This window comes from Nostoc sp. 'Peltigera membranacea cyanobiont' 232 (genome assembly GCF_002245985.1).
GTDB lineage: Bacteria > Cyanobacteriota > Cyanobacteriia > Cyanobacteriales > Nostocaceae > Nostoc.
In genome coordinates, this window is sequence record NZ_NOLK01000052.1 from 1 (window position 1) to 52,220 (window position 52,220).

At 41.4% G+C, this 52,220-nt stretch carries 39 protein-coding genes and 1 pseudogene; 23 read left to right on the forward strand and 17 right to left on the reverse strand.

Annotated elements, in window-relative coordinates; all coding sequences use genetic code 11:
• The first annotated feature begins 185 nt into the window (after positions 1–185).
• From ccsB to CDG79_RS42460, 3 genes are all read left to right on the forward strand, one after another.
• On the forward strand, positions 186–1,247 hold the full coding sequence (gene ccsB, locus CDG79_RS18510) for a c-type cytochrome biogenesis protein CcsB (RefSeq protein ID WP_094343438.1): 1,062 nt from the start codon (positions 186–188) through the stop codon (positions 1,245–1,247).
• A gap of 136 nt (positions 1,248–1,383) precedes the next feature.
• Positions 1,384–1,692, forward strand: a complete 309-nt coding sequence (locus CDG79_RS18515) for a KGK domain-containing protein (RefSeq protein WP_094343439.1) — start codon at positions 1,384–1,386, stop codon at positions 1,690–1,692.
• A gap of 286 nt (positions 1,693–1,978) precedes the next feature.
• Complete coding sequence (locus CDG79_RS42460; RefSeq protein WP_189525041.1) at positions 1,979–2,326, forward strand: hypothetical protein; 348 nt, start codon at positions 1,979–1,981, stop codon at positions 2,324–2,326.
• Positions 2,327–2,397: 71 nt separating this feature from the next.
• Here CDG79_RS42460 and CDG79_RS18525 read toward each other — a convergent pair whose 3' ends face one another.
• Positions 2,398–6,228, reverse strand: a complete 3,831-nt coding sequence (locus CDG79_RS18525) for a tetratricopeptide repeat protein (protein WP_094343440.1) — start codon at positions 6,226–6,228, stop codon at positions 2,398–2,400.
• Positions 6,229–6,555, reverse strand: a complete 327-nt coding sequence (locus tag CDG79_RS18530) for a hypothetical protein (RefSeq protein WP_094343441.1) — start codon at positions 6,553–6,555, stop codon at positions 6,229–6,231.
• 425 nt (positions 6,556–6,980) lie between these two features.
• Between CDG79_RS18530 and CDG79_RS18535 the strand changes: the two genes are divergently transcribed.
• The 5 genes from CDG79_RS18535 (at position 6,981) to CDG79_RS18555 (ending at position 9,787) form a co-directional block, all read left to right on the forward strand.
• Positions 6,981–7,598 (forward strand): Uma2 family endonuclease, encoded by a 618-nt coding sequence (locus tag CDG79_RS18535; RefSeq protein WP_094343442.1) that lies wholly within the window; start codon positions 6,981–6,983, stop codon positions 7,596–7,598.
• A gap of 59 nt (positions 7,599–7,657) precedes the next feature.
• Positions 7,658–7,993 (forward strand): KGK domain-containing protein, encoded by a 336-nt coding sequence (locus tag CDG79_RS18540; RefSeq protein ID WP_094343443.1) that lies wholly within the window; start codon positions 7,658–7,660, stop codon positions 7,991–7,993.
• Between the two features lie 62 nt (positions 7,994–8,055).
• Positions 8,056–9,072, forward strand: a complete 1,017-nt coding sequence (gene tilS, locus CDG79_RS18545) for a tRNA lysidine(34) synthetase TilS (protein ID WP_094343444.1) — start codon at positions 8,056–8,058, stop codon at positions 9,070–9,072.
• 30 nt (positions 9,073–9,102) lie between these two features.
• The gene (locus CDG79_RS18550) at positions 9,103–9,402 is read left to right on the forward strand and encodes a type II toxin-antitoxin system HigB family toxin (RefSeq protein ID WP_094343445.1); all 300 of its coding nucleotides are present in this window, start codon (positions 9,103–9,105) and stop codon (positions 9,400–9,402) included.
• Positions 9,386–9,787 carry a helix-turn-helix domain-containing protein gene (locus CDG79_RS18555; protein ID WP_094343446.1) on the forward strand — a complete coding sequence of 134 codons (402 nt, stop codon included), beginning with the start codon at positions 9,386–9,388 and terminating at the stop codon, positions 9,785–9,787. Before CDG79_RS18550 ends, CDG79_RS18555 begins: the two co-directional genes overlap by 17 nt.
• A 172-nt stretch (positions 9,788–9,959) precedes the next feature.
• Here the strand turns inward: CDG79_RS18555 and hmpF are convergent, their stop codons facing one another.
• Positions 9,960–11,720: a pilus motility taxis protein HmpF gene (gene hmpF / locus CDG79_RS18560; RefSeq protein WP_094343447.1), complete on the reverse strand. Its 1,761-nt coding sequence runs from the start codon at positions 11,718–11,720 to the stop codon at positions 9,960–9,962.
• A gap of 467 nt (positions 11,721–12,187) precedes the next feature.
• Between hmpF and CDG79_RS18565 the strand changes: the two genes are divergently transcribed.
• The 5 genes from CDG79_RS18565 to CDG79_RS18585 all read left to right on the forward strand — a co-directional run bounded on the left by CDG79_RS18565 (position 12,188) and on the right by CDG79_RS18585 (position 23,106).
• Entirely contained in the window at positions 12,188–13,384 is a 1,197-nt protein-coding gene (locus tag CDG79_RS18565) for a response regulator (RefSeq protein WP_094343448.1), read from the forward strand.
• A 200-nt stretch (positions 13,385–13,584) separates the two neighbouring features.
• The gene (locus CDG79_RS18570; RefSeq protein ID WP_069073698.1) at positions 13,585–13,950 is read left to right on the forward strand and encodes a response regulator transcription factor; all 366 of its coding nucleotides are present in this window, start codon (positions 13,585–13,587) and stop codon (positions 13,948–13,950) included.
• A 13-nt stretch (positions 13,951–13,963) separates the two neighbouring features.
• The gene (locus tag CDG79_RS18575) at positions 13,964–14,494 is read left to right on the forward strand and encodes a chemotaxis protein CheW (protein ID WP_012412196.1); all 531 of its coding nucleotides are present in this window, start codon (positions 13,964–13,966) and stop codon (positions 14,492–14,494) included.
• Positions 14,495–14,508: 14 nt separating this feature from the next.
• Positions 14,509–17,442: a methyl-accepting chemotaxis protein gene (locus CDG79_RS18580; RefSeq protein WP_094343467.1), complete on the forward strand. Its 2,934-nt coding sequence runs from the start codon at positions 14,509–14,511 to the stop codon at positions 17,440–17,442.
• A 90-nt stretch (positions 17,443–17,532) separates the two neighbouring features.
• Positions 17,533–23,106, forward strand: a complete 5,574-nt coding sequence (locus tag CDG79_RS18585; protein WP_094343449.1) for a hybrid sensor histidine kinase/response regulator — start codon at positions 17,533–17,535, stop codon at positions 23,104–23,106.
• Positions 23,107–23,210: 104 nt separating this feature from the next.
• Here CDG79_RS18585 and CDG79_RS18590 read toward each other — a convergent pair whose 3' ends face one another.
• The gene (locus CDG79_RS18590; RefSeq protein WP_143855511.1) at positions 23,211–23,855 is read right to left on the reverse strand and encodes a LamG domain-containing protein; all 645 of its coding nucleotides are present in this window, start codon (positions 23,853–23,855) and stop codon (positions 23,211–23,213) included.
• Positions 23,856–24,567: 712 nt separating this feature from the next.
• Here CDG79_RS18590 and CDG79_RS18595 point away from each other — a divergent pair.
• The gene (locus CDG79_RS18595; protein WP_094330768.1) at positions 24,568–24,912 is read left to right on the forward strand and encodes a DUF1815 family protein; all 345 of its coding nucleotides are present in this window, start codon (positions 24,568–24,570) and stop codon (positions 24,910–24,912) included.
• 438 nt (positions 24,913–25,350) lie between these two features.
• Here CDG79_RS18595 and CDG79_RS18600 read toward each other — a convergent pair whose 3' ends face one another.
• A complete protein-coding gene (locus CDG79_RS18600; RefSeq protein ID WP_094343451.1) occupies positions 25,351–27,420 on the reverse strand; it encodes a CHAT domain-containing protein in 2,070 nt (689 codons plus the stop codon).
• A 116-nt stretch (positions 27,421–27,536) separates the two neighbouring features.
• On the opposite strand from CDG79_RS18600, the gene CDG79_RS18605 reads away from it, so the two are divergent.
• The gene (locus CDG79_RS18605) at positions 27,537–28,037 is read left to right on the forward strand and encodes an acyl-CoA thioesterase (RefSeq protein WP_094343452.1); all 501 of its coding nucleotides are present in this window, start codon (positions 27,537–27,539) and stop codon (positions 28,035–28,037) included.
• A gap of 328 nt (positions 28,038–28,365) precedes the next feature.
• Here CDG79_RS18605 and CDG79_RS18610 read toward each other — a convergent pair whose 3' ends face one another.
• A complete protein-coding gene (locus CDG79_RS18610) occupies positions 28,366–28,563 on the reverse strand; it encodes a hypothetical protein (RefSeq protein ID WP_094343453.1) in 198 nt (65 codons plus the stop codon).
• Between the two features lie 448 nt (positions 28,564–29,011).
• Entirely contained in the window at positions 29,012–30,208 is a 1,197-nt protein-coding gene (gene dxr, locus CDG79_RS18615; RefSeq protein WP_094343454.1) for a 1-deoxy-D-xylulose-5-phosphate reductoisomerase, read from the reverse strand.
• Between the two features lie 458 nt (positions 30,209–30,666).
• Between dxr and CDG79_RS18620 the strand changes: the two genes are divergently transcribed.
• From CDG79_RS18620 to CDG79_RS18640, 4 genes are all read left to right on the forward strand, one after another.
• Positions 30,667–31,974: a mannosyltransferase family protein gene (locus CDG79_RS18620; RefSeq protein ID WP_094343455.1), complete on the forward strand. Its 1,308-nt coding sequence runs from the start codon at positions 30,667–30,669 to the stop codon at positions 31,972–31,974.
• 44 nt (positions 31,975–32,018) lie between these two features.
• Positions 32,019–33,950, forward strand: coding sequence for a DMT family transporter (locus tag CDG79_RS43805; protein WP_223278197.1), 1,932 nt, complete (start codon positions 32,019–32,021; stop codon positions 33,948–33,950).
• Positions 33,951–34,267: 317 nt separating this feature from the next.
• A complete protein-coding gene (locus CDG79_RS18635) occupies positions 34,268–35,383 on the forward strand; it encodes a hypothetical protein (RefSeq protein WP_223278198.1) in 1,116 nt (371 codons plus the stop codon).
• A 41-nt stretch (positions 35,384–35,424) separates the two neighbouring features.
• The gene (locus CDG79_RS18640; protein ID WP_094343457.1) at positions 35,425–36,801 is read left to right on the forward strand and encodes a DUF2079 domain-containing protein; all 1,377 of its coding nucleotides are present in this window, start codon (positions 35,425–35,427) and stop codon (positions 36,799–36,801) included.
• A 64-nt stretch (positions 36,802–36,865) separates the two neighbouring features.
• Here the strand turns inward: CDG79_RS18640 and CDG79_RS18645 are convergent, their stop codons facing one another.
• Complete coding sequence (locus CDG79_RS18645; RefSeq protein WP_189525042.1) at positions 36,866–38,401, reverse strand: ArnT family glycosyltransferase; 1,536 nt, start codon at positions 38,399–38,401, stop codon at positions 36,866–36,868.
• Positions 38,402–38,585: 184 nt separating this feature from the next.
• Between CDG79_RS18645 and CDG79_RS18650 the strand changes: the two genes are divergently transcribed.
• Both CDG79_RS18650 and CDG79_RS18655 read left to right on the forward strand, forming a co-directional pair.
• Positions 38,586–39,827, forward strand: coding sequence for a DNA cytosine methyltransferase (locus tag CDG79_RS18650; protein ID WP_094343459.1), 1,242 nt, complete (start codon positions 38,586–38,588; stop codon positions 39,825–39,827).
• On the forward strand, positions 39,800–40,777 hold the full coding sequence (locus CDG79_RS18655) for a Bpu10I family restriction endonuclease (protein ID WP_094343460.1): 978 nt from the start codon (positions 39,800–39,802) through the stop codon (positions 40,775–40,777). The genes CDG79_RS18650 and CDG79_RS18655 overlap by 28 nt, the downstream gene beginning before the upstream one ends.
• Positions 40,778–40,893: 116 nt before the next feature.
• Here CDG79_RS18655 and CDG79_RS43810 read toward each other — a convergent pair.
• The 8 genes and pseudogenes from CDG79_RS43810 to CDG79_RS18695 form a co-directional block, all read right to left on the reverse strand.
• Positions 40,894–41,166 (reverse strand): annotated as a pseudogene (locus CDG79_RS43810) (hypothetical protein).
• 276 nt (positions 41,167–41,442) lie between these two features.
• Positions 41,443–44,388 carry a calcium-translocating P-type ATPase, PMCA-type gene (locus tag CDG79_RS18665; protein ID WP_094343461.1) on the reverse strand — a complete coding sequence of 982 codons (2,946 nt, stop codon included), beginning with the start codon at positions 44,386–44,388 and terminating at the stop codon, positions 41,443–41,445.
• Between the two features lie 145 nt (positions 44,389–44,533).
• Positions 44,534–45,229 carry a zinc ribbon domain-containing protein gene (locus tag CDG79_RS18670; protein ID WP_094343462.1) on the reverse strand — a complete coding sequence of 232 codons (696 nt, stop codon included), beginning with the start codon at positions 45,227–45,229 and terminating at the stop codon, positions 44,534–44,536.
• A gap of 1 nt (position 45,230) precedes the next feature.
• Positions 45,231–45,839: a tellurium resistance protein TerA gene (locus tag CDG79_RS18675; RefSeq protein WP_094343463.1), complete on the reverse strand. Its 609-nt coding sequence runs from the start codon at positions 45,837–45,839 to the stop codon at positions 45,231–45,233.
• A gap of 21 nt (positions 45,840–45,860) precedes the next feature.
• Positions 45,861–46,466, reverse strand: a complete 606-nt coding sequence (locus CDG79_RS18680) for a TerD family protein (protein WP_094343464.1) — start codon at positions 46,464–46,466, stop codon at positions 45,861–45,863.
• A 10-nt stretch (positions 46,467–46,476) separates the two neighbouring features.
• On the reverse strand, positions 46,477–47,052 hold the full coding sequence (locus CDG79_RS18685) for a TerD family protein (protein ID WP_094343465.1): 576 nt from the start codon (positions 47,050–47,052) through the stop codon (positions 46,477–46,479).
• A 521-nt stretch (positions 47,053–47,573) separates the two neighbouring features.
• Positions 47,574–47,846 (reverse strand): hypothetical protein, encoded by a 273-nt coding sequence (locus tag CDG79_RS18690; RefSeq protein WP_317616592.1) that lies wholly within the window; start codon positions 47,844–47,846, stop codon positions 47,574–47,576.
• Between the two features lie 84 nt (positions 47,847–47,930).
• Positions 47,931–50,399 carry an ATP-dependent Clp protease ATP-binding subunit gene (locus CDG79_RS18695; RefSeq protein ID WP_094343466.1) on the reverse strand — a complete coding sequence of 823 codons (2,469 nt, stop codon included), beginning with the start codon at positions 50,397–50,399 and terminating at the stop codon, positions 47,931–47,933.
• 487 nt (positions 50,400–50,886) lie between these two features.
• On the opposite strand from CDG79_RS18695, the gene CDG79_RS44875 reads away from it, so the two are divergent.
• On the forward strand, positions 50,887–51,018 hold the full coding sequence (locus CDG79_RS44875; protein WP_262985810.1) for a hypothetical protein: 132 nt from the start codon (positions 50,887–50,889) through the stop codon (positions 51,016–51,018).
• Between the two features lie 22 nt (positions 51,019–51,040).
• On the opposite strand, the gene rimI is transcribed toward CDG79_RS44875, so the two are convergent.
• Positions 51,041–51,592, reverse strand: a complete 552-nt coding sequence (gene rimI / locus CDG79_RS18700) for a ribosomal protein S18-alanine N-acetyltransferase (RefSeq protein ID WP_094327350.1) — start codon at positions 51,590–51,592, stop codon at positions 51,041–51,043.
• A gap of 92 nt (positions 51,593–51,684) precedes the next feature.
• On the opposite strand from rimI, the gene CDG79_RS18705 reads away from it, so the two are divergent.
• Positions 51,685–52,220: diaminopimelate decarboxylase family protein (locus tag CDG79_RS18705; protein ID WP_442946223.1), on the forward strand; the 536-nt coding region annotated here is incomplete at its 3' end.

A 52,220-nucleotide genomic window follows, 5' to 3' on the forward strand; every position in this document is an offset into this window, starting at 1 on the left:
GAGCAGAGGAGAAGTTACAGTAAGTCTTTCCCCAATTCCCAATTCCCAATTCCCAATTCCCAATTCCCAATTCCCAATTCTCAATTCCTAATTCCCAATTCCCAATTCCCAATTCCACCCTGTAAACATATAGGATCAGAATAGTCAGAATCCATATTTTAAATCATTCACGGAGAGAAGACTTTATGAACCTGGTTGTACTCCAGAATTGGCTGGACAATGCCTCCTTTGCCATATTATTCCTAACAATGCTGGTGTATTGGGGAGGAGCGGCTTTTCCGAATCTGCCTTATCTAGCCGCTTTGGGGACAGCTGGGATGGCGATCGCTAATTTGTGTATGGCGACTCTATTAGGGGCAAGATGGATAGAAGCTGGTTACTTTCCCCTAAGTAATCTTTATGAATCTCTATTTTTCTTAACTTGGGGAATTACCACCGTCCATCTAATTGCTGAAAGTAGTAGCCGTAGCCGCCTAGTAGGAGTTGTTACATCTCCGGTGGCAATGTTGATTGCTGCTTTTGCGACGATGACATTACCATCCCAGATGCAAGCGTCAGAACCCCTAGTACCTGCATTGAAGTCAAATTGGCTGATGATGCATGTCAGCGTCATGATGTTGAGTTATTCTGCTTTAATGGTGGGTGCGTTATTAGCGATCGCTTTTCTGATTGTCACTCGCGGTCAAAACATCCAACTACAAGGCAGTTCTGTCGGTACTGGTGGCTATCGCAGCAACGGCTACCGCTTGCACAAAGCATCTGAACTAATTTCTCAACCACCAGCCCCTTCTGCCGAAAATAACGGCTTTGCTCGTTTTGAAAGTAGTAGCAACGGTAATGGTAACGCCAACACTGCCGTTTTGAATTTAGTAACTACTTCTGAACCTCAAACGGTAGCATCTGCTGAACCCCTTTCACCTCAGCGCCTTAGCCTTGCCGAAACCCTCGACAATATCAGCTATCGCATCATCGGGCTTGGATTTCCCTTATTGACAATTGGCATTATTGCTGGTGGCGTTTGGGCTAACGAGGCTTGGGGTTCTTACTGGAGTTGGGATCCCAAAGAAACTTGGGCATTAATCACCTGGTTAGTATTCGCCGCCTATCTGCACGCCCGAATCACTCGCGGTTGGCAAGGGCTTCGTCCCGCAATTTTAGCTGCTACTGGCTTTGTTGTTGTTTGGGTTTGCTATCTCGGTGTGAATCTTTTAGGTAAAGGTTTGCATTCTTACGGCTGGTTCTTTTAATAACCTCACCCCTAACCCTCTCCGTTGCTGGAGAGGGAGAAAGCAGCAGATTTAAATTTACTATTATCTCTTGGGAATTATTTCGGATGAACTGTTATATCACTAGAAAATATAGATTTAGTGATAGGACATTTTTATGGAAGATGGATTTGAAAGACTTAATCACGATGAAGTTGTGTCTATAGAACCAGACACCTTTAATAAATTAAATATTGCTAAAACTTTTAAAGTCCGTGATTTGATTACCGCAATTAAGGAATATATTGGAGCGGAAGAAACAGACGAAGTAAATTTGTATACCCAAGGATTAAATTGTGAAGTTTTACAATTTAGTACTTTGGGATGGAAAAAAGGAAAAGTTAGACTTGCTTTAGAATTTTGTCCTGATGAATCTGAATCACCCCTTGATGAAATTTTTCAAAAACTCAAACAAGTGGAAAACTAATATTCAATGAGCAAAAGATCCCCGACTTATTAAATAAGTCGGGGATCTGGACACCGCGACAGATTGAGATTTGTTGTAGAGTCCAAACATTTAAATATTTTTATGGTTAGCGATCGCTCGGCATAGATCCTGATTCTCTCACCTGAATTGCGATCAAAATCTATTAATGAAATAAATCCCATAATCACGAAGACGCGATAAATCGCCGTCTCTACAAAGGAATTATTATTGTAGATACGGCGATTTATCGCGTCTTTTGCCTTAACCGAACAACATTGCGAGGTTCATGAATGAAGCTCCGGGGTTCATCAACGAAGCTCAAAGGTTCACGAACGAAGCTCTGAGGTTCATTAATGGAGTTCAAAAACTCATTCACGAGTATCAAAGACTCCTCCGCGAGTATCAAAGACTCATTCACGAGTATCAAAGACTCATTCACGAGTATCAAAGACTCCTCCGCGAGTATCAAAGACTCATTCACGAGTATCAAAGACTCATCCACGAGTATCAAAGACTCATTAGAGTACTCCAAGTAAAAAAATGCCCAGTTGTCATTGCGAGCGAAGCGAAGCAATCCCAACCCCTGCGATTGCTTCGCTTCGCTCGCAATGACGGCTTTTGGATCATTTACTAAACCACACTCTCGCGTTCTTCTTTGCGCCTCTGCGCCTCTGCGTGAGACAAAAATCTTTCAGTAATTACGAATTACGAATTACCCATTATCCTATCAAGACTTGCACTCACACTTTCAGCATCCGGTGACTTCAATCGCTGCAAAATCTCTAAAGCTGGTTGCAAATAGGATATCGCTTTAGTGTATTCACCCTGTTGTTCTGCCAAATCTCCTAACCACCACAGAGCCATTGCTTTGCCTTGAACATTACCAATGCGTTCAAATATTTCCAAAGACTGATTGTAGAGTGCGATCGCTTCATCCACATCCCCTTTTTTGGTGTAGATAATTCCCAGACAGTGCAAAGTCGCCGCTTTACGTTTGACATCTCCAATGCGTTCAGTTATTTCCAAAGAATGATTGTAGAGTGCGATCGCTTGCTCCACTTTCCCTTGGTTGGCGTAGATAATTCCCAATTGGTTCAATGTCGCCGCTTTCTCTCGGACATTACCAATGCGTTCAAATATTTCCAAAGACTCATTATAGAGTGCGATCGCTTCATCCACATCTCCTTTGTCGGCGTAGATGATTCCCAGACAGCTCAACGTCACCGCTTTACCTTGGACATCTCCAATGCGTTCTTTTATTTCCAAAGACTGATTGTAGTGTGCGATCGCTTGAGCCACTTCCCCTTTGTTGGCGTAGAGAATTCCCAGACAGTGCAACGTCGCCGCTTTGGTTTGGACATCTCCAATGCGTTCTGTTATTTCCAAAGACTGATTGTAGAGTGCGATCGCTTCATCCACTTCCCCTTTGTTCGCGTAGATACGTCCCAGTTTGTGCAACGTCGTCGCTTTGCCTTGCACATTACCAATGCGCTCATCAATTTCAAGGACTTGATTGAAAAGTGCGATCGCTTCATCCACTTCCCCTTTGTTGGCGTAGATACCTGCTAGATTGTTCAACGTCATTGCTTTGCCTTGGACATAACCAATGCGTTCTGTTATTTCCAAAGACTGATTGAAAAGTGCGATCGCTTCATCCACTTCCCCTTTGTTGGCGTAGAGATTTCCCAGAGAGTACAACGTCGCAGCTTTGCCTTGGACATTTCTAATGCGTTCTGTTATTTCCAAAGACTGATTGTAGAGTGCGATCGCTTCATCCACTTCCCCTTTGTCGGCGTAGATCATTCCCAGAGAGTGCAACGTCACCCCTTTGCTTTGGACATTACCAGTGCGTTCTGTTATTTCCAGAGACTGATTGTAGAGTGCGATCGCTTCATCCACTTCCCCTTTGTCGGCGTAGATATGTCCAAGTTGGTTCAACGTCTCCGCTTTGCTTTGGACATCTCCAATGCGTTCTTTTATTTCCAAAGACTGATTGTAGAGTGCGATCGCTTCATCTACATCCCCTTTGTGGTTTTTAAGCATACCTAAATGATGATAAATTGATGCTAATTCTCCTTCGTCTTCTGCGGGACAAAGATTCAAAGCTTGTTGGTAATAGTTTAATGCTTGATCAACCTCACCCATTTGGTGTTCAAAATAAGCCATTTCTTTGAGAACACTATGGTTTTTAGTAATTTCTAAAGTTGATTTGCACAGATGTCTTGCTTCCCGAAATCGACTTTGATTCTGCAAGTGGTTGGCCAATGAAGTAGCTATTTTCGCCGCAATTTCTCCATCCTTCCCCAACAAAGCCAAGCGATGAATTTCTAAACTTTGTGCTTCCGTAGGACTTTCCGCCTCTTCCCACCACAGACGATACAAAATTTGTGCAGCTTGTTTATACAACTCTTCACCCTTGGGGTTTTCTGGAAACTCTAGCAACGGTGACAAAATCCGGGGAACACGATACAACCTCTCTGTGTTGTTGGTGAGGGTAACTTCCAACAAACCCAAAATTTCAGCGCGTTGCTTATGACTTTCCCAACTTGAGATATCCTCACAAATCGGGGAAATCGCAGCTAGAGGAACAGGTAACTCATACACCAACAACTTCCCCAGCATTTGACGCAAAGCTGGAGTTTGCTGCTTCAGCAATACCTGTGCCAAAATATCCTCACGAAATTCCTTTTCCTTATCTGCCATCTTTTGCAGAATCATCTCAACTCCCCTCTCCGCTTCCGGCGACTTCGGGGAATTTTGCAAAATCTTATCTAACCATTCCAACAGCCGAGGATTTCCATCTGCTGCTTGTTTGGCACGTTCCGGCAAATCTGGCTGAAATTGCCAACTGCCATTAAACGAATCCAGACGATTATACTTTTTAATTAAATCTGCCCCACCCAAAGCCCCCAGAGGTTCGCGGTACAGACGATGATTCAGTTCCGACAATGTGAAATTGTAGCGACAGGTAATAATTACCTTGTGGGGAAGTTGGGAATTTTGCATCGCCTTCAGCAACGCCAGCAGTACATCCACAACTTGTGGTTGCAAGACATAAACCCCATTTCGTAATTCCAAATTAGCCTCAAAGTCATCCAGCACAAAGGCAAAGCGCTGTTCTTTGGTATTCAGTCCTTCAGTGAAAAACTTGGTGAGGCGCTGCATCAAGGGTAACTTGCCATTGAGAATATCATGCCCCCGTTCCGAGGTACATTGTTCAGCCAGAATTTTCAGCAGTTTATCCTCATCGAGTTGGCGAAAGTTCACCAGCCTGTGATAGCCAACCATCCTTTCCAGAAGTCGCGCCGTCACAGTACTCTTACCCACACCCCCCAGTCCGTAAATTAGTACCCCTAATGAAGTGCGAATAGCTTTGAGACAACGTTGCAAAGTCCGCCGTCTCCCAACAAACTCAGAGGGTTTCGCCACCCGCACCAGTTGGGTATCGGGATCTAAAAACTGTTGGTATGCAGGTTCCGGCGCAGAGGGTGGCAAATCTCCCCACACTTCCACCAACGCACCCGGACATTCTCCCTGGACATATAACCGCAACAAATGCCAGTCACGCACATTCTGTTTAAACAACTGCTGGTAAGTGCTAGCGAGTGCTTCAGCTAATTGATATCCCGCAGCCAATTTTCCGTAGAGGTGCGCGGCGGCGGCTGTAGCTGTCCGATCTTCCACAGGCCGCCCCCAACTTAAAACCGCCCTCGCCCCTTGGTCAATTAGTGCCTCAGCCATTGAAGGGACAGCGCCTTTATCTGGTGCTTGTCCAGTCCGACACCCAGATAAAAACACCAACTTGGGAAAGCGAAACCGGAAGACTTCGGCCAGTTCTGCGGCTGTGGTTTCGTAGCGTTCCCCAATTTCCGTCTCAGTGATAAAGTAAGGCGTGTAAGGTGCTTCATCTTTAATTGAGGCGTGTCCTGTGAGGTGAAACACATCAAAGTCATTAAAATAGCGACTCCACACCTTACCCAACTCGCTAACGCAACCGCTTTCTTCCACCCGCAAATCTAAATTAAAATCTCGCGTATCTGCCAGAATTTTCGCTTCTTCCTGTTCAAACTCTAACTTTGGTTGCACATCTTCCGGGTCGGTTGCCATAAACAATACTCGCAATTGTCGTGCTTCCACAGAAAACCCTGCCGTTTCTTTTTCAATCCAGCGCAGAGGTAACACCACTGGATTAACGCGCTTAAGCAAAAAATCCTTATTATCATGCAGCACTTCCCAAGGTAGATGTGCCAATTTTTTATCAGTATCAATGGCAATTACCAACAGATCATCGCCACAGTCAGCAATTCCCCGACTCAACCAGCGTCCATCCCCATCCAACCAAGAAAATAACTGCTTCCCGATTCCTGGTAAATTGGGCAGCAGTTTATAGTAATCTCGTTCACCTTGCTTAAGGAAATTAGCGATTTCTGCTAATTTCAGGCGACGTGATTCATAGTGCTTTTGTTGAGGTAGCCAATACCTGAGTTCAACTATTTCCTGCGTACTTTCCCGAAGTTGAATGCGGATAGTTTGCACTTATTTGCTGATAGATTTGAGGATTTCCGTGATTTCCTCTATGGTAGCTTCTTCAAGTAAAATCCTGTTTCCACTCACAGGGTCAAAAATTTCCACTTCAAATCGCTTCCCTGGATGGGATTTATGCCATTCTTGATACCATTTGCGAATTTGTTCAGCTAAAGCCGCAGCACCGCCGACAATGCCGACAATGGTAGCGATCGCTGCTAGAGTTGCCTCTTTTTGAGGTGGAACTTCGTAGCTTCCCGATATTCCAGGAATTTCTAGCAATGCTTCGGCTGCTGTTGGTGCGCCTTCACCTTCGATTCCGATTTGAATTTGTGCCATAAGGTTACTTGTGAAGTTATACAGTATTTTTATCTCACGCAGAGGCGCAGAGAAGAAAGGATTTTTAAATTATTTAGTTTGTGTTGTACGAATTGTCTAAAATAAGGCAACAGATACAAACCTGGAAACTCACTTCTTGTAAGTCCTGGCGATTAGAAATCGCGGCTATACAAACGAAGTCCACCTCCGTGGACTAAGAGAAAATCAAAGGTTTTTAACCCACGGAGGTGGGTTTTGTCTGTGTAGCCGCGACTTCTAGTCGCCAGGCACAAGATATAAGGAAACCCAGATTGAATCTGACTTTCAAAAATTACTTTAACAAAGTTTAGGGGTTTAATTACGAATTACGAATTACGAATTACGAATTACGAATTACGAATTACGAATTACGAATTATTTAAGTCCTTTTTTAGCAGGTGAACAATATGGTTCATACTCCAGTTAAAAAACTAACTTTTGAAGAGTTTCTAGAGCAATACCCTAATGCTGGCATTTACGAACTAGTCAATGGAGAGATTATACCAGTGGAGGTAACTAGAGCGCATAAGAATGTGGCAAGGTTTTTAATGCTTGCCTTCAATGATGAAATTAGACGCTTGGGACTTGAATATATTGCTGACAAAGATATCATCATCAAAACGTTTACTGATGCTGGGCAAGAACAAGGCAGAAATCCAGATGTAAGCGTAGTTAGTGCATCACAGTGGAACAGTAATGTTCTGGCTTATGGGGCGTTGATTGAGCCGATTCAACTTGCTGTAGAAGTTACCTCAACAAACTGGGATGATGATTATGTTGATAAGCTAGATGAGTATCAGCGACTTGGTATCATTGAATATTGGATTGTAGATTATCTAGCGATCGCTTCTCGTGCTTATCTCGGTAATCCCAAACTCCCCACGATTTTTGTTTACCAATTGGTTAATGGTCAATACCAAGTTCAAAAGTTCACGGGTAATGACCGCATTCTCTCTACTACCTTCCCGGAACTAGCGTTAACTGTTAAAGAAGTTGTTGCTGCAAGTCAAATCCAAAAACTATGAGAAGTTCTAATTAATTCCTATCTTTTGGGAACTATAAATTTAGTTACAGAAGATTGACTATGAACGAACAATGGGAGCCTCTAAATCCTGATGATGATGTTGTACATTTTCACCAAGAAGCATTTGAAAATTTACCCCGCACTCAAATAGTCTTTCAGTTATTAAAGGAAATCAAGAAAATTTGGGCAGAATACTGTACATCATCAGTATCAAGAGTATTTGGAGAAGGATTTGAATGTTGTGTTTTAATACCTGGTCAACAATGGCGAACAGGTAAAATTAGAGTGAGCCTAGAATTTTGCCCTGATGAAATCGAAGATCGTCGATTAGACATCAAACAGGAAAACTCTCCCCTTGACGATCTTCGGCAGCAACTAAAGGAAGGTAAAAACTAATACCAAAGTTTATCTACACAGATATAATAGAAAATTATCTTTGTCTGTGTGCACTGAAAAAAATGGTATGGACTCCCCTACACGCAAAAATACATCGCACCATCCGATCGCGCCACTTATTTGAGCGCAACCAGCGTCTATTAGTCGCTGTCTCCGGCGGACAAGATTCTTTGTGTTTAATAAAATTACTTTTAGATTTACAATCCAAATGGGGATGGGATTTAGGTATTGCTCACTGCGATCATCGCTGGCGTTCTGACTCCCAAGCTAATGCTCATCACGTCGAAAATTTAGCTAAAACTTGGGATATATCCTTTTATTTAGAAACAGCAAACGAACCGATAAATAGTGAAGCTGCTGCACGGGATTGGCGCTATCAAGCTTTAAGTGCGATCGCACAAGCAAACAATTATCAGTATATAGTTACAGGACACACCGCCAGCGATCGCGCCGAAACTCTCCTCTACAATTTAATTCGCGGGACTGGTGCTGATGGTTTACAAGCCCTGACTTGGCAACGCCCCCTAACTACAGGCATTATGCTAGTGCGTCCACTTTTAGAAATTACTCGCCCACAAACAGAGCAATTTTGTCAAGAGTTTAAATTGCCAATTTGGGAAGATTCCACCAATCAAGATTTGCAATATGCCCGCAACCGGATTCGACAAGAGTTGTTACCATATTTGCGGGAAAATTTCAACCCCCAAGTAGAATCAGCTTTAGCCCAAACAGCAGAACTTCTCCAAGCAGAAGTGGAATATTTAGAAAACGCTGCCCAGCAGTTACGGGAAGAGGCATTGGGCATGGGTGATGAAAAATTACCTCTTTCTCCCCTACTCCCCACTCCCCACTCCCCACTCCCCTTACGCTTAAATCGTCGGGTATTGCAGAAAGCACCATTGGCACTGCAACGTCGGGTGATGCGTCAGGTGTTGCAGCAAATACTGGCTGATGCCCCCGGTTTTGAACATATCGAAAAATTAACGGCTTTAATTATAGCCCCAAACCGATCGCAAACCGATCCATTTCCTGGTGGTGCGATCGCTCAAGTAGAAGGTGACTGGATTTATTTGAAATAGTTATTTAAAGTCTTTTTGTTATCAGGGACGATGCACATTATTAGTTTTAAAATTTTAAGAGAATATGCAGAAAATCATGCAGATTGTCAGGAAGCATTAAGCAATTGGTATAAAGTCGCCACTAAAGCGAAATGGTCAAATTTAGTTGAAGTACAGCAAATTTTTATTAAAGCTGAAGCTGTTGGTAACTTTACAGTATTCAATATTAAAGGAAATAAATATCGCTTGATTGTTAGTATAGATTATGAAGGGCAGTTAATTTATATTAAGTATATCCTCACACATGCGGAAAATGATAAGGAGAACTGGAAAGATGACCCTTACTTTTAATCCAGATAAATACAAGGAATTATTAACAGCTTATCTTCCCAAACTGATAAAAAGTGAAGTTGAAAATGAGCAAGCTTTAAAGATAGTAGAAGATTTAATGCACCGGGAACGCACCCCAGAAGAAGACGAACTTTATCAGTTATTAATTACTTTAATTGAAAAGTTTGAACAGGAATATTATCAGCCAATGCAGCAGAATAATCCTGTATCTATGTTGTTATTTCTTTTAGAGGAATCTGAGAGAAGTAGAGATGATTTAGTGGCAGTTTTAGGAACAGAAGATTTGGTTAATAATATTTTAAATGGGCAAGAGAAGATAAATACAGAACAAGCGCGTAAGCTGGGAGATTTTTTTTATGTAGAATCTAGTTTATTTATGGAATAACTAAGCTCGTAGTTCGTAGTTGGGCTTTAGCCCGAAAAAAATAAGTTAGGGCTGATGCCCGATCGCAAACCGATCCATTTCCTGGTGGTGCGATCGCTCAAGTAGAAGGCGACTGGATTTATTTGAAATAGTTAAGAGGGGCGCAAATACGTCCCTCTTAACTCAGCACTCTTTATGACGCTAATAATTCTGGCTGAGGCATTAAACTCTGGAGAGTTTGGCGCAACTGGGCGATCCCTTGGACTTGACGATCGCCAGTTTCCTGGAATTGATCCAAAGATTCTACAATTCCTTGCAGCTTTTGCCGTAATCCATCCAAGGAATCCTGAATTGGTTGTAGTGTTTCTTGATAAAGATTCACCCGACCAGAATATTCAGCAGTTGTTCTTCGTAGAGATAGCAAGTTTTCTTCGATCGCTTTCAGTTCTTGGCGCTTTTCATCCAAATCGTGAGTTTGATTGTCAATCATTCCTTGATTTAGCTCAATACCAGAACGGATCTGATCGATTTCACGTTCCAGCTTTTGGATTTCCTGCGAATATTGTTGTCTCTGTGTTTCAATTTGTAATAGAACCGGTTCTAAATTAACTTTATTACCCTCTTCTTCCTCAACAACAGGATGTCCTTGTCGCCGTAGTAATACAGCTTGGTGTTGCTTAAGAAACTTCTGATGCTGTAACATATTGCGGCGTTGTCCCACCAAACTGGAGTTTAGCATCTGATAGAGGTCTTTTTCATCCGTTAATTCCAGTTCCAAATTGATGTGATCCTGGTCAGATGCTTGGCTTAATTTATTTTGCAGTTCTTCTATAGCTTCTTGTTTATATGTCAGTTCTTGTTCTTGATCGTGAACAAAGCTAGCATCTATTTGCAGCTTATGCTGCAAGTCTTGGACTATCTTTTGTAGTTCTTCTAAAGACATTTTATCCAAAGCTTCCACATTAGCTTGCTGGCCGAGAACTACATCACCAGATGTTGCAGCCAAAGAGTGAATTTGTTGATATAACTCTTCCGCGTTTCGTAACTGCTCCTTGATTATCCGCGCATACTCTTGTTTGCTGCTAAGGTCTGCTGTATTTATCTGCAATTGGGCTGTTTGCTGAACTAGAATATTTTGTGCTTCTTGCAATGCATTTTGGCGATCGCTAAATGTTTGTGACAACCGCTCCACTTCTTCTTGCTGTTGTGCGATCGCAGTTTTTTGTTCTTCTAGTTTTTGCCAGTGTGGGGTAAGAGTTGCTTGCTGCTTTTCCACCAATTCAAAAGCTAAATGCAGGTGTTCCCTGACTGTTTCCGTGGGAGCAACACGACTAGATAAGCGATCGAGTAACTCACTCATTACCCGACTTTGCTCTTCATCCAAAACCGTCCCTTGTTTAAAATCCGCTTGATGTTCCTCCAAACGGCGTTGCTCACCCCGCAAATGTTCCCAAGCGCCTTCCAATTCTAGGCGGTTGCGTTCAACTTCTGTTTGTAACCGTTCAATTTCTTGGCGAGATGTGTCAACTTCTTGTTTTTGTTGCTCTAGTTGCTGCAACTCCTCTTCCATATTTTGCAACTGTTCTGAGCGTACTTCCATGTCCATTTCACGACGATTCAACTCTTGCGCCTGAAACGTTAACGACTGTTTCCACTGATCGATTTCATCTTCCTTGAGCTTAAATTTCTCCAATTGGCGGGAAAAATTCTGCAAAATATTGACTAGTGGCCGCCCTGCTTCTTGAATTCGCTGCACTTGACGATTTGGATTCAGTTCAACCAGTACCAAAGCGCCATCATTTAATTTGCTTGCGTCCTCAGCAGCAATCACTTCTTCCGACACAGTATTCCAATTCTGGTCAGTTCGCTGACAAGCTAGCAGTTTCAGTTCAGTTTTGCCACCGCCACTGAGTAAACCACCTTTCTGTTTTTGTACTTCTGCTAAATACAGCACACCGTTAGTCCTTTATTGATGCACTTAAAGTTCATTTTTTGGGATATTCCTTAAATAATTCTGTTAACTTGTGTCACTGAACCCAAGTTTAGGAGAACAAGACAGACAAAACTATAGACGCGATATATTACGTCTTGATACTTATAAAAGCGAGTGGTCGCGCCTTTATATTTTGTACTGATGACAGTGATGATGACTTCCGTGTTAACACTAGCTTTGTCAAAGTGTATTACGAAAAATTAAGGGTTCTAGCTGAATCTATAGCAGTTCTCGTACCTGTGCGGGTTCGCCTTTGGGGTTCTCGCAGAGTAGCCGCTACCCGTCTATGGATACAACAGATGATATAGCAATAAGAAAAAAGGTAAAAATCTTTTCAATACTCCATAATTAATACTTAAACTACTTACTCAAAAAATGGAAAAATTGCGGGACACAATTAATCAATAAAAGGAGTACTTTTTAGGTAAATGCAGGGAAATTTAAGTGAAATTGATATTTGCAGTATCCTGCAATTGATTGAGTTGGGACAGCGAACTGGCCAACTATGGGTAGAAGCTCAAAGCTCTCACCATAACAACAAGCTGAGTGGAGAGGGAGCAAGCATTTATCGTCCCAAACAACAGTCTTGGTTCGTCTTTTTCCTCAATGGTCAAATTATTTATTGCCAAGAAGGTGAGAGTAGTTTATCCAGAATTAACGATTATTTACGTCATTATCGAGTCGAGATGCGACTCACCGACAAACAAATTGCCTCTCTACCATCAACCGACTCACCAGAGTATGCCTATCTGTGGGCACTTTTGGAGCGGAATATTATCAACCCCAAGATAGCTGGTAGTATCATTCACGGCTTGGTGCATGAAACTCTCTTCGATCTGCTGAGTTTACACCAAGGGAACTTCATTTTTCATCAGGGTGCGGCACTTGCCCCACAATTAAACACTTTCGAGATTGCTCCATTTGTTACAAAAATTACAAAGCAGGTGCAAGAGTGGAAAGAACTCTATCCACACATCCAGTCTCCCGAACAATTACCAGTGCTATCTGACAAAGTTCAGCTACAATCTTCACTACCAGAAGCAACTGTGGATAAATTACAACATTGGGCTGATGGTAAAACATCCTTGCGTCAACTGTCTCGCTATCTCAACCGAGACATTTTGACAGTTGCTAAGGCAATATATCCATACGTGCAACAGAGTTGGCTACAACTAGTATATTCAGTTACGGCTAAATCAGATACCCACATCGATAGCGGGGAATTGAAGGCAAAATACAGGGGGCGGATAGTATGTATTGACGATGCGATCGCCATCGGTGAGACTATAAATTCGATCTTACAACCACAGGGTTATGAAGCGATCGCTCTCACCAATCCCTTAGAGGCACTGAGTCTGGTTTTTCAACTCAAACCAGATTTAATTTTATGCGATATCGCCATGTCGGAATTGGAGGGGTACGAGGTTTGCGCCATGCTGCGACATTCCACAGCATTTCGGCTCACACCGATTATTATGCTCACTGGTAAAGATGGATTTATCGATCGAGTCAAAGCTAGGATGGTCGGGGCTACAGATTATTTAACAAAACCATTTACAGACACTGAATTACTCATGCTCGTAGAGAAATATCTCAAAATAGAATCCTATGAAAATGGAGAGTAGGGACTGAGGAAAAACATAAACTTGTTGATCTACTAAAAGATCAGTTAAAAGATGTTATCACAGAGTCAGCCAACTTAATGAAACCTCAGTATCCAGGAAAATAGTGAGAACATACAATTAATTTATACAGTTAATACTTGCGGAGGAATCAGGGAATGTTCCAAATAGGAACGTTTACATCAGGAGGTAAATAGACATTTATGAGTACAGTTCTGATTGTAGAAGACAGTATTGCACAAAGGGAGATGATTACAGACCTCCTGAAAGCAACTGGACTAACAGTTACCCATGCTAGTGATGGATTAGAAGCATTGGAGGCAATTCAAATAGCACCTCCCGATTTAGTGGTGTTGGATATTGTTATGCCCCGGATGAACGGCTACGAAGTTTGTCGGCGGTTAAAATCCGATCCAAAAACCCAAAATGTCCCTGTGGTGATGTGTTCTTCCAAAGGCGAAGAATTCGATCGCTATTGGGGCATGAAGCAGGGTGCAGATGCCTACATAGCCAAACCGTTTCAACCAACCGAGTTGGTAGGAACAGTCAAACAACTGCTGCGAGGATAAGGATAAAAGCAATATGGTCAGCAAACCGGACTTTTTAAGTGGTAGCGGTCAAGACCACTTCCGACCAGAATTACAAGTAGAAAGTCCTGAAGGTGAGTTACATTTGAGATTTTACATTCCCTCGCATCAGGAGTTTGCACTACAAGCAACTGGCATTCGGGAGGTAATTGAACTAAGTCCTGATAGAATCACCCCGATTCCTAATGCTTCTCCTTTACTTTTGGGTACTCTAAATTTACGAGGTCGAGTTATTTGGGTGGCTGATTTGGGTCAATTTCTGGGAGAAGCAAGTGCATTAAACACGGATAGAGCTGAAATTTCGGTGATTGCCATCGAAGAGCAAGACACAATAGTGGGTTTAGCAGTAGAAGAAATCGGAGGTATGGACTGGTTGGATGTCCAGAATCTCATGCCACCAACTAGTGTTCCAGATACTATGGTTCCTTTTTTACGGGGAGAGTGGTTACTAAGTGCTAAAAATAATCAGTGTCTACGACTGCTCGATCAAATGGCAATTGTACGGAGTGCTAGGTGGGCAGGATGAAATTGGAGGAGGAAATGGCAGCAAGTATTGATAATTACGAGCCAACATATCAACAGGCGATGACCGCCTATGTCCAAAGAAATTATGAGGTTGCAGCCACTTTAGTTGACCAAGTGGTGCAAAATTTACCAGATGACCCCAACACTCATTTGTTAAGAGGTCACATCTACTATGTTTTACAGCAGTATGATGTAGCAAAAGAAGAATATCAACAGGTCTTAGGCTTGACTAATGAGCAAGAAATTATTGGTTTTGCCAATAATGGAATTGAGAATATCAATCAATATTTACAGTCATTCGGCGGGCAGATTGATACATCAGGAAATCAAGAACAAATCAATTCCTCAGAGATATCCGATCCACTGGCATATAGCGAACCAGAATTAGAAGATTTGGGGGTTAGTGAAGAGTTTGACAGTAAAAATCTTGATTTGAACTTTTTTGGAGAGCATCAAGAAACTGGGAATGAGGTTGAAGAACTATCTTCTCATAGTCCATTTGACATCCCCACAGAAGATAGTATTGGAACGAGGAAAATATCAGATTCTTCTACAGCTTTTGGTGATGACCCTTTTGCTTTGGATGAAGAATCAGAGGAATCGGATTTAAATAGCAGTAATTATGAGGAAAAAACAGAATTAGAATTACCTGCTTTTTGGCAGGAGGATGGATCAGAAGATAGCCATGAGGAATCATTAGTAAATCATCATTTTTCCGAGAATGAGATAAATTCTACTCCCGAAAATTCAGCTATTGACAATAATAACTTTTCATTTTCTAATTCCCAAACTAGTAATAGCGACAATAACTTCTCTGATTTGTTGAGTGAGCCAAAGTCTCCAGAGCTTAGGGTTGGGAATTTAGAATATAAAAAATCGAATTTTGGAGATGAGACTTTACTTATTGTTGTCGAAGAAGAACTTATAAATAGTTCGATAAGTACAAATAACAACAGTAAATATGATTTACCGGAAACCGAAGCCCATGATTGGTTGAAGTCAAAAGATTTGGAAGCAGAGGATGACTTTCAGCCGAATTTATCTGATAAGGCTTCATCTTTTAGTGGCAATATACCTCTAGAAGAAAAGAAATTGAAATCAGGTACAAGCATCGGCAAAAATAGCTTTGATGATGAAAACTTTGATATGGAAGCATTTGAGTCTGCTTTTGGCTCAGAGGGGTCAAGCTCTTATGAAGACTCAAACAATATACTGAATGGAGAAAATTCTAAGAGTAATATCGATTTTTTAGATGACTTTGAGGAATTTGACGATTTAGGCAACATTCCAGGGTTTGACCTGATCGAAGAAGATTCTAACTTTGGTGATGCAGCAATGTATTCTGCTCCAGCAGAAACTAGTGGTAGTGGGCGTTCTCAAGTTGCGGAGGCTTCTGGAAGTAATGCAGCCGATCGCGAAGAAGAGCTATTCTCGATGACTGGTTCCCATGAAGGAGTTCCAATCTTTAGCCAAACAGATGTCTCGAAACTAGAACCCAACGTTAGCGTCGAGCAAGGCTGGTTAGCACCATTAGAGAATGCCTCCATAGAAAGGAAACAATGGTTAATTGCCGGAAGTGTCGGCATTGTCTCGGCGCTAGTGGTAGCCACAGTTAGCTTTGTCGCCACCACATTTTCGCCAGCCCCCCAACGAGAATCAGTCCGAAACACAGGTTGGGCAATGTCTCTAGCAGCTGGAATTGCGGGTTTTGCCACCGCAGGCTTCATGGGGAATTTTGCCCTCAAACAAATTCGGCGCACAACCAACGATCTGCAAGCTCAGTTTGAAGCTGTACGCCAAGGAAATTTGAATGCTCAAGCCACCGTGTTTTCCGAAGATGAATTGGGGCATTTAGCCACTGGCTTTAATGAAATGGCGCGGGTCATTTTCACAACAACAAGTGAAGCCCAACGGAAAGCTGATGAACAAGAGGAAGCCAAGGAAAACCTACAACGCCAGGTGATTCGCCTTTTGGATGATGTGGAAGGAGCCGCTAGAGGCGATTTAACAGTCCAAGCTGAGGTGACAGCAGACGTACTAGGAGCAGTAGCCGACGCTTTTAACCTGACAATTCAAAACCTGCGCGATATTGTGCAACAAGTAAAAGTAGCAGCGAAGGATGTAACAAAAGGTGCAACCAACTCTGAAACCTTTGCTAGAGCCTTATCTAGTGATGCTTTGCGTCAAGCAGAAGAGTTAGCAGTGACGCTGAATTCTGTACAGGTAATGACTGACTCGATTCAACGGGTAGCAGAAGCGGCGCGGGAAGCTGAAACCGTTGCTCGTGATGCTAGTACGATCGCTCTCAAAGGTGGCGAAGCAGTAGAAAATACTGTGGCGGGGATTTTAGAAATCCGAGAAACCGTTGCCGAAACCACTCGCAAAGTGAAGCGGCTGGCGGAATCTTCTCAAGAAATTTCTAAAATTGTGGCGTTGATTTCTCAGATTGCTTCCAGAACCAACTTATTAGCACTCAATGCTAGTATTGAGGCGGCAAGAGCCGGAGAAGCTGGACGCGGGTTTGCGATCGTCGCAGACGAAGTGCGCCAATTAGCAGATAAATCTGCGAAATCCCTCAAGGAAATTGAACAAATTGTGATGCAAATCCAAAGCGAAACAGGTTCTGTAATGACCGCGATGGAAGAAGGCACACAACAAGTAATTAAAGGGACAAAATTGGCAGAAGAAGCCAAGCGATCGCTCGAAAACATTATTCAAGTGGCGAATCGCATTGATATTCTTGTGCGCTCCATTACCAGCGACACTGTGGAACAAACTGAAACCTCCCGCGCCGTCGCTCACGTAATGCAATCAGTAGAACTCACTGCACAAGAAACTTCTCAAGAAGCACAGCGAGTTTCAGGTGCCCTACAACACTTAGTAGGTGTATCCCGTGACTTGATCGCTTCCGTTGAACGTTTCCGAGTGGAAACTATGGAAACTAGATAAATTGTCATTTGTCCTTTTGTTATTTGCCAATGACCAATGACCAATGACCAATGACTAACAACTCATAACTCATAACTCATAACTTTTGCTATGCTGCCGGAACAACAACAGCGGATTTTGGGTTACTTTATCGAAGAAGCCAGGGATCACCTGAATACCATTGAGCAGGGGTTACTGAATCTAGAAGGTACCTTGAACGACCCGGAAATGATCAGTGAAGTCTTCCGGGCGGCTCACTCCATTAAAGGAGGAGCCGCGATGCTTGGATTGACTAGCATCCAGCATACCTCCCACCGTCTGGAAGATTGTTTCAAAGTTCTTAAAGATAATCCGGTTCAGATTGACCAAAAGTTAGAGTCTTTATTTCTTGGTGTATCTGATACCCTGAAATCGCTGTTAGAGCATTTGAGCGGGCCTTATGGTCTTTCTGAAGATGCAGCTAATACTTTAATGTCAGAAACTGAGCCTGTCTTTCAATGGCTGTATGAGCATTTAGAACTACTTGTAGAACAAGGAAAAATTGGAGCATCCAGCAGTACTGATGCAATAGAACTACACACAAACTCTTTAGAGAATGTCTCTACACTTACAGAAATTTTCCTGCGGCGAGATATTCCCAGTTTGGCAGAAGACACTCATCAGGAATCTCCAGAAATATCTGTCTCAGTAGCACCTCAGCAGGTACGAGACGCTCTCACTGAACGCGGACTCGCTAACTCTGCGCGATCGCCAGTTACGGCTAAAGAACATAATAATTGGGGCGAGTTTCAAGCCCAAGTGCTGCAAACACTGCGAGAAATGTTGCAACTGTTTAAGCAAACCACAACACCCTCAACTCGGCAAAACCTTCAGCAATGCTGTTACCAGTTAGTCAAACTTGGTGAGACTTGGAATTTGTCCAAGTGGTGTGGTTTGTGTCAAGCAGCAGCCAGTGCGATCGGCAATTCTGAAAATAGTTATCTAACTTTAGCTAAAATTGTCATTACCGAAATTAAGCAAGCTCAAGAATTAGTCCTGCAAGGTAGGGAAGCCGAAATTGCAATTAGTCAGCAACTAGAAGCACTTTTGAGCTTGGCAGAAATTGAGTTATTAGAAGTTACTCCTGATTTGTTTGATGCACAGACTGCGGTTTTGACAGAATCATCAACTGCGTCAGAGCCAATTTTATCTGGTAACACCGAGCAGTTAAACCTAGCCCAGACCACTGAAGAACTTAATCTAGACAAGGATGCTAGCGTTCGCCCCTATCTTCAACAAGGGACACCACTCAACGCTGCAATTCACACTAGTCTTAGTTTCACCACACATGACGAAGCACATCCAATCAGTAACAATCTTGACCCCAACGGGCCAGAGGTAGGAATAGCTGAGTTAAATACCCTTGCCGATTTATTTGAAGGTGAGACTCCTGAACTAGATGAAAGCTGGCATCAAGAAGAAACCTTAGATATTGTTTCTACCGATGATTTTGGAATTGATTTCAGCAGCACTGACGCTGAGGATGCTCATAGCGATTTATCTGATTTACTTTCCTTTGATCGAGCAGCAACTACAGCCACAACAGAAGATTTATCCTTGTTATTTGGCGACAATTTCCTAGAAAAAGAGACTTCAGAACCGCAAAATCAACAAACATCTGCTACGACTTTAGATTTGAGTGATATTAACGTACTTGATATAAATTTAGATTCTTCTTCCGAAGATTTACAAGAATTTATTGATATTTCTAGTGAGACAAACCAGCTTGCTAGTGTCAACAAAGACGATGTATTTGAAGATTTATTGACACTGGATCTAGATGATGATGCTGAAATATTGCCTAAAGGCGAAGTGACTCAACCAGAAATTGAAGCGTTTGCTAATGTAGAACTATCGATTAACCAACCAAATAGTTTTGATAACTTATTATCCGAAACTAGAAATGCAAACTGGGTAGAAGAAATTACTCCTAGTGACTACATAGAATTACCCCAGCAAATAGGCTTGGCTTCGGACAATCCGTTTGCTGAAATGGAAGAACAGACATTACTGCCTACAAGTGAACCAGAAATAGGTGATTTATTTGATACATCTCCAGCAACAGCACCTGAGTTTTCTCAATCAGAAAACGATCTGAGCAACTTCTGGAACCAAGAAAGTACAGAGGAACAGAACGAATTCGATTCCTTAATTGAGCAAAATGTGGAAAGGGCATTAGAGGAGAGTTTGTTTGCTACAACTGATGATATTTTTGCCGATAGTCAACAAACTATATCTTCTCCTCTAGCCAGTTTTGACTTGGAAGATTTGGATATTAATTTCCAGCACCAAGAGCAGCTAGATTTGATATTCTCATCAGATTCTGGAGATGATTTATTTGATGAGTTGGCACTCAGTGACTCAACTTTTTCCCCAGCAATCAGCAATACCTCCACGCCAGAAATACTTTTGTTTGGACAGCATCCAGGAGAAGAAATTCTCATGCGATCGCAACAACCAGAAGCTTTAGATTTTGCTCCAGAATTTACTCATCAGCCCCCAGAAATATCTGCTGTTGATCTAGAACTTCATTCATTCGGTTCTTTCGATGAAAATCCGCAATTGATGTTTGAAGATGTCGCCACAGACTCCACCTATATTCAGATGGAAATCACAGAAAAGACTGTGGACGAACTATCAATTACAGAAACTTCTTTAGATATCAATTTTGGGGAAAACTTAGATTCCGCCCAAACACAACCAGAGGATTTATTCGGTTCTTTCGATGAAAATCCGCAATTGATGTTTGAAGATGTCGCCACAGACTCCACCTATATTCAGATGGAAACCACAGAAAAGACTGTGGACGAACTATCAATTACAGAAACTTCTTTAGATATCAATTTTGGGGAAACCTTAGATTCCGCCCAAACACAACCAGAGGATTTATTCGGTTCTTTCGATGAAAATCCGCAACTGGTGTTTGAAGATGTAGCTACAGACTCCACCTATATTCAGATGGAAACCACAGAAAAGACTGTGGACGAACTATCGATTATAGAAACTTCTTTAGATATCAATTTTGGAGAAAACTTAGATTCAGCCCAAACACAACCAGAAATATTAGAGACTGAGGATAACAATAATTTAGAAACTGCCTTTGAATTCCCAATAAACAGAGATTTTGAAGATATAGAGTTGGGTTTCACAAATGATTTGTTGTTTACAGAAACTGCTCTCTTAGAAGCAACAAACCAGGAAGAGTTAAGAGAAAATGCGACATCACAAGATGTCAATGACTTTACACAAACGGTTATTCAAGAAAATGTAGAAACCAATTTTTGGGAGCTAGGAGAGACATCTGAAGCGCCACCAGTGTCAGATCAAGAAAATGCTATTGTTGCCTCAACTGAAGAATTGGCAAGCACACAAGTAACTGCTCCAGATGATGATTTTGCAGACTTGGAAGCATTACTAGGAGAGGAAGTAGTACTTAACCCCAAAGCTACCTCAATACCAGAACTAGATTTTGCAGCCCTGGAAGAATTGCTTGGTACAGATAATGAAAGCGATGTCTCCGATGGGCTACGCCAACGCCAGCCCTTAAACACTCAACCAGTCTTGGCGAAAAATACCATTCCATCACTAGCCATAGATGAATTTGGTGACTTGGAGAAGTTGCTAGCAGAAGCGGATCAAACAATATCCCATTCACCAGTAGCCAAATCAAACACCAGCAAAGCTCCCCGTCCCTCTACTCGTCGGGCTGCAAGATTTGAAGAAACGATGAAGGTTCCAGTTAAACAACTGGACGATATGAGTAATTTAGTCGGGGAGTTGGTGGTAAATCGCAATACTTTAGAGCAAGATCATGAACGGCTACGCCAGTCATTAGATAACTTGCTGATTCAGGTGCAACAACTCTCGGATGTGGGTGCAAGAATGCAAGAGTTGTACGAGCGATCGCTCCTGGAAGCTTCTCTATTAGCTGGACGCAAAAAGAAAGATTCCGGCTTTCAAGCGCCTGATTCCAATGCTGATAGAGGTTTTAGCGAGCTAGAAATGGATCGCTTTACTCCCTTCCATACACTCTCCCAGCAGATGATTGAGCGCATTGTGCGAGTGCGTGAGTCAGCTAGTGACATTGATTTTGTCACCGAAGAAACCGAGCGAGTAGCAAGGCAGTTCCGTCAAGTAACCACGCAGCTACAAGAGGGACTCACAAGAGCGCGAATGGTGCATTTTGCCCAAACTATCGATCGCTGGCGGCGAGGAGTGCGCGACAACGCCATTAAGTGTGGCAAACAAGTGGAGTTGGTAATCGAAGGTGGCGATACCTTAATTGACAAGATGATTTTGGATCATCTGACCGATCCGTTAACTCACATGCTGAATAATGCGATCGCTCACGGTATTGAAACCCCAGAAGAACGACAAGCTGCTGGTAAACCATCCGTGGGAATCATTACTATCCGTGCCTTCCACCAAGGGAACCAAACGATCATTTCTGTCGGCGATGATGGTGCAGGTATCGATTCTGCCAAGGTTAAGGCTAAAGCGGTGAAGATTGGCATGATTACAGAAGCACAAGCAAAAGCCATGTCTCGCCTGGAAGTTTACGATTTGCTGTTCCAGTCTGGTTTTACGATCAAAGACCAAGCAGATGAAATTTCCGGTCGTGGTGTGGGTATGGATGTAGTGCGTTCCGAGATTAGCGAAATTCGGGGGACAGTAAACACCGATTCTGCGATCGGCAAGGGAACCACCTTCACGATTCGTCTACCACTGACTCTGAGTATTTGTAAAGCCCTCTGCTGCGTCTCCGATCGATCTAGAATCGCTTTTCCAATGGACGGTGTAGAAGATACGCTGGATATACCAGTGAAAAATATTCAGCATGATGCCAATGGCCAATCATTTATTTCCTGGCGCGATACGGTGCTGCCATTCCGACCTTTGAAAGAACTTTTAACCTTCAATCGGCAAATCAGTCGCGGTAATGTCTATGGCGGTACGCGAGATGATGATATGGTTTCTGTGGTCGTGGTGCGATCGGCAAATACCCTAATTGCTCTACAAATTGACCTAGTGTTAAGCGAACAAGAAATTGTAATTAAGCAATTTGAAGGCCCAGCACCTAAACCCATTGGTGTCGCTGGTGCTACAGTCTTGGGTGATGGTCGGATTATGCCCATTGCTGACGTGCTGGAAATCATTGATATCTTCCAAGGACGGATTTCTACACAAATGGGTGGCAATTCTTGGCAACAGAAAGGGGTTCCCGCAGACACCTCTCCGACGAAGATTGACCCGACAGTGCTGATTGTCGATGACTCCATTACAGTCCGAGAATTGCTATCCCTGACATTTAACAAAGCAGGTTATCGCGTAGAACAGGCGCGTGACGGACAGGAAGCTTGGGATAAACTCCGCTCTGGTCTGCCTTGCGATATCGTATTTTGCGACATCGAAATGCCCCGTTGCGATGGTCTGGAATTACTCTCTCGCATTCAGAAAGACTCTAACCTTAACCACCTACCGATCGCGATGCTCACCTCGCGAGGTGCAGATAAGCACAGACAAATTGCCGCTCAACTCGGTGCTAGTGGCTACTTTACCAAGCCTTATCTCGAAGAAGCTCTACTTGAAGCGGCGACGCGGATGTTGAAAGGGGAAAAACTTGTTAGCACTACGAGTAATGTTTAGTGACATTCCCACCCACCCCTTGAAGGGGTGGGATTCTTAGTTCATCCAGTCCACAAAAAATGATTAATTTCCTAATCAAACCCGTGCGAAGTTAGCTTTTCGCCCTATTCCTCTTTGGCATTAGGCGCGGGTGAACCCGGTATGTATTTGACTTGCTCGATCGCACCACCGTATTTAAAGATCCCATGTTTTTTGTAGAGATCCCATGACACGGGACTACGGGCATCTTTGCCGATGTCTAATCCTTCATAAGGAAAACCACCAAACGTTAGCCCCAGCTTACCCATCGCGACTTGCTGACCGTTGACAAAGAGGGTTCCAGACCCCTGGCGCTTGCCTAGTGCATCGTAATTAAAATCGATGTTAAGTTGACCTGGCTTTAGCTGGACTGTGGGAAACTTAATCGACTGACCATAGCTATTGTGTTCGTAAAACAGCTTGCCATTGTCAATATAGAAGATATAACCAGCTTCCTGTCCACCGTGGGCCAGAATCACCCCGCGATCGCCTGTTTTATACTGAGCCTTTACCTGGATGGTATAGTCGCGATCGCTGACTAAGGGCAAAATGTCTGGTTCTAATACCAACTCACCTGCATGGAATGTCTTCGGTTTCACTTTCTCCTTGATATAAGGTGGCACTCCTGGATGTTGCGGGGATTCTAACAGGGGATAAACTTGATACTTAAATGCGGCCGCATCAAAGGCTGCTGCCAATTCTTTGACTTTCCCTGGATACTGGTTTGCCACATTGTTGGTTTCCGAGTAATCTTTGTTCAGGTTGTACAACTGCCACTCGGAGTCACTAAATGGTTTCCCGGTTTGATGTTCGGTGACAGCATACCAACCATCCTTGTAATACCCTCGATTGCCTGAATTCTCATCAATTACGTAAGTCTTGTATAAATGACTATAGCTAACCTGCTTTTAGTACTGAATCTGAAATTTGCCCTGTCTTCTGCTCAACTTTAGATATATGGGAGGAACAAATTTGGTATACCTAATCATTTGTCTATGCCAAAATCTATCTTAGAAAGATAACAGATTAAACATCTAAGGAATAAACACTATAACGAGAAAAAACTACGTTATAGCCTCCAATAACAGTGAATTTAGCTGCACGTCGCCAAGAAAAACAAAATATGTAGCTTTTCTGTACTTGACTAGTGCTAGATTTAGGTTACTCTTAAGTCGGAACGCTTCATCTAAGAATCTACCCTGAAAGAAGCGTATAAAGATATAGTTAAATTTCGTAATTCTGTCCGAGATTTTTAATTTGCAAACTGAATAGTTTGATACGGCGCTCAAAACTCCGATCTACTACCCTAAACAAGGTAGTCAATTAAAGACTCAATATTATCTGTCTGGTAATTGTAGTGAATAGTTTACAATACCAGTGGATGAGAAAATCTAAAGAAAATATAAAAGAAACTCAAATGACTGTGGTGTCTGGAGGACAAAAGTGTTTCTGAGACTAGCACATCAACATCGACAATTCGTCCAAGACTTGGTAATGAACCTGCAAGCCTTGGCGGTCGTATTAGAGCGGCGCGGGTATCCTGCTTCTTGTTATACCTGTGGCGACCAAATGAATAGTGCATCATTTATGGTTAGCTTGGGTGATAACCACCTGATTCGGTTTTTGGTATCCGATTACGGGATTACTTGGACGGAAATGCGGGATGACCGCGAATTAATGAAGCTAGAAGGTGCAGAGGCAATTAGCCAACTGGACGAACTGGCCGATCTTGTCAAGCAATCTATGCAAACCGATACAGGCTCTAAAATTCTTGCCAAGAAGTATTAAGGTTCCAAAGGTCGATCGCAAATTAGAAATCGATTATCGGTAATTGGTAATGGTGGCTTAGTTAGCGATCGCTCTTATCCTGTTCTCCATTGCCATTAAGTGATTGGCTCGTGGCTGGCCCATCGCGTATTTTTTTGTATCTACCAAAACCTCACGAACCGAATTTTGAGCCTTTAGCTGAAAGTTAAAACGCACTGCTAATCACAATCAACATAATTAGTAATTACTAATTCATAATTCATAATCAAAAATAGGTTTAAAAACACTGCAACTATCAAGCAAGCAACCCCGTTTTGTTTGAAGTCCAAATCTCCTTACATAAAGAAATTATAAATTATGAATTATGAATTATGAATTTTTAATGAATTTTCTAGCTGACACATCAGCCACAAGCTTGAAAAAGGCATCCTTTGACAGCAGGTGGGAAACGATCGACACCTAAAGTCCATTGCCAATCAAAATAAAGGATGCCCAATAGTACGGATGACTAAAATCATTAACCGCCGCCACGGGTAAATTGTGACTTCTTACCTTCCAGTCTCCGGTGATTAATGAGACTTGGGCTTGCCGTAAAGCTTCAGTTTTAGTCAACTTATCGGTGGAAAGTATACTATAAAAAGCGCTCATGAGTGCCTGTGTACCACCATCATCCACAGACCACAGCGAGGCGATCGCAGCTCTTGCGCCAGTTTGTTGCATCTGATAGCCAAAGCCCAAAATTTCCTCACCATTACCTAACTTACCTCCCAAGCCGGTTTCACAGGCGCTCAACACTACCAAATCTACATGGGGGAGTGACCAAGTAGCGACATTTCTAAAGTTAACGCGATCGCCATTCCCGAATAAAATAAACGAATCTTCTGGCTTCCCCACCACAAAAGCTGCATGAGTCGCTAAATGGATAATTGTATAATCATCCATTTGGGGTACAGCTACTTTGGGGCTAAAGGCATCGTCTAAAAGCTTCGTAGTTTCAGGAACCGTAGCGGCTAAGTTTTCCACTTCCTGCGTTGCAAAGGGCAAACCAGCGAAAGCAACCTGTCGATTTCCAACTTTAATTTGATAATTACCTTTAGTAAAAGCACCAGCTAAAACCCGCAAGTTAGATTGTTGTGGGGTATTTAAGTTAGTCAGACTGGCAGATGTAATGTGATTGACACCCAAACGCTCCACTAGCCATTGTTTGCCATCATATAAAGCACTTAAAGGAATGTAGCGTAACTGGTCATCTGGAGCGTAAATCAGAGTTTGTGTACCTGAGAGCTTCAGGTCTTTTTCTATGGGTTTAATTAGCCAGTCATACAATTGGCGTGCAGGTGCTTTGATATTTCGACTAGGATTTATTAAAGCTTGGCGAAAAGCACCAATTGTTTGATGGAGGTTTTCGCGCTTTACAGCAACGGTGCGATGAATTGGTGGAGATTCAGGAGTTACTAATACCAATTCCAAGCTATCTTTTAAAATCAGTGGGTAGAGAAGTGCAGATTTTTGAGGCAATCGCGCCAAATTATCCCGAAGTTCGTTGAGATTCTCCAAATCCAAATTTTGCCGCCTAGCTGTAAGGCTAATTTGCTCTACCTGTGCTTTCATTGAAGGACTATTGATAAATTCGTTAAATTTATCCAAAAGTTGCTGTTGATTTAAGACTAATTGCTCGATGCGTTGTTTCTGTTCGAGCGATCGCTCCTTGGGAGAAATTTTCCGTAGTGTTGTTAGTTCTTTGCCCAACACAACAGCATTATCCAGAGTTTGATCCAACTTTTGTTTAATTGGTTTTTCTGTTGCTGCTATATTAATACCTTTGACAGTACGTTGATTACCTGGCACATTCTGGAGATATTCTTCTAACTCTTCAACTTTGAGTAAATCTATTGTCCTTTGTGCTTCCGCAACACGTTCTTGTTTGAGTAATCGTTCACCCAAAATACGATATGTTTGGCTAACAGTTATGCTGTAAGCATCTGGTTGTGACGCACTAAGTGCTGATGGATTTAAGCGAGCTTTCTCACGATTAATTAAGCAATGCTTGTAGAAAAAAATTGCTAGCTCTGGTTGATTTTGGATATCAAATAAGTAACCTATGTTACTGTAGGTTTTGCCAAGCCGAACTAGATCCCCAAGTTCTCTATTAATTAATAGGGCTTGCTGATAAGATTGAAGTGCTTCAGGATACTTTCTCTCACTTTGGTAGATTCTGCCGATGTTATTGAATGTTACTGCTTCCCAAGAGCGCTCTCCATGTTCTCTAGTGATAGCTAATGCTTGCTGTAATCTCTGCAACGCTTCTTTCCATTGACCTTGCCGAGATTCTTTGATAGCTTCTTCATTGAGCCTTTCAATTTCTGAAAGCTGATTATTCTTGGATAAAGCTTGAGCTTTTTTTGTAGAGTTGTATCTCAAGCTTGCATTTGTGCTTACCTGGTTATTGTCTGGGTAGGCCATCCCAAAACCGAGTAAACTAAATAGAGTTAAAGTAATAACACTAACATACCGGAGATTAGGCTGCATAACAAAATACTCCTCATACTCGGAAGTATAAATATTAAATCAAGAAGTCTTGCAACGCAATTAATTTTTACCCTATTAAATATTTGGAAAATTTATAGGTGCTTAAAAAAGTGAAAATGTCACAAGAAAAACCTAGCCAACCAGAATTACCACCTACTAGCGCCCTTGACAATCCATCAAGTCATGAATTTGGGAATTGGTTTGAATATCCTCTAAGAGTCCAACCCCACCACACTGACTATTCTGGTGTTGTTTGGCACGGTTCCTATATATCTTGGATGGAAGAAGCGCGGATTGAATGCTTGCGATCTATAGGGATTGAATTTGCTGATTTAGTCGCTATAGGTTGCGATTTACCAGTTGTAGAAATGTCATTGCGCTATCACCGTTCGATTCAATTGGGTATGACAGTGGTCGTAAAAACCCGCATGGCTGAGGTAACTGGTGTCCGAATTAATTGGGATTATGCCATAGTCTCAATTGATGGACAACAATTGTATGTCACTGCCAAGGTGACTTTAGTAGCTTTAGATCGCGAAAGAGGCAAGATTATGCGTCAGCTGCCGCCAAGTTTTAAGGATGCATTAGCTAAGATTTCAGCATTAAATAATGATTGACCAACAAAGGTTATAACTAGCTAGGCGTAAGTAAATTAAAGTTTATGGTAAGAATTTAAGTCCTTACTACAAACCTTGCTCAAAGCGACGAATTGCTTGCTACAAACTTTATATAGGAATCATATTTGATTTTTGAAAAAATATAAGTATCTGTAGGGTGTGTTAGACGGAACGTCGTAACGCGCCATAAGCTTGGGGTGGTGCCGTACTCTCCTTGCTAACGCACCCTACGCATATTTCAAAAATCAAATACTAGTCCTATATTTGTGTTAAATTCAATTAACTTTACTTTTTTACTCAGCACTATTTCCGGGAAGTTTTAATTTTTTTAATTGCCGCTTTGGATGTTTGATAGAGTTTGAGTAAACTGCATTATGTGATGCCAAATATCTTGTGGAGTGATGCCAAAACTAATATTTAATAAAATAACAATTGCGGCAATAGTGAAGGCACTCTTCAGGGTTGCTTTCAACAACTTCCATAATATTACGAAGACAATCCAAGCTACAATCAACGTAGCAATCATAATATATAAATTCCTTAACAATAGCCCTTACCAGAGAAGATGTTTATTCAGTAAGGGGAAATTTTATCTGAAGTAAAAATTATTAGTGCTAAAGCTATTAGACTTAATTTGGAATAGATACTAAAGCCAAGATTTTTGTCTAACTGTGCCAATTTTATATTATCTAAAAATGAGACAACAATTCAGGTGAGGGCAACTTATTTGGCAATTTGGCAGAATTTATGAAAGATGTTTTACTGATGCTTTTGTATCAATAATTACAATATAAACCAATTATATTTTTGGAAGGATATATTTAGAAGTTCGGAAGCAGAAGAAACCTGGTGCAGTTGTATAGGTTAATTAGCGCAAGTGAATTTAACTGTTAGCCTTCAAGCTAATGCTGAAGGCTAAACAAGAATTGGTCAATAGCCAGAAAATCTGCCTTTTGGGTATATGAGTTGAGGTTTTATCGCAGAGAAATTATCCGCGATTGAGTTTCTAACTTTTCAGTCGCTGTTAAAACTTCTTGTCTTGCCCATTTATCTGCTGCCAAAATGTCATCTAAAGAAGGATTTATCCGGTTATCATTTTGATGGCGATCGCACACCATTTCTATACACCGGGGAATATCTAAAAAGCGAATTTTTTCATCTAAAAATAAAGCCACAGCTTGCTCATTTGCAGCGTTTAACACGGCTGGCATCGAACCACCAGCTTTACCCACAGCATAAGCCAACTGCATACAAGGATACTTTTGGTGATCTGGTTCCCGGAAGGTTAAATTTCCAGCTTTGACTAAATCTAGTCGTTCCCAGTTGGTGTAGATGCGATCGGGCCAAGATAGAGCATACAGTAAAGGTAAGCGCATATCCGGCCAGCCAAGTTGAGCTAAAACAGAAGTATCTTGCAGTTCAATTAGCGAGTGAATAATGCTTTGGGGATGAATGACAATTTCGATATTGTCATAATCCAACCCAAACAGGAAGTGAGCCTCAATTACTTCCAGTCCTTTATTCATCAAAGTAGCAGAGTCTACTGTGATTTTCCGCCCCATCGACCAATTAGGATGCTTGAGAGCGTCTGCAACTGTTACATCTGCTAACTTTTCTACATCCCAGTCCCGGAAAGCCCCACCAGATGCAGTGAGTATAATTTTCCGCAATCCTGCCTTTGGCACACCTTGGAGACATTGAAAGATTGCGGAATGTTCGGAATCGGCTGGGAGTAATTTTACACCGTGTTTTTCGACTAGGGGTAGAACCACAGGGGCCCCAGCAATCAAAGTTTCTTTGTTCGCTAAGGCAATATCTTTACCAGCTTCAATAGCAGCGATCGTGGGTAGCAAACCAGCACAACCAACGATCCCAGTGACAACAGTTTGAGCATCGCCATAGCGAGCAACTTCTATCACTCCGGCATCACCTGCCAGTAGAATCGGTTGGGGATCGAGGTCAATGATAGCTTCTTTGAGCGCTGGTAATTTATCTTCTGAGCAAATTGCTGCTATTTTCGGTCGAAACTGCCGAATTTGAGCAGCCAACATCTCTACATTGTTCCCAGCTGCCAATCCCACAATCCGAAACTGATCTGGGTACTGAGTGACAATATCTAAAGTCTGAGTACCGATAGAACCAGTGGAACCAAGAAGAGTAATCGCTTTCACAATTGCTTAAGGATTTACAGACAACTCCCACTATAAATTGCTGGGGACTCTTTCATAACAGCAATCACTATAATCGATACACTGACGCGGACGAGTAGAGACATGGAGAGAGAGATATGCAGGGATACAAAGGGAAAATTACCCATGTTTTCCTTGCTGCGCTAGACCAAATCCATTAATTTTAACTCATAGACTGCTAGCCATAAAGTAATAAAGTTGCTTAATTTGCAGAAAACTAGACAAAAATTGTATTTATAAATACTATGTTTTTAGAGATAAACTCCGAGAGAATTGGCAAAAGTAACCAAATAAGAAATAATTTCAATTAATTGCTAATCTGTCCAGTTTATTAATTAAATTAATGGAGGATTTAATATGCAAAATATTACTCATAAATTGCTGTGTTACAGCCATAAGTAAAAGAATGCAGAAAGGAGTTTGTTAAAGCACTCAACCTTATGGTCAAAGTTCAGATAGTTATAAAAAAAGTTTTATGGAAAAATGATTTCCTGTTTCCAGCAGCCTTATGGCTTGCCAGTCGAATATTTATTTGGATAGCTATGTTGCTGGTTGCGCCAAAACTACCATCACCAGCAGAAGAATTTTTGCCTCATTTTGGCTGGGGAGTTTTTGATGCCTGGGATAGTATCCACTATCGAGCGATCGCTACTTCTGGATATGAATTTGTGAATGACGGTAAGCAACATAATCTTGCCTTCTTTCCCCTGTTTCCTTTAAGCATCTGGGTTTTGATGAAATTGGGCTTGCCGTTTGAATTAGCAGGAACGCTAGTCAACAACCTGGCATTTTTCGCAGCCCTTTACTGTTTGTACTTTTGGGTTAAGGAGCATTATGGGATCAATGCAGCACAGTGGACTACTGTTGTAGTTTCTTTATATCCATCTTCCATGTTTACGGGGGTGGTTTACACAGAGGGGCTGTATTTGTTTTTGAGTACGTCGGCTTTGCGGGCTTTCGATCAAAAGCAGTATGGCTGGACTGGGCTTTGGGGGGCGATGGCGACAGCAACACGTCCTACAGGGATGGCACTAATTCCAGCATTAGCGATCGCAGCCTGGAAAGAACGCCGACCACCCATTGCCTATATCGCTGGTTTCGTTACCGCCATTGGCATACTTCTATTCAGTTTTTATTGTGCGATTTATTTTGACAACCCTTTAGCTTTTATCGAAGCACAACGAGGATGGCGACCAACTCTAGGATTTGATTGGCAGGGTTGGTTAAATATGTTCATGCAAATTGCAGTTGGCACAAAAAACTGGCAATATGGTTGGGTTCAAAACTCCTCTGGCGAGATTCAAGACCCTTGGTATCTCTTGTTGTTGAGCGTGATTGTTGCCAGTGGCTATTCTTTATGGCGCTTCCGTCAACGTTTTAGTTCTGTAAAATTATTTTATGGCTTTTATGCTTTAGTCTTATTTTTGTTGCTCCTAGCAAGCGAACAGTGGATCAATAACTTGCTCAACTTGTTCATGGTCTTGGGTGGTGGCTATGTGTTATGGCGCTTACGCACGCAACTGACCGCAGTTACCGTTATGTATGGCTTTTGCGGTATTGGTTTGCTGCTAGCCTCTGGAGGTACTATTTCCTTGAGCCGTCTCGCATACGGTATTGTGCCTTTGAATATAGCCATTGGTGTGCTGCTATCTCGCCATCCGCGTCAGGGATATTTAATCTTGGGCGTTTTTGTGACATTGCTAGCCAAAATAGCTGTAGGATTTGCCCAAGAGCGTTGGGTTGGTTAGAGGTTTGATTCTTTATTGGTGAGAAGTTGAATTTAAATTTCCTAATGAATGTATCCAATCAAAAGAAGATAGCCCTGACTGCGTTATTTGTCGGTGTCGGTGCCATCTGTTTTGGCTCTATTTTCGTAAAATTGAGCGAAACTCAACTTAGCCCCAATGCCACTGTATTTAATCGCTTGTGGCTAGCTAGTGTGTTCTTCTTGCTCTGGAATGGATACAAGGCAATACGTCAGCGACTTTCCTTAGACAAACCTGTAGAAGAACAATGCTACACCAGCCAGAATTTATGGCTATTGGGAAGTGCTGGGATCTTTTGGGCTGGCACTTTAGTCTTTTTGGCTTGGTCGCTAACTGAAACTAGCGTTGCGATTTCTAGTGTGTTGCATAATCTCGCTCCTATATTTACTAGCTTCGGGGTGTGGCTGTTATATCGTAAGGGTTTTGAGAGCCAATTCCTGATTGGGATGGTCATCGCCCTTGGGGGAGCGATCGCTATAGAATTTGAGGAATTGCAAATCGCTACAGATGAAGTTCAAGGGGGTTTTGCTGCGATCGTTTCTGCGATTTTCTTGAGTGTATACCTGCTCTTGGTAGAAAAATTACGAACTAAATTTACTCCAACCACAATCCAGTTATGGATCTGTACGATTAGCGCCCTAGTCATCTTCCCCATACTTTTATTCACTCAAGATCCACTTTTCCCCTCTACAGTCAGTGGGTGGCTTTGGGTCATTTCTCTAGCGCTGATCTGCCAAGTTTTAGGTCATGGGCTTTTGACCTACAGCCTTGCCAAGTTTTCCTCCGTGGTTGTCTCCTTGGTGCATCTGTTAGAGCCTGTATTTAGCGGCATTTTCGCTCTGATCATATTTTCAGAAAAATTAACTTTCTCAAATTGGGCAGGTTTCGCTGTAGTTTTAATGGGTTTATACTTAGCCGTATCTAGCCAACCTGCCGTTAATTTCCCATTCCAAGAATCAGTCACAACTATAGTTAACACTTTCGTTAAAAGTATGACGAGCAAACTGTCATTACTAAAGCAACAGTTCTCCGAAACACCAGCTTTCTTAGGAACTGCATCGTTATTGTTTGCCCTAATTCCCATATCTTTAGCACCATCTCTGACCAAATTATGTCAACAAGAAATTGGTGCAAATGCTGTAGTATTTCATCGCAGTTGGATCGCCACAATCGTCTTTGCACTATGGAATGGACTTGAGGCTTTTCGCAGCCAACAGTCTGATAATGAACCTATAGAGAAGAAGCCTTTTACGAGTCAAGAAGTGTGGTTATTGTTGGCAATGGGAACCTCTGCTGGAACCTACCTTCTTTTATGGGCTTGGTCGCTGAGTCAAACTAGTGTTGCCAATGTTGCTTTACTATCTAATTTGAACTCTTTGTTTGTGGCTTTGGCTGGGTATCTGTTATTTGGTCGGCGCTTCGATAACAGATTCGTGATTGGACTGGTTATAGCCTTGGGGGGAGCGATCGCATTTGAACTCAATAAGGTACAATTTGCAACCGATCAAATACTGGGTGATGCATTGGCATTGCTAACTGCGGTTTTCATGGCCACGTGTATGCTGCTGATAGAAAGACTCCGAACCCGATTTAGCACCGCAACTATCATGCTCTGGCGCTGTGGACTAACAACAATGTTTCTCCTACCCCTCGTAGCATTCCTCGAAGATAGGCTGTTACCCTATTCCTGGATGGGTTGGTTTTTCATCATTTTCCAAGCCCTCTTCTGCCAAGTGTTGGGTCAGGGACTTTTAGCTTATAGCCTCAGCAGAATCTCTTCAAGCGTCGTCGCCGTTACGCTTCTCCTCGAACCAGTCCTAGCCTCGATTTTTGCTTGGTTCATTTTTTCAGAACAGGTAGGTTTGTTTGACTGGGCGACTTTCGCCGTAGTTTTAGTGGGTATTTATCTAGCCCAATCTAGCCAATCCACTGTTCAAGTTACAAATGAAGGCTCGTAGTATTGGGCGAATATAATTAGCTACTATGCAAACAAAATCTGCCTACGCAGAAAGCACGAAAAATCAAGTTTTTAAACCAACCAACAGGGGTGGGTAAAGTCTCATGTCGCCGCAACTTATAATAGTCCAGTCGAGTAAAAAAATAGACTTTACAAAAATCCTCTTAGATGTACTTGCTTCTATTCCTCTTGATTTAGTGGACACTGCCAAGACTGATACAATTTATAACGAAAACTTCCGATAAGACATTATTAAAATTAGTGAAACACCAGTTCAATAGATTGTTAAACTCTTTCCCATCCCTGGCTTCGGGATACTTGGCTATTGGCATTATATTAGCAGTGCTGATTAGATTAGTTTGTGTTCCAAATAAATCGGTAGATTATAAGTTTTTTTTAGCACCCTGGTATGATTTCATAGCATCTCATGGTGGCTTTAGCGCTCTCAAATATAGTTTTGCCGATTACACACCCTCCTACCTATACTGGATTTTAATTTCTGCCACCCTGCTATCTGGGTTGCCGAAAATCTTCACAATCAAGCTTTTTGCGATGACTGTTGATTTTCTTTGTGCCTTTTTAACTTACAAAATTGTCAGACTAAAATACCCAGAGGGCAGGAAACCTATATTTGCCTTTTTGGTAGTTATACTGAGTCCGACTGTTATATATAATAGTGCCCTCTGGGGTCAATGTGATGTTATCTATACAACGGGTTTGATTGCCTGTATTTACTTCTTATCTATTCAAAAAGAAATTCCAGCCTTACTTAGTTTTGGTGTAGCACTTTCTTTTAAATTGCAAGCTATGTTTTTAGCACCTTTGTTATTGATTCTCTTGCTCAAAAAAAGAATACACTGGTATTATTTACCATTAATTCCAGCAGTATATGTAGTTACAGTTTTACCATCTTGGTTGATGGGAAGACCGATATTAGAATTGCTTTTGGTATACTTTAACCAAGCTAATAAGTACAAGGAATTGGCTAAAGGCGCACCTAATCTTTATCAATGGATTCCTAACAATTTTTATAATATTGTTGTCCCTATAGCTTTAACATTAACTATATGTGCAATATTTTTATTGGTATATATTGTTTATAAAAGTAGATTAAAAATCACTCAAGACAGACTGATATACTTAGCGACCATATCAGTTTTGTTTATGCCATATATCCTGCCTAAAATGCACGAAAGATATTTTTATCCTGCTGATATTCTTTCGATTATCTTTGCCTTTTACTTTCCCCGACATTTTTGGGTAGCTATAGTTGTGCAAATGGCATCATTTTTTGGCTATTTAGGAACTCCCATATTTATCCAGTTATTTTCAATCCCTTTAGGTTTTGCACTCTGGTTTGTTGTGCGAAAGTGTGATGTAATTTATCCGAAATTACAAGCTGAATTTTCCTCGAATATTGATAGAAAATTGTAGTAAAGGCAACTAGGATTTAAGTAATAGGACGACTGCCAAAAATGAATAATATCAGAGCAATTATCGGCATTAGTACCTTAATTTTATTTATCTCCAGTAGCTTACGACATGAGTTATTTAATTCATCTGGAGATTTAGCATTTTTTGACCAAGGAATTTACTTAATTAGTCAGGGAAAACCGCCAGTTTCTTCTGTACTTGGTTTTCATGTTTTAGCCGATCATGCTGCTTGGATTTTATATCCTTTGGCTTTACTGTACAAAATTTATCCTAGTGTTTATTGGCTATTTGCAGTCCAGTCTGTTGCTTTAGCTTTAGGTGTTTTACCTACATATTTTCTGGCGCTACAAGCAGGTTTAAAAGAAAATTTAGCAGTTGCAATGGTAGCTGTATATCTAATGTATCCGGTGATTTACAATAGCAATTTATGCGATTTTCATCCAGATACCATCGCTGTCCCTGCACTTTTGATGGCAGTTTTCGCTGCTAGATCGAGAAAAATAGTTTGGTTTTGCGTCAGTATTCTTTTGATATTGGGTTGTAAAGCTGTATTGTCCCTGACTGTAGTGGCTATGGGGATTTGGTTACTCTTGTTTGAAAAGCGACGCTTATATGGTGCGATCGCCATGATTGGTGGGACAATGTGGTTTTTGATTGCTAACTGGATTATCATCCCTTTCTTTGGTAGCGAAGCAGCGTTACTTACCCGTCATCTTTATCGATATAGCTATTTAGGAAACTCATTTTCAGAAATGGTACAAATATTACTTTACCAACCGCAAATTATTTTTAAAAACATTTTTTCAACTATAAATTTAGAATATTTATGTTTCTTATTATTACCTATTGTTTGGGCTTTAAAACCACAATATCTTGTCCCTTTGATTAGTATAATTCCTTGTGTAGCACTAAATTTGCTTGCAGATCATCCCTCCCAAAAAAATCTAGTTTTGCATTATTCTTTACCAGCAATTTCATTTCTTATTTTAGTTGGAATTGCCAGCCTAGCAGCAGGGAAAGGATGGCTAAAACAAAGAAAAGTAATTTTTTTGTGGTCTTTAGTTTGGTTTTTTGCTTTAGGCAAAGTTGGGTTCTTTAGCTCAAAATATCTTCATCATCTGGACAATTGGTCAGCCACAAAAGAGGCGATCGCTCTAGTTAAAACTAAAGATAGCGTTCTGACTACAGATATAATTACTCCACATTTAACCCATAGAGATTTGATTAGTTTTAAATATAATCCTTCTCAAGACATTACTGAATTAAATAAGTTTCATTATGTCTTGCTCAATGTCCGCCATCCCGGTTGGGCTGCAAGTTCAGAATCTCTTTCAAACTTGGCAAATATTTTGAAAAATCAGTCAAAATATAAATTACAATATCAACAACATGATGTATATCTTTTTGAAAAAAATTAGCTAATATCATATTGATAAATCCAAATATATTTGACATTTTTTTTGCAAAAAAGTCTATCAGGTATTACTTAATTGATTGTGAAATCAGAGTAAAATTATCAGCAATGCCTAAAATGTGATATTCAGATAAATTTGTCTGTTGTAAAGTCGGATTATCTAATAATAAATAAGATTTATTATCAAATTGTTCTTTTAAGACAGCAACAGAAGCAGAAATTACTTTGCAATCACTATAGAAATCTAAACTAGGACGATTATAAGCAAATGAGCTATAGATTGTTGTTCCTGGTAATACCTGTTGGCGAATTAATGCTGCAACTGGTTTGACTGGAAAAGCTTCTTTTAATTCCCAAATCCAAGATTGAGAACTTACCAGCAGGATTAAAACTAAATACATTCCTGTAAATAGCACTGGAATAAATTTTCGATCGCGCTGTTTAACTAGCCATGCTGCAATTCCCATACTTATTGCCAAAACAATACTCATAACTATTAAAATCGGCTGTTTCTTCATAAAAAAGTAAACACAGCCTCCTAAACCAGCAATAGAAATAATCGCTAAAAATATTGTCAAACTTCGCATTTTAAAATGACGATTCTGCCAAACCTCGTTCAAATTAGCACCAATTGCCAAGGCTAAAAATGGATATACAGGCATGACATACCACGGAAGTTTAGTTCTCATAAAAGAAATAGTTCCTAAGTAAACAACTATGCCTAACAGAACTAGAGAACCCCAAGTATTATGACGTTTTTTCCATGCTAGATAAAGCCCTCCAGGTAAAAATAGCAGCCAGGGAAAACCATATTTGAGTAATTCTAATAAATAGTACCAAGGAGGCCCGCTATTACCTTCAACAGTTTGTGTAAGGCGGTCAAAGGCTTGTGCTTGAAAATGCACTTCTAAGAAAGTATTCCCATAATGTTGCCATTGGGCAGTATACCAAGCGATCGCAGGAGCATTTCCTAATAAAATTCCCACCCAGAGATAGGGACTTTTCAACAAAGCCAATTGTCGATCTGCAAGCAGAAATAAACAAGCGATCGCCCCCAATAGCAAAACTATCATTCCCTTAGTCAAAATAATTAACCCCAGACAAAATCCCACACCTAGAGCATATTTTCGGTTTTGACGTGCCTTTAAAAGACAAAACAACAACAGCAAGAAAAAAGAAATAGTCATGCCATCTAACATTGCTAGTCGTCCATGACGCACCACAGGCAACATTGTCAAGTAAACTAAAGCAGCAAATAAAGCTGGTAAACTTTGCTTAAAAGCTAAACGCCCTACCAAGTAAAGCAAAGGCACTCCCAAGGCAGTTAAAACTGCACCAGGTAAGCGTGTGGTAAACTCTTGCACTCCTCCTAGTTGGTAGCACCAAGCAATTAACCATTGCATCAAAGGCGGTTTTAATAAAAATGGTTCTCCCTGAATAGTGGGATAAAGCCAGTTACCAGTCCGGTAAATTTCTCTGGCGACTAGAGCATAAGTACCTTCATCCCAGTCTCGTAAAGGGGAGTTTCCTAAAAATATTAGCCATAGAATTAGAGATATTACCAGTAAAGTAAATAACCATTCTTTTTCTCGGAATAGACGCATATTTAAAATCGGGATAATCATCTCAAAGACTGTAATGCGGTATTGTACCCCAGATTTCGTTACGAGAGTTTGGTTAGTTTTTTAAAAGAGCGTATAACTGTGTAGCAGGTTGACAAAGCGCTACAAGGGTATCATCCTAGAATGTTTAGAAGGTAAACCAGATGAGTAACCATATTAAGAGCCTATGGTAACAGCACAACCTATCACTATTGATTTGTTTGCTGGGGCTGGCGGCTTTGGTCTAGGTTTCGAGATGGCAGGTTTTTCTGTTCCTTTATCCGTTGAGATTGATACCTGGGCTTGTGATACACTGCGCCATAACCGCCCTAATATGACAGTTATTCAACAGGATATCCGTGATTTAAATACTGCAAGTGGCGTTAAGGATATCTGTTTCTTCAAACCGGATATTGTTATTGGTGGGCCTCCATGTCAAGGCTTTAGTATTGCCGGGCCAGCACAAAAAGATCCTAAAGATCCTAGAAATAGTCTATTCATTAACTTTGCTGAGTGGATATGTTTTCTCGAACCTCAAGCTTTTGTAATGGAAAATGTTAAAGGGTTACTTTCGCGCAAAAATATTGAAGGAAAAAAAGTAACAGATATTATTAAAGAAACTTTTGAAAACCTCGGATATTTTGTAGAGATATGGTCATTAAATGCTGCTGAATATGGTGTACCGCAAATTAGGGAGCGGATTTTTATTGTGGGAAATAAAACAGGAAAAGAATTAGGTATTCCTCCAAAAACGCACTCTTTAGATTTATTGCATATCAATAACTCTCAATTATCAATATTTGCCTGCATGGGTTTACTTCCTACCATGAGCTTGTGGGATGCTATATCAGATTTACCACCGCTGAATGCACGTGAGGGTGAAGAAGAACAACCTTATATTTCAGAACCTCTCAATAACTATCAAAGCTTGATCAGGAATGGCAGTAGAACACTTTATAATCATGTTGCAATGGATCATTCCCAGAGGCTTGTAGAACGCTTCAAACATATTAAATGGGGTGAATCAAGTTCAGATGCACCAAAAGAACATGGGGCGAGACGACGTAGTGGAAATGGTGAGTTATCTGAGATAAGTTATGACCAGAATAACCGACGTTTAAATCCATATAAACCATCACATACAATAGCCGCTTCGTTTTACGCCAATTTTCTTCATCCTTTCCAGCATCGCAATTTGACAGCCCGTGAAGGGGCGCGTGTTCAATCTTTTCCTGACACTTATCGGTTTCTAGGGAAGAAGACTGTTGTATCTCACAAATTATTACATCGAGAAGAGAGATTCGACGAGAAGTTTCTTTGCCAGTACAATCAGGTAGGTAATGCTGTACCACCTATTCTTGCTAAAGCGATCGCACTTCATCTTCAAGAGAAATTAGAGCTATGCCCAAAAGCGATAGGAACCCTTTAGTTCACGGCTCTAATCTTGAACAAAAGGAGAATCACCGCACAAAATACAGAGATGTTGAGAGTAAAAAATATCTCAGTGAAATTAGATACGAGTATGATAATTGGCGTTCTGCTAATCTGGAATTAGTTGGGCCGATATCAATACCTACTGCTCAAGATGACACAATTATTGCTACTAGGGTAGAACTTCTATCAAAATATAAAGACTTTTTAGACCAGCAGCACTATGCTGAGAAGTTTGATTCTAGATCAAACCTTCACTCTAGCGTGCTGGAGGAATTTCTCTATTATCTGTTTAAAGATTTAGTAAGAGACTTTGGAGAAAATGCTCTTATCGGCAAATCACATACGTTCAAAGATATTTTCTTTGTGCCGCCAAAATACTCTGAGATGCTTAAGCGTCCGTATGCACGGATTGAAAAGAAAGTTCATGACTTTGTAATTGGAGCCACTATTCAAGTATCATTTCAAGCAGCAATCCCACCGGAGAAAGATGAAAATCCTGGTGAAATACTCCCACTTCTTAAAGAGGAACCGGAAAACTACTCTGAAGTTACAGTTACAGGAAATACTGAAACACACATTTTCGATATTCCAGTTGTTGCAATTGAATGTAAGACATATCTGGATAAAACTATGCTCGAAGGTTCATCACGAGCAGCAGAGGATTTAAAGGCAAGAAATCCAAATAGTTTATATGTTGTACTTATGGAGTGGATCAAGTTGACCAGTGATGTCAATCTTCGGAAGTACAAAGTTGACCAAATTTACGTATTACGTCAGCAGAAAAACACTGACCGAGAATTTAGGTATGAAGAAAAATATGTTAAAAATTCAATTAATCCAGTTGTAGTTCAACATCTATTCCATAAAGTGCGGAAGCATCTGAAAATGGACTGGACTGGCGGAATTGAACATGGAATAGAGCGTGGGTGGCTAATCGACGAGTAGCTACTGACCTTAGTCGGCGCTTATGATTGAAAGCTAAAAAAGCTCGTTTAAATGAAGAACTGAAACTTACTTTTAACATCACTCTTTTATCATTTGTCTCAGTTCATCCCCAGAAATCACCGATAATCGCGCTCCATCTCACCACTGAAGGAAACAGCGACTTTATAACCAATGCGAATACCAAAAAGTCGAGCAAATGGGTGTTTATTACGTAAATATCGTGCCGATTATAAGCCTGTTTTATCAACTGCGTATTCACCTGTCTCTATATCAACGATCGCTATTTTACCGATGTTTTCTTCTCGTTCCACTTGTTGACGAATGCTATTTTAATATAATTCTTTCGCACGTCGTCCAACTTCTTCGCGGCTTAAAAGTATGCTTTGCACGTCCTTGCTCCTTTGTTCATGTTGTATACTAATTCTCCTACCAAGCTATACAGCTAAATTTCCCAACTACGATAAGAATATAACGATCGCAAACCCAGATATTTTCACGCAAAAAACGGTAGAGCAATAAATACTCTACCGTTTTGTAATTTTCTATTTGAGATTTAATCCCAAGCTCTAAATTATACTCAACGCCTTGGAATTAAAATTACCGATGCTATTTTTGATATCGGTTTACCAAGGATTTGCCAAAATTTGCAGTAGTTAATAGGATTCTCACAGATGACTTTTTAATTTAAACCGCATTATGAAGCGCCATAGCTCACCAATCCAAAGCACTGTCGATGTTGCAACAATTACACTTATCCAGTCTACCAAAGACAAAGGTACTGTTCTAAAAACGCTACCACCAAACTGAATAATCAATATCTGTCCTACACAAATGGTAATAGCGATCGCTACAAATCCTTTATTCTTAGACAAACCTTTGAAGGCAGACTGCTTTAACCCCAAGCATCGAGCATTGAACAAATTCCAGAACTGTAACATTACGAACACGCCGAAGAACACGGAAAGCTCATAAGGAGTGATTTCTCCATCTCGACGGATATAGCGTAAGAAACCAACCAGAAAAAGCAAAAATGCTAACCCAACAGTAAAAATATTCTGTGCCATTGCTTTGGTGACAATAAAAGCTTCTGGGTTACGAGGAGAGTGCTGCATCACGCTCAAATGAGGGGGTTCCGTCGCCAAAGCCAAAGCAGCAAAGGTATCCATAATTAAGTTCACCCAGAGCATTTGGGTGACAGTTAGAGGTAGCGCTACACCGATAAATGGCCCGACTAAAGCAATTCCTAACGCCACAACGTTGATTGTTAACTGAAACAGAATAAATCTTTGGATATTTTGGTAAAGCGATCGCCCCCAAACAACTGCATTTACAATACTGCGAAAAGAATCGTCAAGCAAAATGATATCACTGGCTTCTTTAGCGATCGCTGTACCACTTCCCATAGCCAAACCTACCTGAGCTTGCTTGAGAGCAGCTGCATCGTTTGTACCATCTCCGGTGACACCTACCACCTCACCATTTTCCTGTAATAGTTTCACCAGCCGCAGCTTATCAAGTGGTCGCGCTCTGGAAAGTACCTTTAATTGCAGCACTGCCTGACTTGCTTCTTCGTCACTCAGTTGGTCAAATTGTTGACCAGTCAAATGTAAATAACCGCTATTCAAGTCATCTTCTTCTTGCCAAAGTCCAATTTGACGAGCAATTTCCTTAGCCGTCTCCGAGTTATCACCTGTTACAACTTTGACTTGTATTCCTGCATCTAAGCAGGCTTGGATAGCATCAGGTACTTCTGGACGCAAGGGGTCTAAAATTGCCACAAACCCCAGCCAAGTCATGTCGTGAGCAATTTCGTCCAAGTTCGTCTCACTCAAATGCTGTGAGACTTCATGGTAAGCAAACCCTAATGCCCGCATTCCTCCTCTTTGATATTCTTTAATTGCAGATGCGATCGCGGCTTTATTCTTGAGTGATTCTAGCCCTTGCTGTGTAAGAATTTGCGAACAACGCTCCAAAATTACCTCTGGCGCTCCTTTCACATAAAGCACATCCTCCCCAGTTACAGAGGAAATGCCAATTGTGCCCATGTATTTTTTCTGACCACAAAAAGGCATTCGGGATTTTATTTGAAAATTACCCCGGTAAGATATGTAATCACTATCCTGGCTATCTAGCCATAAAAGTAAAGCTCCTTCTGTGGCATTGCCAATAGGACGAGGAGCCTGCAAAGGTTTTTTCTCTAAATCAGCAGTACTATTAACTGCGATAGCCTCTGCAATTAACCCTTTCACATCTTTAAGTGCTGGCAACTGTTGAGAATTTAAACTAGGAAAATTGACTTCATACACCCGCATTTGATTTTGGGTAAGAGTGCCAGTTTTATCAGAGCAAATTACTGTAGCTGAACCAATAGTTTCACAAGCGTGCATCCGACGCACCAAATTATTGGAAGCCGCCATCTTTTTCATACTGTAGGCAAGGCTGAGAGTAACACTCATCGCCAAACCTTCTGGCACAGCTACCACAATAATTGTCACAGCTACCATAAAGTAGTGCAGTAATGCTTTGGCAACACTACCAGGAACCCAGTTATTTATAGAGCCAGGAATTAGTCCTAGAGGATAGCCTAAAGCAAGTCCGATAGTGAAAAATACTAATCCTATACCAACTGTTTTTAGCCAACTAGGAAGACTATTATTTTCCAGCCATTTTGGTGCTATAAGTTTGCTACCAGCTAGCTCCAGACCATCATAAATTACAGGTAGCCATACTCGGCTAAGTATTATTAATACACTAATAATTGACAGTCCGACAACATACCACTGTTGAGAACTCAGGCTTAATTCTTTAGTGACAAAACCGCGCACCAGCAAAGATACGAAAGTGAAACCAGCAAATCCAAGACCAACTACACCAATGAGTTTACTAAGTTTTTCTAGTTGATGATTAAGCGGTGTGTCTTCTGTGTTTTCGATGCTAGCAATTGCTGTTGCCAATTTACCAATTTCTGTATTGTCACCAACAGCAGTAACTTCAAAATAACCCTGTCCTTGTTCAACAATCGTACTGCGATAAATTTTGTAAGCTGGGTAAGTTCCTTCTTCAATACGTTGATTTTCTGCGTCAGCCTGAGTCAGCTTTTTAACTGGTTCCGCTTCTCCCGTGATTTTTGACTGGTCAATTTCTAAAGATATTTCTTCTAAAATTTGTCCATCAGCAGGGATTTCTTCACCTTGTTCTACATATATAACATCACCAAAAACTAAATCTTTGCGCTTAACGGTGGTAAAGCTGCTATCCCGGATGACTTTGATAGAAACTTCATCATAAACTTGATTGAGAATGTCAAATTCTTTACTGGCTTTGTATTCGTTGAAAAAAGCGAGAGTTGTCGCTAATAAGATAGCAGCTACAATCCCTAAGCCTTCAGCATATTCACCCTCAAAAATCCCGACACTAATAGCGATCGCAGCCGCAATCATCAGAATCCGAATTACTGGATCTTCAAATTTTTCTAAGAACAATTTCCATAATGGCTCTCGTTCTGGGGGAGTAAGAACGTTAGCACCATATTTTTCGCGGTTAAGTTTTACCTGAGCAGATGTGAGTCCCTGAAATGGTAGAACGCGATCGCTGACTTTACGAGTAAGCATATTAAGTGGTTATATTTAAATAAATGGTTCAAAGCCTAAAACTCTTTTAGCTAATAAAAAGACTGCCAAAGGAGAATATTGAATGTTTTTCAAAGTAAGTAATGACGAATTCCAACACTTGATAAAAGTTCAATACCAATTCATGCTATGAAGATTTATGTTTACGAATGGCATTATTCATCAAGATGATTTGTTCGGCATGAAATGAGGGAGGCATCAAACTGTGAATTCCATGATCGAGTCCATCGTGCATTACATCTGTTGGTAGTTGGGAATGGTCTAATCCCAAAGTGTGACCAATTTCGTGGGTAATAGTATTAGCAATCAAGTTAGACAATTGGCTCAGATTCAGACTCACTCGGTAAGAAGCATGAAGTACTTGGTCTACACGAACAGCAGCACGGTCTGTAACTTTACTATGACGGAAACTGGCAATTCCTAGATAGTCAACTGGTTCTTGATCAACAAACACATAGACGTGGGTAAAGTTTTGGTTCCACTCTTTTTCATCAGGTGGTTCTGAGGTCAAAAACACATTGACACTCCTAAAAGCACTGAAAACTTTAGCAAGCGCATCTGCCATAACTTCTAGTATGGTGCTATTATCTTCAGTGCCGATAATCATGTTTGAAATATTGACCCAGACACAATGGCGAACTTCGCTGTTTTTTGAAACAATTAACCATCCACAATATGGACACACTCGCCAATTAGTTTGGATATGAGAACGGCAACCTTGACAGCGAGGTTTTGAAGGTCTATCAAGATTAATCCGTTCCCAAATTGGAACTTGCAGCTTACGATTTGTCTTAGTTAAATTCAGGCGATCGTAGAGCGACATTTTACTTAGAGCCAGCTACCCAGCTAAAGCCAAAACGATAGTAATCGTCTGCCTCTTTATGTCCACTAAAGTATTTCTCTTCCTTTAAAATCGTAACTTCAGAGCCAATGTTACTTACCATAGCAGCAGCACAGAAAGGTCGATTTGTATCTGGGTTATTAAGTTCCAGATAAATTTCGTCGCCATTACTGATTTTGAAAAGCATCCGACCACCCACAGACTTAAAATCGGGTGTTCCCTGATAAATTAGGGCAAAAAACATCACTCGTTTAATTGTGTCCGGTCTGTAAATGAACATATTTTCACCGTCTGAGGCTGCTCCAGTACGGTCATCTTTATCAAGAAAGATGTAAGGAGAAGAATTTTTGGCTCCAAAATTTCCTCCTAGAGGCTGGATAACCCCTTTTTCACCATTTACAGTTTCATACATACAACCTAAGTCAAGGTCAGGAGCATTGTTACCTCCAAGCAACTTGGAAAAGAATCCAGCGTTTTGATTGGACTGCTGATTCCAATTCAGGTTGATATGAACCGTCAGTTGCTTAGAGTTACCTGCTTTACTCAGGTCTATTTTGTGGGAATCGCCACTCTTTTGAAGTGTAATAGCCATAATTACAAGTTTGCTTAGTATTTAAGAGTAAGAGCCAGCGAGTTCACCTAAGCCATTGACATTGACACCATCCCCAATAGCTGCTAGTTTCCAGTCATCATTGTGTCGATACACTTCAGCCAAGACCATCCCAGTCATGCCCAAATACTCCTTACCGGAGAGGTTATATCGAGCCAGTTCTTTATTATTAGCTGCATTCACCAGGCGCACAAAAGCATTTTCAATTTGACTAAAGTCCTGCTTACGGGCAATGCAATCGTAAATATTGACTACGAAGACTAACTTAACAATCTGGGCAGGTATGCGCGGCAAATCAACTATAATCACTTCATCATCGCCATCACCTGCACCAGTTAAATTGTCCCCTGTGTGAGTTATGGCTCCAGACAAATGCTGAAGATTTCCGAAGTAGATAATATTCTCTTTAGCTGTTAACTTGCCATTTGCATCCAGACAGATTAGAGATGCATCTAGGTCATAGTTTTGACCACCGCCACCAAAATTACTAAAAAATCCACCGCCTGAGCGTTTAGCGACATCCCAGCCCAGTCCACACATCATTTTGCTTAGACCAGGTGCTTCCTTAGAAAGTGAAATCCGTTGTCCTTTCTGTAAACTAATTGCCATACTCAATCTCCTAGCTAAAACGGTCTAATAAAGCTTTTAATCCACCTTGATAGCCTGAACCAACAGCATTTAAACGCCACTCTCCGTCTTTACGATAGAGTTCAGCCATAATTAATGCAGTTTCGATTGAGTAATCCTCCACTAAGTCATACCGGACTACTTCTTGATTGCTCTGAGCATTAACGACGCGCACAAAAGCATTTTGAACTTGACCAAAATTTTGCTTCCGTTCTGCGGCTTCATGAATAGTTACAGTAATAAAAATTTGATGAACATCAGCAGGAACCTTTTGCAGATTAATCTTGATGACTTCATCATCACCATCGCCTACGCCTGTCAGATTATCTCCCGTGTGTTGAACTGACTTATTTGGATCTGGGCTGACAAGATTGTTATAGAAAATGAAATGGTTATCTGAAATTAGTTTTTCGTTAATCCCCACCATGAAAACTGATGCATCTAAGTCAAAGGCGGAACCAGTGTCCATTACTTTGACATCCCATCCAAGACCAATAAATACCTCAGTTAGTCCTGGTGCAACTTTGTCGAGTGATACACGTTGTCCTTTTGTAAGTGTAACTGCCATGATTTGGTAGACTCCTTAAATTTTTTACTAGTATCAGTTATGTCTCTGCAATAAATAATTGCCTATTTGTAGCGTTCGAGAAGTGCTTGTAAGCCGCCTTGATAACCCGAACCTACAGCGTTAAGACACCATTCACTTCAATCATTATGCGTGTTTTTTTTTACAAGATGCCTTAAGGAAAACACTTAAATTATATTTTTTTGAATTGAGTTTTTTAAGTGTTACTACTGGGACTTAAACATGTTTGAGGGATAAACAAGCCTCAAACTCATGCAGGGTAAGGGAAATACACCAAATACTCAAAAATAACTTAAACCCAGATATATCAATACACTAAGCAAAACAATGTCAAAGTCTTTCTGTATATAGATTTGAGGCTTGGAAAGACTATATTAGTTATTAAATAGCTTTTTTATCTCAATACGCGCTATAGGTGTAGGTTGGGTTGAGGAACGAAACCCAACCTACGATTCTGGTTTCGGACTCCCCAATAATCGGGCGTATTGCACAACTGAAAACTGCTATAATTCCGCAGCTAACACCCTACCTTGAACTGATTCAAATTCATCTTCTAGTAAATATAACTTGGCTTCATCATAGTTATTAGTAGAAAATACAACTTTATAACCCTGTGCCGGATCATAAATATGACAGTTTTCTTCACTATCACAGAGCAATAAAAGAACATATGGAGGGGAATGACTTGGATCTATCCATACTTCCGTAAATTCCCAGTTATTCTTCATTGGATCTTGCGGCGGAATGACGCGGTATTCGTCGTCTGCATTAGACATATTCAAACAAAAAAACGGTAGAGCAATTAATACTCTACCGTTTTCTAATTTTTTATTTGAGACTCAAATCCCAAACCCTAAATCTTACTCAACACCTTGGGGTAACAATTCCCGACGCTGTTGAGAACTAACTTGGACAATGCCATTTTCATCCACATCAACAAGGGCTGTATCGCCATCTTTGATACGACCAGACAGAATTTCTTCTGCTAGGCTATCTTCTAACAGGCGCATAATTGCCCGACGTAATGGCCTTGCGCCGTAGCTGGGACTGTAACCTTCTTGGATCAATCGATCCTTGAAGCGGTCTGTGACTTCTAAGGTGATACCCTTTTCCGTCAGACGACCAAATACTTCCTTGAGCATAATTTCGGCGATTTGGGTCACTTCCGGCTTGTTCAACTGACGGAAGACGATAATTTCATCGAGTCGGTTGAGGAACTCTGGACGGAAGTACTGTTTGAGTTCTTCGTTCACCAAAGAGCGAATCCGGTTGTAAGTTGACTCGCTGGCATCTTCGGAGAATTCAAAGCCGATACCGCTACCGCCTTTTTCAATTACCTTAGAACCAATATTGGAAGTTAAAATCAGCAAGGTGTTTTTGAAGTCTACCGTGCGACCTTTGGCATCAGTTAACCGACCGTCTTCCAAAATTTGCAGCAGCATGTTGAAGACATCGGGGTGGGCTTTTTCGATTTCGTCGAACAACACCACGGTGTAAGGACGCCGCCGCACGGCTTCGGTCAACTGACCACCTTCGTTATAGCCAACATAACCTGGAGGGGAACCAATCAGCTTGCTGACGGTGTGACGCTCCATGTATTCGGACATATCTAAGCGGATCATCGCTTCTTCGGAACCGAAGAAGTAAGCAGCTAAGGACTTCGCCAACTCGGTTTTACCTACACCAGTAGGCCCAGAGAAGACAAAGCTAGCTATGGGTCGGTTGGGATTTTTCAAACCAACACGAGCGCGACGAATTGCCCGTGAAACTGCTTTCACAGCTTCATCTTGACCAATTAAACGCTGGTGCAAGGTATCTTCCATGTGCAGCAGCTTTTCAGATTCAGATTCGGTGAGTTTGTTCACCGGTACTCCAGTCCAGGAAGCGACAATGTGGGCAATGTCTTCTTCTGTAACTACAGGTTCTTCACCTTCTGTACCTGTTGCATTGGTCTTGCTTTGAGCGATCGCCCGGATTTCGGCTTTGATTTCCATTTCGCGATCGCGCAATTCCCCAGCTTTGTCAAAGTCTTGGGAGCGCACCGCGTCATCTTTTTCTTTCAATATCTGACGCAGTTCTTTGTCTAACTCCTTGGCTGCGGGTGGCAGTTGGGAGTTAATCAAGCGCACTCTAGAACCAGCTTCATCAACTAAATCGATGGCTTTATCTGGGAGGTAGCGATCGCTAATATAACGGTCTGATAACTTCGCCGCCGCCACTAATGCTTCGTCGGAGATTTTCAGCTTATGGTGTTGCTCGTAGCGTTCGCGCAGACCATATAAAATTTCAATTGTTTCATCAACTGTAGGTTCGCCAACCATCACTGGCTGGAAACGCCGCTCTAGTGCTGCATCTCGCTCGATGTGCTTCCGGTATTCATCCAAGGTGGTAGCGCCGATGCACTGCAACTCACCTCTGGCCAAAGCTGGCTTGAGGATATTAGCTGCGTCTATAGCACCTTCTGCTGCACCTGCACCAATTAAGGTGTGTACCTCATCAATCACGAGAATGACATTACCCGCAGAGCGGATTTCATCCATGATTTTTTTCAAACGTTCTTCAAATTCACCCCGGTATTTGGTTCCTGCTACGAGCAAACCAATATCCAGTGTAACGACGCGTTTATCTTCGAGGATGTCAGGGATATCTTTAGTGGCAATGCGTGAAGCTAAACCTTCAGCAATCGCAGTTTTACCAACCCCTGGTTCCCCAATCAGCACTGGGTTATTTTTGGTTCGGCGACCCAAAATCTGAATTACTCGCTCAATTTCCTTGGCGCGTCCCACCACCGGATCGAGCTTATTGTCCATCGCCATTTGGGTCAGGTTTGAACCAAATTCATCCAGAGTTGGGGTTTTTGTGCGCCCGGATGAACCGCCTGGTGAAACTTCGGCCGTTTCGCCCAACATGCGGATGACTTGGGTTCTTACCTTAGATAGATCCACACCGAGGTTTTCTAGCACCCTGGCTGCGACGCCTTCCCCTTCGCGGATTAGGCCCAACAGCAGATGCTCGGTGCCAATGTAGTTATGCCCCAGTTGGCGTGCTTCTTCCAAGGAGAGTTCTAAAACTCGCTTTGCCCGTGGGGTAAACGGAATTTCCACGGCAACAAAGCCCGATCCCCGTCCGATAATTTTTTCAACTTCAATTCGGGCATCTTTGAGATTGACACCCATTGATTTCAGCACCTTGGCAGCCACACCAGTGCCTTCGCCAATCAGACCCAAGAGGATCTGCTCGGTTCCGACAAAGTTGTGACCTAAACGGCGGGCCTCTTCTTGGGCCAGCATGATTACCTTAATGGCTTTTTCTGTGAAGCGCTCAAACATGGCTTTATCCCATCATCTGCGGTCGTGCCGGTATGCTGATTTTAGCACAGGCAAAGCTTTTGGATGCCTGTATAACAGATTATAGACATCTTGAAGCTATGACTTTAGTTGATGGGCTAATTGTTAACTATTAACTACTTTTATGTTGCTAGTGTACTGAGGAGCTTTAGTTCACCAGCGTTTTTGGGATTTATTACAAATAGCTGACTGCTTATATTCAGAATTTACTTACTTAATCCCAAACACCTACATATACCATATAAATTTTTAAATATCAAGCAAAAAAAACATTATATATACTTTTGTTATATTATTTTATTTTTATATAAAATATTTAAATAAAAATAACCCCAGCAAAGTTGCTCTTTTTTGCTGAAGCCGATCGCAAGCCCGATCGTAGCCTGCTGCGATGCCTACGGCAGGCTGCGAAAATGCAGTTAGAGCAAGGGTTTAAGGTCAAGAGCATTAAAATCTCCAATTTAGTAGCTTGGAATTAGATGGGGGTGTTAACGAAGTAGATGCACCAGAAAGCGCCGGCGGCAAGCGAGTCCGCGTACCCCTGTGGGGAAGCAAGCTACGCGCAGCGTCTCGTAGAGAGCGTCTTGATTCTGACTCCTGAATTCTTCTTCAATAATCCCCAACTACTTAAAAATCAAGTGCCAAGAGGATTTGTCTAGGCGATCGCTGACAATGGAATACCACTGGTCTAAAATTGCTTTAAATTTGGAGTGTTGTAAATCTGGGAGCCAGAGAATTAGTGCGTCCTCATCGTTATCTTGGTAGTAACGCCGCCGCAGTCCGGCTGTTTTGAAGCCGAATTTTTGATATAAAGATATAGCCCCCAAGTTTGAAGCTCGCACTTCGAGGGTAGCTCGCTCCATTTTGCGATCGCAAGCTGTCTTGATAAGTGAATATAATAGAGCCTGTCCTAAGCCTTGACGGTGATATTCGGGATGAACCGCCAAAATTGTAATGTGGGCTTCGTCTAAAATTGACCAAAAGCAACCCATTCCTAGCAAACTTATGCTATTGGACGGGGAAAATAAACCGAGTAAATCGCTGTTGGGACTATCCAATTCTCGTTTGTAGCCCTCCAGAGTCCAAAGTCCGCCAAAACAGGCTCGATCTAGTTCCAGAATTGCACTGAGATTATCTGTTGTCAGTAATTTAATTTCTAAGTCTGATGAGATCACATTTATTGAATAAGATTACAAACCCTTTGTAAACTGGGAATCGGGAGACGAACTCAAAGCCCGTAATTTGAACAAGGACAACTTTTATATTTATGGTATCGACTCACCCCACTGGGGTTCAACATTCTGGAAGTCAATATTTACCTCAAAGGCGCGATATAAACGCGAATCCCTCACCTAATCAGGAACTTTTACCCTTAACTGCTAGAGTTCATAATCATGACTCCCTAGAAATTGGTGGATGTGATGTCACAACCCTAGTAGAGCAGTTTGGCTCACCTTTATATATTTTAGATGAAGAAACCTTGCGTTTAGCTTGTCAGCAATACCGAGATGCTTTCAAGCAGTACTACAAGGGCGAATCTCAAGTATTGTACGCCTCAAAAGCTTGGAATTGTTTAGCCGTTTGTGCGATCGCTGCGTCTGAAGGATTAGGAATCGATGTAGTTTCTGGGGGCGAACTTTACACCGCCCTACAAGCGGGTGTTAGTCCCAATAAAATCTATCTCCACGGCAATAATAAATCTCGTGAAGAACTAATCTTAGCGATCGAGTCTGGTGTCACCATTGTGGCGGATAACTGGTATGAGTTGCGTACCCTTGTGGAAATAGCAGGGGAGCAGGGGAG

What these genes read in the sequence shown, in the direction of transcription:
- ccsB (WP_094343438.1), top strand. Translation starts at nt 186, where the DNA reads ATGAACCTGGTTGTACTCCAGAATTGGCTGGACAATGCCTCCTTTGCC.
- CDG79_RS18515 (WP_094343439.1), top strand. Translation starts at nt 1,384, where the DNA reads ATGGAAGATGGATTTGAAAGACTTAATCACGATGAAGTTGTGTCTATA.
- CDG79_RS42460 (WP_189525041.1), top strand. Translation starts at nt 1,979, where the DNA reads ATGAATGAAGCTCCGGGGTTCATCAACGAAGCTCAAAGGTTCACGAAC.
- CDG79_RS18530 (WP_094343441.1), bottom strand. Translation starts at nt 6,555, where the DNA reads ATGGCACAAATTCAAATCGGAATCGAAGGTGAAGGCGCACCAACAGCA.
- CDG79_RS18535 (WP_094343442.1), top strand. Translation starts at nt 6,981, where the DNA reads ATGGTTCATACTCCAGTTAAAAAACTAACTTTTGAAGAGTTTCTAGAG.
- CDG79_RS18540 (WP_094343443.1), top strand. Translation starts at nt 7,658, where the DNA reads ATGAACGAACAATGGGAGCCTCTAAATCCTGATGATGATGTTGTACAT.
- tilS (WP_094343444.1), top strand. Translation starts at nt 8,056, where the DNA reads ATGGTATGGACTCCCCTACACGCAAAAATACATCGCACCATCCGATCG.
- CDG79_RS18550 (WP_094343445.1), top strand. Translation starts at nt 9,103, where the DNA reads ATGCACATTATTAGTTTTAAAATTTTAAGAGAATATGCAGAAAATCAT.
- CDG79_RS18555 (WP_094343446.1), top strand. Translation starts at nt 9,386, where the DNA reads ATGACCCTTACTTTTAATCCAGATAAATACAAGGAATTATTAACAGCT.
- CDG79_RS18565 (WP_094343448.1), top strand. Translation starts at nt 12,188, where the DNA reads ATGCAGGGAAATTTAAGTGAAATTGATATTTGCAGTATCCTGCAATTG.
- CDG79_RS18570 (WP_069073698.1), top strand. Translation starts at nt 13,585, where the DNA reads ATGAGTACAGTTCTGATTGTAGAAGACAGTATTGCACAAAGGGAGATG.
- CDG79_RS18575 (WP_012412196.1), top strand. Translation starts at nt 13,964, where the DNA reads ATGGTCAGCAAACCGGACTTTTTAAGTGGTAGCGGTCAAGACCACTTC.
- CDG79_RS18580 (WP_094343467.1), top strand. Translation starts at nt 14,509, where the DNA reads ATGGCAGCAAGTATTGATAATTACGAGCCAACATATCAACAGGCGATG.
- CDG79_RS18585 (WP_094343449.1), top strand. Translation starts at nt 17,533, where the DNA reads ATGCTGCCGGAACAACAACAGCGGATTTTGGGTTACTTTATCGAAGAA.
- CDG79_RS18600 (WP_094343451.1), bottom strand. Translation starts at nt 27,420, where the DNA reads ATGCAGCCTAATCTCCGGTATGTTAGTGTTATTACTTTAACTCTATTT.
- CDG79_RS18605 (WP_094343452.1), top strand. Translation starts at nt 27,537, where the DNA reads ATGTCACAAGAAAAACCTAGCCAACCAGAATTACCACCTACTAGCGCC.
- CDG79_RS18610 (WP_094343453.1), bottom strand. Translation starts at nt 28,563, where the DNA reads ATGATTGCTACGTTGATTGTAGCTTGGATTGTCTTCGTAATATTATGG.
- CDG79_RS18620 (WP_094343455.1), top strand. Translation starts at nt 30,667, where the DNA reads ATGGTCAAAGTTCAGATAGTTATAAAAAAAGTTTTATGGAAAAATGAT.
- CDG79_RS43805 (WP_223278197.1), top strand. Translation starts at nt 32,019, where the DNA reads ATGAATGTATCCAATCAAAAGAAGATAGCCCTGACTGCGTTATTTGTC.
- CDG79_RS18640 (WP_094343457.1), top strand. Translation starts at nt 35,425, where the DNA reads ATGAATAATATCAGAGCAATTATCGGCATTAGTACCTTAATTTTATTT.
- CDG79_RS18645 (WP_189525042.1), bottom strand. Translation starts at nt 38,401, where the DNA reads ATGCGTCTATTCCGAGAAAAAGAATGGTTATTTACTTTACTGGTAATA.
- CDG79_RS18650 (WP_094343459.1), top strand. Translation starts at nt 38,586, where the DNA reads ATGGTAACAGCACAACCTATCACTATTGATTTGTTTGCTGGGGCTGGC.
- CDG79_RS18655 (WP_094343460.1), top strand. Translation starts at nt 39,800, where the DNA reads ATGCCCAAAAGCGATAGGAACCCTTTAGTTCACGGCTCTAATCTTGAA.
- CDG79_RS18665 (WP_094343461.1), bottom strand. Translation starts at nt 44,388, where the DNA reads ATGCTTACTCGTAAAGTCAGCGATCGCGTTCTACCATTTCAGGGACTC.
- CDG79_RS18670 (WP_094343462.1), bottom strand. Translation starts at nt 45,229, where the DNA reads ATGTCGCTCTACGATCGCCTGAATTTAACTAAGACAAATCGTAAGCTG.
- CDG79_RS18675 (WP_094343463.1), bottom strand. Translation starts at nt 45,839, where the DNA reads ATGGCTATTACACTTCAAAAGAGTGGCGATTCCCACAAAATAGACCTG.
- CDG79_RS18680 (WP_094343464.1), bottom strand. Translation starts at nt 46,466, where the DNA reads ATGGCAATTAGTTTACAGAAAGGACAACGGATTTCACTTTCTAAGGAA.
- CDG79_RS18685 (WP_094343465.1), bottom strand. Translation starts at nt 47,052, where the DNA reads ATGGCAGTTACACTTACAAAAGGACAACGTGTATCACTCGACAAAGTT.
- CDG79_RS18690 (WP_317616592.1), bottom strand. Translation starts at nt 47,846, where the DNA reads ATGTCTAATGCAGACGACGAATACCGCGTCATTCCGCCGCAAGATCCA.
- CDG79_RS18695 (WP_094343466.1), bottom strand. Translation starts at nt 50,399, where the DNA reads ATGTTTGAGCGCTTCACAGAAAAAGCCATTAAGGTAATCATGCTGGCC.